The sequence below is a fragment of the Ferrimonas aestuarii genome, assembly GCF_005116665.1.
Taxonomy (GTDB): Bacteria; Pseudomonadota; Gammaproteobacteria; order Enterobacterales; family Shewanellaceae; genus Ferrimonas; species Ferrimonas aestuarii.
In genome coordinates this window covers 57,672-115,342 of the sequence record NZ_SWCJ01000015.1, presented here as the reverse complement: position 1 = coordinate 115,342, position 57,671 = coordinate 57,672, and the positions used below count along the sequence as shown (strand labels likewise).

Below are 57,671 nucleotides of genomic sequence, written 5' to 3'. Positions count from 1 at the left end.
AATCACCCACGTTTTCAGGAATCGGCACATCCGATGCCCAGTTCATCACCTTGTAGAAGCTGCCCGCGGTAAAGCGCTTAAACCAGCTCTCTCCCAAGCGCTCCCGGCGTTTCATGTTGACCACATCAACACCGCCGCGCCATGCCTCTAACATTTGGGGAATCAGCTCTGGCGGATCTTGCAGATCCGCGTCAATCAAGATAACCGCTTCGCCTCGGCTCTGCTGCAGGCCCGCACTCATGGCCGCTTCTTTGCCGAAATTACGACTTAAGGTAATGCCCACATGATCACTGGAGGAGCTTGGCAATGATTGCACCAACTCCCAGCTGTTGTCTTTACTGCCATCATCGATGTAGATGATTTCACAACGCTCCGGGATGGCATCCAGCACCTGAGTCAAACGCTTATGGGTGTAGGCAAGCCCTTCGGATTCATTGTAGACCGGTACAATAACCGATAATATCAGGGGACGTTTTTGTGCCCCTTGCGGCTGTGCTTTGATCATGTAAGTACCTGCTTGTAGTCGATTTCGGCGCAAGCGCCTGAATAATTGCTTACATGTTAAGGAGCCACCTGTGAAATTAATGTCATCCACAACTTTTTCACGGGGCCAAAATACAATGATCGTAACTCTACCTTGGTGACCTCCAGATGAACTCTCTCTCCAAATGCAAAATCCTTCTCGTGGAAGACAATCGAGACATCGCCGGCATTCTGTTCGACTACTTTGAAGCCCTAGATGTGGAGCTGGATTACGCCGATAACGGTGTTTTGGGGTTGGAGCTGGCCACCAATAACGATTTTGATGCCATCATTTTGGATCTGATGCTACCGCGCATGGACGGCTTTGAGGTGTGCAAACGCCTACGTGAAGCGGGCAATACCACCCCGGTCTTAATGCTGACCGCACTTAGCGACCGCGGTGATACCCTTTCAGGCTTTGAGTGTGGTGCCGATGACTACCTCACCAAACCCTTTGATATCGACATTGTTGAAGTGCGCTTGTTGGCGCTTATTCGCCGTTATCGAGGGCAGTTGGCCACCAGCACCATCGTGGTGGGCGATCTTGAGATCGACACCAAGGCCAGAACCGCCAGCCGCCAAGGCCAGCGCTTGGCCCTGAATCCCACGACCTATAAAATTCTCAATGTGTTGGCGACCGCCAGCCCAGATCTGGTGACCAGAGATCAGCTTACCGATGCCATTTGGGGCGACGCACCGCCAAACAACGACGTGCTTCGTAGCCACATCTATCAGCTTCGAAATCAGTTGGATAAACCCTTTGCGACGCCGCTTTTGATCACCGTACCCAAAGTCGGCTTCCGTTTGGACACCCCGAAATGATCATCAAGGCTTTTCGTAACGTGCGCTCAATGAGCGCTCGGCTGATGGCGCTGTTCATCGGTTTCGCCCTGCTGCTCGGGATCTCAATCCAGCTTCTGTTCAGCTACACCTTCCACCTCGGGGAGGATACGGTTAACGCCCAGATGAACATGATGGCGCAAGAGGTGGCATTATCCCGTTACCTGACCGGCGCCACCGGTCCGCTGCCCATCGACCGCATCACCTACGCTTACGACCGCCTCGATGACGTGCCGGAGTTTGTGCCGCGGGAATACCTTGAGCTGGAGGAGTTTGCCGAAGAGCTGCACCCAGAATTTGGCTCGGTATTTTTATCGGTTACCCACTTCACCAAAAATGGCGTGCGTTACCCATTGGTGCTGGTTTCCAAAATCGAAGCGGTAGAGATGAGCGAAGATGAAGAGGTAGTGCTGACTCTCATCGTGTTGGCCGTCACCTTAGTGGTGCTGGCGATATCCGGTTTCATTCTGGCAATGCTCACGCGCCGCCTAATTCAGCCCCTTAAGGAGATCAGCGAGCAATTGCAGCAGGCCGCCGTCGACCCCAAGTTTGAGATCACGGTGGAATCCACTGCCGCCAAAGAATTTATCGAGCTCACCGACTCCATCAATCACTACCGCCATGAACTGAACCTGCGGGTTCAGCGAGAGCAAGCCTTTGCCCGCTACGCCAGTCACGAGCTTAAAACGCCCCTGACCATCGTCAACGGCGCCGCCAAACTGCTGGGACGCTCCACCAAAGAGGAGTTCTTGAAGCGGCAGAAAAACCGCATCTTAGAAGCCACCTACGGCATGCAAACCATGGTGGATGCCCTGCTCTCTCTTGTGAAGTATGAGCGTGACGATACCCCAAACCTGTGGCGTAAAATCGAGCGTGAAGAGTTGGAAGAGTTGGTGGAAAGTGAGATGGCTGGTACCGCCAACAAGCCCATCGAACTGAAATTGAAGGCCGTCGACGAGCCCTGGACTCAGGCAGAGCCCGCAGTCGTTAAGATGATTCTCGGCAACCTGATTCGAAATGCTCTGGGCGCCACCGCCGAGGGCGTTGTCGAGCTAAAGAGTTTGGGCAATACCATCACGGTAACCGACCAAGGGCCGGGGCTTGATCAGGCCACCTGTGGCGGCCACGGCCTAGGTCTGATGATTGTGGAAGATCTGTGTCAGCGCTATGGTTGGCAGATGGAGCTTGCCAATGGCGAACAGGGAGGCTGTGTGGCCACCCTGACCTTGCCTGAACCCTCTAACCCGAAAACTGCGCTTTGATCTCCAGCACTTGAGGCAAGCAATTTAGAAACAGCTTAACCAAACTGGGGTCAAAATGGCTGCCCGCGTGGGCTTCGATGAAGCTCACCGCGTCCTCCACCGACCACGCTCTTTTGTAGGGTCTAACGGAGGTCAGGGCATCGAACACATCGGCAATGGCCACAATCCGCGCCGACAGTGGAATCGCCTCGGCTTTCAAGCCATTGGGATACCCACTGCCGTCCCACTTTTCGTGATGAGCCAAGGCGATCTCCCGCGCCATCACCAGCAGCTCTGAGGTGTGATTGGCCAAGATATCGGCGCCATACTCCGAGTGGCGTTTCATCTCCTCCCACTCTTCACCATCTAGACGCTCCGGCTTTCTTAAGATGGCGTCCACAATGCCGATTTTGCCAATGTCGTGCATGGGAGAGGCGTGAAACAGCAGTTCGGTCCAATACTCGTCACCGCTTAGCTGCTCGGCAATCAAGCGAGAATAGTGGCTCATGCGAATGACGTGCAGGCCGGTTTCGTTGTCTTTGTACTCCGCGGCTCGGCCGAGGGTTTGGATCACCGACAACCGGCTGTCGTGAAGCTCTTTGGTGGTTTCAGACACTTGGCGCTTGAGCTCCTGATTCTGGTCAAACAGCGCCAGTTGAGTCCGAACGCGCATCTTCACCAAGGTTGGGTTGATGGGCTTGGTGATGTAATCCACCGCCCCCAACTGTAACCCTTTGGTTTCATCCTCTACGGCGATTTTTGCAGTGACAAAGATCACCGGAATATGCCGGGTTCTGGGGTTTGATTTCAGCCGGCGACACACCTCAAACCCATCCATCTCCGGCATCATCACATCCAACAGAATCATGCTGGGCTGGGGCGTTTTGTCGGCAATTTTCAGCGCCTTTTCCCCACTGGTTGCGGCCTTCACCTTGTAGTCGTCCCGAAGCACTGCCGACAGCAGGTTGATGTTCTCCGGATTATCGTCCACCACCAATAACGTTAAGCTGTCCACCTACCCCTCCAGCACCCATTGGTTGTCTGAGGCCAACTGCCGCAGCCGCTCCAGAGCCAGCTCAAAATCAAACTGCTCTGCCGCATCAGCAATTTTAGTCAATTTGCGCTTAATTGATGGGTCTTGCTCCTGAGTGATCAGCTCATCCAGCAGCTCCACCGCTTCGGTATCGTCGTCACCGAGCAGTTGGTTCAGGTGTTTAAGTAGCTCATGACGCTCGTTTTGTAAGTTCACCATCGATTGCCGAGGCTGCGCTTTTTTGGCTCTAAGGAAGCCATCGATACTTTGGCAAAAGCCAATCAGGGCGGTATCCAGCTTTACCAAGATGTCGTTGGCGCGCTCCGGCGGTGTCGACTCAAGTTGCAGCGCCAGCTCGCCAATCTGGGTTGCTCCCAAATTGCCCGCTACGCCTTTCAAGGTATGAGCCGCGTGCTTGCCCTGCTCTGGGTTAAGCGTGCGATAACGCTCAACAAAATCACGATGTTCTTGAGCAAAATGGCGCAATAACTTGGAGATCAGCGCCTCGTTAGATTGGGTGATGGTTTGCAGGTGCTCCACATCAAGGTGCTCAGACAGCCGCTCTAACGAACCGATATCGCCACTGACCGGAGTCGAGACGTTACTAACCTTTGCCTCTACTTCTATGTCGTTGTTGGCCTTCGGCTCAATCCAGCGGCCTAAGGTGGCAAACATCTCCTTAATGTCGATGGGCTTACCGATGTGATCGTTCATGCCCGCATCTAAGGCTCGCTTAAGATCCCGGCTCATCACGTTGGCGGTCATGGCGATAATCGGCAGCGCCTGCCACTGGTCATTGCTGCGGATCTGCTCCGTGGCCAGATACCCATCCATGACCGGCATCTGCACGTCCATTAAGATCAGATCAAACTGGCTATCCTTAGCCAAATAATCCAGCGCCTGTTGACCATCGCCACAGACCACCACCTCAATGCCGCTGCGATTGAGTAACTCTTTAGCCAGCTCCTGATTAATCTCATTGTCTTCCACCAGCATCACCCGAGCGCCGCGAAGCTTGGCCCGAAGATCTGCCGTTTTGATGCGCCGCTCTGAGCGTTTCACATTACTGACGATGGCATGACCGCGCGCCTCACCAATGGCATCCAGCAAGCTTGATGGGGTGATAGGCTTGCTCAGTACGCCATCCAGTCGCTGACCATGATCCAGCCCCTCCTGAATCGCTTCTTCACGGCCATAGGCGGTAACCATGATGACGCGAGTATCACTATCCGGATGCTGGCGCTGAAACCGCGCAACCGACTCAAAGCCGTCTAACTGGGGCATCTTCCAATCCACAAACAGCAGCTCGCAGGCGTGATCCGCTAACCACGCCAATGCCGCCGTGGCCGAGTCAAAGCTGGTCACCTGCATACCAAGGCTTTCAAGCATGGTTTGCAGAATCTGCCGCGCCGCGTCGTTATCATCCACCACCACCGCCGTGCGATCTTTAAGTAGGTGTTCATCAAATTCGGTGCGCTTCGCCGGGTTCTGCTGCAGCACAAATTCGGCGGTAAACGCAAAAATACTGCCCTTGCCATGTTGGCTTTGAACCTCAATCTCGCCACCCATCAGTTCGGTCAGGGTTTTACTGATGGTTAACCCCAAGCCGGTGCCGCCATACTTACGAGTGGTGGAGCTGTCCGCTTGGCTGAACGCTTGGAACAGCCGCTGCTGCTGCTCTTGCGTCATGCCGATGCCGGTGTCGATCACCTCAAACTTAAGTCGCACACTGGCATCGCTGCCGCCAGCCAAACTGACTCGTAGGACGATCTCCCCCGCCTCGGTAAACTTAATGGCGTTGTTGCCCAAATTGGTCAGCACCTGCCCAAGGCGAAGTGGATCGCCAATGAGCGCTTGGGGCACATCGGAGCCAACGTCGAACAGCAGCTCGAGCCCCTTCTCTTCCGCTTTCAGGGCAATTAAGTTGGAGAGGGATGAGAACACGTCATCCAGATAAAACGGCGTCGATTCCAGCGCCATCTTGCCCGCTTCAATCTTTGAAAAATCCAGAATGTCATTGATGATGCCGAGTAGAGATTCGGCGGAGCGATGCACCTTATCGATGTAGGAGCGCTGCTTGCGGGACAGCTCGGTTTCCAAAGCCAGATAGGACATGCCGATGATGGCATTCATGGGCGTTCGAATTTCATGGCTCATGTTGGCCAGAAACTCACTTTTGGCTTTAGAAGCTTGCTCGGCGTCACGCTTGGCATCCGCCAAGTCCCGCTCCATGGCTTTGCGCTCAGTGATGTCACTGAACACCACCACCGCGCCCAAGATCTGCCCCTGCTTGGTGATGGGGTGAGTGGCGTACTCGGCGCTAAATACCTCGCCATCTTTTCGTCGAAGCAGCAGCTCATCGCTGTAGCGAATTTCGCCGGACAACAGGGTACTGGCCAGTAAGCTGGGAGCAGGAGGGCCGATCGGTTGTTGCCGCGTCAGCAAGGTTGATTCAAACGGCTGAGCCACCAATTCCGACTCGGCGTATCCGAGAATGGTCAGCGCCGCGGGATTAACAAAGTTGATGTTCCCAGCAATATCACAGCCCAATATGCCTCGGCCCACCGAACTGAGCAGCAGCCGTACCTTCTCTTCGGAATCGCTCAACTCCGCCGTACGCTGTTTTACTCGCCGGTCCAGATCTGACTTTGCCCGAGCCAATTTTAAGTTGGCGTTTTTACCCAGATTTAAGGTAAACAGAATCGCGGCAATAGCGCAGATGAGCGTGCTGCCCAACACCAGTGCGAGGGTGGAACGCAGCGCATGGAAGGAGACCAGCGCTTCCGCTTCATCCATCTCGGTAGTCAAACCGATGCCAAGCAGATCGCTCCACTTCCACACCCCAACCACCGGTACGCCGCGATAATCTCGATAGCCCTCTAGGGAATAACCGTCCTGACCAAGGGCGATACTGGCTGCCATCTTGGTGAGGGGGCGATGGCCAGCAATGGCAGGTTCCCCCAGAGTCAGATCCGCTCCTGGATCTCGCACCGAAAAGGCTCGCATGCTGGTGCGCCCGGGCTGAAGCTGGCCCGAGGCAATCAGCATCGCTTCAAAGCGGCTTTTGGAGAGCAGCAGTCCGGAACGGTCAATGACGTAAGTCTCTCCGGTCTCTCCCACTCGCCCAGATTGAATCAGATCATTGAAGTCCTTTTTAGGATCCAAACGCTCCGCCAATACGGCGATCACCTTGCCATAGCGATTAAAGATGGGCACCGACACAAACATCTCGAATTCATTTGGGGTCTGGGAGGGCAGCGGCGGCACAAACAGGCTTTGCCCCGAGGTCATCTGAGCGAAGCGTTTGGGTTGACGACGAGCAATCAAATTTATCTGCCCCAACGCTTGGTCGGTGTTGGCGGCAATATTGATGCCATCAAGGTCAATCAGGTAGAACCCCAAATCCCCCAAAATGCTGTTGAGAGAGGTGAGCTGCTGCCGCAGCACGCCCTGCTCAGGTGCGCTGACGAGCGCCTCGGCAGTGGTGTCAACCTCAAGCAAGCGATCCACCACTCCAACAAACTCCGGATTTCGAGTCACCAAGGCCAATGCCTGTTGGTGGCTACCCACCAAGTTCTCTAGGTTCTCCACCACTGACGTGGCAATGACCTCCAGCGAGATGTGGGTACGCTCCTTCAGCACCTCTTTGTTGTAATCCAGCATCAAACTGCTCATGGCGATCACAAAGGTGACAAAGGCACCAAGCCCAATCAGCACCAGTTGGCCAAATCGCGGCGAACCAAACTGCAGCTCCGCTCGCTCGGAATGCACATAGCGCTGCAGCAGTTTGGCCACCAACAGCAGGAAAGCGATAACCAGCACCAACAGCAGAGTTAGCCAGCGCAGATCGTCAAATGCCGAGGAATCATCCGGTCGGGGAGCACCGCTAATAAACCATTGGTTTTGAATCACCCGCTTCTCTTCGCTGGTGATGGCGTCCATCCCCTTTTGCAAAATGCTGGCCAGAAGCGGCTGGTCGCTGCGGGTGAAAAAATAGAGCGGAATGTCTTCGAAACTGTCTTGATAAATCCCTTTCAGACCGCCCATCAGCGAGTCATTGAGGGTTTGTTCCACCACCACCTGAGCTTCAAACAGCGCATCGGCTTCGCCGTTTAACACCTTATTGATGGCACCCAACAGATCGTCTGCGGCCACCAATTCAATCTCTGGAAATCGCTTCTGAATTCGGCCCCAACTCTCATAACCGGCAACCAAAGCCAAGCGCTTACCCTTGAGATCTCTAAAGCCGTTTATCTCCTGATTATTGGCTTTAATGTAGAGAAACTCTTTAACATCATAAAAAGGCTGACTAAACAGACCGTAATCTTGCCGCTCCTCGGCAAAGTAGATGGCAGGCAGAACGTCTAAACTGCGCTGACGAATGCCGCTTAACAGCTCCAGCCAGGGGCGCTCCTCATAATGAAATTTCAGGCCAGTTTTTTGAGAGATAAGCTCCAGATAGCCAAAGGTGACGCCCCCCGGCTCGCCGTTGTCCTGCATGTAGAACACCGGCTTCCAATCGGAAACGCCCACCGCCACACTTTGATGGCCCGCCAGCCAAGCGCGTTCCGCCTCAGTTAACTCGAGCGCAGACGCCGGGGCCAGCACAAGACTGGCCCAACAGAACATCCACGCTAACCACGTTCGCATAGCCAGAGGCTACCGAAGCTTATAAACCAAGGAGATACCGCCGCCATACAGACTGCTGTCGTAGAAGCGGATGTCAGAATCGGACTCCACGTAGGTCAAACTAAAACGCGCCTCCCAATTCTCGAACCCCAAAGGGTTGTGCCAGAAGCCGATGGCATTGATGCCGTACTCGTCGGCATCGGCTTTGCGATCGTAAACCGGGTTATCTTGGTCATAATCTCGACTGCCAACATAGCCGGTAGTAGTGAAACTGTAGGCTTTGCTGATGAACACATAGGTCACCTGAAAGCCTTTGCCATCGCCCTTTTCTGCGCCGCCATCACGATCGCGGATATTGTAACTGATGGCCGGAATCAACTGTTGGCGTTGGCTTAATTGCCAGCGGGCATAGAGCTCCAGATAGTGGTTGTTGCCGTCCCGTTCCAGCAATTGGGTTTCATCATCACTGATGCGAGAGGTCAAAATCAGCGAATCGCCGGCGATGTCGTTGTCCACATCGATTTTACGGAAGCTGTAGTTGGCACCGACGGTGGAGCCAGCAATGCCATCCCAAGAGAGCCTCACCCCTCGGGAATCACGGTCGGTTCGTCCACGCTCACCCAGGTTGTAGGGGTCATCCCACACCTTGGTCGGCACCGTTGAAAACAGCGCACTTAAGCCAACAATGCCCCAGTCGCCCACCCGTTGGCGCACACCCAGTTGCTGGGTCCAATCCAAGCGCACTTGGTCTTGAATCAGGTTACCCAAAAACAGCTGCGTACCGCTGTCGCCGAAGGTGTAGCGCAGATCCACCACCGGCTGTGGCCACCAATCGCCTGTGGTTTCTGGTGCCGCATTCAAGCCATCGCCGTTACGATCCCCAAGATCTCGCAATCCATTGCCAGCCACAAAATTGGACTGCAGTTCATAGTAACCCATGCCAGCACCGGCATAACCGCTCCAACCACTCTCTTTTGGGATGGCCAGAAAATCCGCGGCGAGCAGGGGCTGACAGGCTAACGCTGCCACTGCAACAGTCAGTTTTGCTTTCATCATCACTCCATGGTTTTGCCTAATTAGCTCAATATTTTGAGTATAGTCAGCACCACCCAGCGCGCTGGGTTAAAACTCAAATGCGAGTGATTCCAATTTCCGTGATTAAACTCCTTTTAAATCTGAAACTAGACTGATAGCATCCGAAAATATCCAATTGAGAAATACCCTCTTAGATGAAACGCTTGATGATACTCATAGTGCTGACGCTACTTAGCCAGACCGCCAATGCGGTGCTGGAAGGTCGTCATGTGCATTTTGGTGACACCATCGAGCTGCATTTCGACAACGCTCAGCACAACCAAGTTGGCCACCACAGCCACGATGAAGGTGAGCATAAGCACGCCGAAGGGGAAAGCTGCCTGCACCATCACTGCAGCGCTGGCCACTTTGGCGTCATTGTAAAATCACCACTTATTAGCTCAGGTTGTGAGCCTAAACCCCACTGGCGCACGCTGGACTACACCGGTGAAATTGCTCCGCCCCTCGACCGGCCTCCCATCGCCTGACTCCTACTTCAATCTGATTTGAGCTTTACACCACCGTCTTGTTAGGCGGCCGTTGCCCGTGCCTGCGCGTTAGCCCTTTGCTGGCTTTTGGCGGTACCCGGGGTTTACGGGGCCAAAGTGACGGGCCAGAGCAACGAGCTCTAGAGCAACCTCAATCAGATTGACTCTGTTTTCCAAATCGAACGTTTGTTTTGAACTCAGCCCAAGCGCTGAGTCGGACCAGTCAGATAAAGCTGATGGCCGCCAAATGCGATCAGGTGCTGATTCTGATTGGTCTCAAAGTAGGAACAGGTTATGTCTACCCTTTGTTTACGCACTGCCTTACTGGCCGTGAGCGTGAGCGCTGCCATGTCGGTCAGCGCCCACCAAGCCGCTGGCGTAACGCAAACCCAGCTATCTGAGTTTGCCGCCAGTGCCTTGGCCCAGCTTGATGCCTTGCCGGAAATCCAAGCTCAGAAAGCCCAACTGGCTGCCGCCGAGTTGGCCACCCACACCGCGGAACAGCCGCTGTATAACCCAGAGCTCTCCTTTGATGTGGAGAGCATCGGCCACGATACCGACCCTGAGGATTACACCCTGTCGGTGTCCCAAGCCATCGATTGGGCCGACAAACGCGGCTATCGCAGCCGCAGCGCTCAGTTGCTGGCACTGTCAGCCCAAACCGAATACCAACTGGCCCGAAATCAGGCGCTGGCAACCTTGCTCACTGCTTGGGTTAACCTGCGCCAAGCCGGTGAACTCGACGGCTACGCTCAGCTTCAGTTTGAGCGTACCGAGGCCATGTTAGCGCTTGCCAAACAGATGGCGAACGCTGGCGAATTAGCACCCCTGGACAGCCAACTGCTGCAGTTGGAGCTGGCTCGCATCAGCGCCAATCGCTCCGATGCCAAAGTGGCCCTCGCTCAAGCTCAGCGTGGCCTGAAACTGGCCGGAGGCGACACCGCCCTTGCGATGCCTGCCATCACCCAAGGAGCAACTCTGCCCTCCACCGAAGTCACGCCGCAATTGGCACCGATGAAGACCCAATATCAGCAAGTGTTGGCGGCACGGGCGCAGTTCGAGTTATCCAAAGTGGAAGCCAAGGCCGACCCCAGCGTTAGCCTTGGGGCAAAAGCCAACAAAGACGACACCAGTTTCCAGCTTGGGGTATCGATGCCCTTAAACGTGAGAAACCAGTACCAAGGAGAGATCGCCGAAGCCAATCAGCAGATTGTGGTGGCGGAGAAACAATACCTCGCCAGCCAGCGCAATCTAAAGATCAACTTAGATGCCTTAAAAACCCAATATCTGGCGGTCGCCAGCAGTTTGCGCCAATGGCAACAACTGACCCAAGACTCTCTGGGTGACAGCCAAGGGCTATTAGAGCGCCTATGGCGCGCCGGAGAACTGCCCACCAGCCAGTACCTGCAATCACAGCAGCAGCTCACCGATACCTATGCCGCCGGTAGCGAGCTCAGCGCCGAAAAGGCCAGCTTGTGGATTGAGATGATGGCCGAACGTGGCGAACTGGAAAGCTGGCTGCAAGCGCACGCCAGCCAAAGCGGAATTTAAGGAAACCTTTTGATGAATATGGCACTAACAACAACCAAAATCACTGCGGTAGCCGCCGCCCTTATGTTGGCATTTGGCTCCGCCTACTCCATCGCTGGCGACGGCCATGACCACGGCCCGGCACAAGCGAATTCACAAACTAAAGTACAATCTAAAGCTCAAACCCCAGCAGAAACCCAGTCTGCGCTGTTTGCCGCCGATAGTGACCATCAAGTTGATGATCACGACCACGACGGTGCCCCCCATCAGGAAAGCGGCGATCACCAGCATGGCGACCAAGATGATGTTCATGACGATGACCATGGTCACGGCAGCGAAAGCGATGTTCATGGCGAAGAGGAAGAGGGGCACGATCACAGCGAAGAGGGCCTACACCTAAGCGCCCAGCAAAGCGTCATGGCAGGCATTGTGGTGTCTACCGTGGTGGAATCCCACTTCAACTTTACTCAGCCGATTCCAGCGCAGCTGCTCACCAACCCCAACCTGACCAGCCAACTGTCGCTGCCGGTGGATGCCAGAGTGATCGCCCGTCACGTCAATCCGGGGCAAGAGGTGCATCAAGGAGATGCCCTGCTCACTCTGGCCTCTAGCGCCATTGCTGATGCACAGGGGCAATACCTGTTGGCCGAAGCGGAGTGGCAGCGGGTGCAATCCCTTGGCAAAAAAGCCATCTCTGCCAGCCGCTTCCAGCAAGCGCGCATCGACGTGGAAACCAGCCTGCAGAACCTGTTGGCCTTGGGCATGACCCAAACCCAAATCGATAAGCTAAACGAACCCAGCACCCGACTTGGCCAGTTCACCCTGCTAGCGCCCCATGGGGGCACCGTGCAGCAAGACAACTCGGTGATGCAGCAAAACCTGCCCGCACTGACCCCGTTGATGGTACTTACCAACGAGAAGGTGTTGTGGGCCAACGCTCAGCTGTCGCCCAGTCAATCGGGCTCGGTTCATATTGGCCAAACCCTGTCGCTGCAGGTGGAAGATCAGCTGTATCAAGCCAAGGTGATTGGCCGCGACCATCAACTGGATGCCCAAACCCGCACCGAATCGCTGCGCCTTGAGGTGCAAAACCCAGATCATCGGCTGCATGTTGGCCAGTTTGCCACCGCATATCTGTGCCAGAACCACCGCACCGGCATCGTAGTTCCGGACTCGGCCTTAAGCCGAGGTGCCGACGGCGACTGGGTGGTGTACCTCTATGATGGCGAGTCCTACCAAGCCACCGAGGTCACGGTGCTGGACTCCATGGCCAAGCAGAACCTGATTGCTGGCATCCCCATGGGCAGCCAGGTGGTGACCGAAGGCGCGTTCTTCCTCACCTCTGAGCTGAATAAGTCCGGCCTAGACATCCACAACCACTAATAGGACCGCATATGCTTAATTCGCTTATCGCATCAGCGGTTCGTAACCGACTGATCGTACTTATTGCGCTGATCGCCACCCTATTTGGAGTGGTGGCGATGCTGCCCAAGCTCAACTTGGATGCCTTTCCTGACGTCACCAACGTGCAGGTAACGGTAAACACCCAAGCGGAAGGGCTGGCCTCAGAAGAGGTGGAGCAGCTTATCACCTACCCCATCGAAGGCTCCATGTACTCGCTGCCAGCGGTCACCGAGGTGCGCTCGCTTTCTCGAACCGGCCTGTCTGTGGTCACCGTGGTGTTCGAAGAGGGAACCGACATCTACTTTGCTCGCCAACAGGTGTTCGAGCAGCTGCAAGCGGCTCAGGAGAGCATTCCCGATGGCGTGGGCACCCCAGAGATGGGGCCAAACACCTCCGGCTTAGGTCAGGTGTATCAATACTTGCTTCGAGCGGAACCTGGCAGCGGCTATGACGCCATGGACCTGCGTGGCCTCAACGACTATCTGGTCAAGCTGATGCTGATGCCGGTGGAAGGGGTCACTCAGGTGCTCTCATTTGGCGGCGAAGTGCGCCAATATCAGGTGCAGCTGGATCCCACCAAGATGCAGGCCTACGGGCTAACGCTGGACGACGTGCAGCAAACCCTTGAGGGCAACAACCGCAACACCGGCGGCTGGTTTATGCCCAGAGGCAATGAGCAGTTTGTGGTGCGTGGCTATGGTTTTATTCCCAGCGGCGAAGCGGGCCTGACCGCCATCGAACTGCTGCCACTTAAAGCGATCAACGGCACCCCGATCACCATCGATGACATCGCCGAGGTGAAGTTTGGCAGTGAAATTCGAGTAGGGGCAGTATCGATGACTCGTCGAGACGACAATGGCGAGGTGCAGCAGCTCGGTGAAGTGGTCTCCGGCGTGGTGCTAAAGCGCATGGGCGCCAACACCAAGGCCACCATCGACGACATCTCCGCTCGTATTCCACTGATCCAGCAGGCGCTGCCACAGGGCGTAACCTTTGAGCCCTACTACGACAACGCCGATCTGGTGAGCAAAGCGGTGAAAACCGTGCGCGATGCCCTGCTGATCGCCTTTGGCTTCATCATTGTGATTTTGGCGCTGTTCCTACTAAATCTCAGAGCCACCACCTTGGTGCTGCTGTCGATTCCGGTCTCCATCGGCATTGCCCTAATGGTAATGGCCTACTTCGGCGCCTCCGCCAACCTGATGTCTTTAGGTGGTTTAGCCGTGGCCATCGGCATGCTGGTGGACGGCTCAGTGGTGATGGTGGAGAACATCTTCAAACACCTGAGCCAGTCGGATGACAGCCAAAACTCTCGCCACAGCATCAGCGATCGAGTCAAAGCCGCAGCCCAAGAGGTAGCCAGCCCAGTGTTCTTCGCCACCACCATCATCATTGTGGTGTTTGCGCCGCTGTTCACTCTAGAAGGGGTGGAAGGCAAGATGTTCCAGCCGATGGCGGTCAGCATCATTTTGGCGATGATCTCCGCCCTCATCGTGGCGCTGTTGGTGGTGCCAGCACTGGCCACCATGCTGTTTAAAAACGGCGTCCGTTTCCGTCAAAGCCCGGTTGTTACGCCCCTTGAACGTGGCTATCGAAACCTGCTCAACGTGGTTATCGACAAACCCAAAGCGGTGATGGCAGCGGCGATTATCGCCTTTGTGGGCACCATGAGCCTGGTTCCCAACTTGGGTACAGAGTTTGTGCCAGAGCTTGAGGAAGGCACCATCAACATTCGGGTGACCCTTGCACCTACGGCCAACCTCAACACCTCACTTAACATCGTGGCGCCCAAGCTGGAATCGATTCTGATGAGCTTCCCTGAGGTGGAGTACGCCCTAAGCCGTGTTGGTGCGGCCGAGCTGGGCGGCGACCCAGAGCCCATCAACAACATCGAGATCTACGTCGGCCTAAAACCAGTCTCCCAGTGGACCACCGCCGAAGATCGCTTTGAGCTGCAGCGCATCATGAACGAACGTCTAAGTGTGTTCCCCGGTTTGCTCTACACCTTCTCCCAGCCCATCGCCACCCGAGTGGACGAGCTGCTATCTGGGGTACGTGCCCAACTGGCAGTGAAGCTGTTTGGCCCGGATCTGCAGGTGCTGGCTGAAAAGGGCAAGCAGATTGAAAATCTGGTGAAACAGATTGACGGGGCGGTGGATGTCTCCATGGAGCAGATCCAGGGCGAACTGCAACTGGTGGTGCGCCCCAATCGAGACAAGCTGGCCCGCTATGGCATCAGTGTCGATCAAGTGCTGCAACTGGTGTCTGACGGCATCGGTGGCCGAGCCGCCGGTCAGGTGATCGACGGCAACGCCCGTTACGACATTCAGCTTCGCTACGCCAAGCAGTTCCGTGACAGCCCAGAGAAGCTAGCCAACCTGCTTATCTTCGCCCCCGATGGCAGCCAAGTTCGCCTTGGGGATGTGGCCGACATCGGCATGGAGAGTGCGCCGCCAAACATCCGCCGTGATGACGTGCAGCGCCGAGTGGTGATTCAGGCCAACGTTTCTGGCCGAGACATGGGCTCAGTGGTGGACGACATCTACGCCACGGTCAACGCCAATGCCGACCTGCCCGCAGGCTACGCCGTTAAAGTGGGTGGCCAATATGAAAGCCAGCAGCGGGCGCAGCAGCGCTTAACGGTGGTGGTGCCAATCTCCATCGCTCTAATCGCCCTGCTGCTCTACTTCTCCTTCGGCAGCATTCAGCAGTCACTGCTGGTTATGGCCAACGTGCCGCTGGCACTGATTGGCGGCGTATTGGCGCTGCTGTTCACCGGAACCTATCTGTCGGTGCCCAGCTCCATCGGTTTTATCACCCTATTCGGTGTGGCGGTGCTAAACGGCGTAGTGCTGGTGGACGCCATTAACCAGCGGGTTCGCGCCGGTGAAGCGGTGGCCATTGCCGCCTTTGAAGGAGCCATCAGCCGCCTGCGACCGGTATTGATGACCGCCCTCACCTCGGCCTTGGGACTGATTCCGGTCATTCTCTCTACCGGCGTTGGCTCAGAGGTGCAACGGCCGCTGGCGATTGTGATCATCGGCGGCTTGGTAACCTCCACCGCCCTAACCCTGTTGGTACTGCCAACCCTATATAAACGCTTTCCCGCTAAGCTGGGTTAGTCGTTTAAAGCAATGCTAACCACAAACGCCCTCGGTTGAGGGCGTTTTTTATCTATAAATCCGTCACTTCGTATTTTTGTATCCAGATTACGTAGATTCGTTTACCGACTCTCAAGCCGTTAGCCCATAGGATGTAACTGTACCTTTGATAAGCCCACTTGACTGCGATGCTAGTAGCCTTCTGTTTGCGACACTAGCAAGTCGGGGGCTTCACTCTTCCAATAATCATAACTAGGCAGTACCCGTGAAACGTACACTCGCAGCATTTCTAGCCTTAGGGCTAATAGCAACAACCGCCAATCTTGCCCAAGCTCATGAATTGGATCACTCAGATAACGATTCCACCATTAAGCTTGTTGAACCCCAAATTGACGAGTCAGCGACACTGCGCCAAGCACTGCAGAATCGAAAATCGGTACGTAAATTTGCAAATAGGCCCATCGAAGCTCAGGACTTAAGCAACCTGTTGTGGGCCGCTGCAGGCATCAACCGTGACAATGGTGGCCGCACCGTACCGCTACTTGGTGATATCGCCATCTATGTTGCCATGGAGCAAGGTACCTATCACTATCAAGCTGAAGAACATCAGCTGCAACAGGTACTGTCTGAAGATATTCGTGGCCGCTTATCAGCACAGAAAGTCGTTGGCACTGCACCAGTGGTATTCATCATGACCATCGACGATGCGTCGTTCTCTGATGGGATGAAGCGAGCGATGGAAAAAGCCCACGGCATGGACTTCTATTACGGCAACCAAGTGGCGTTTTCTACTCAGAATATCTACCTGTATGCGGGAACCAACGATATGAATGCCGTAGTCATTGGCGGCGTTCATCGAGACAAGATTGACCAGATGCTGAAGTTAAAAGATGGCCATCACGCCTACCTGGTTCAGTTAGTTGGCTATAAAAAATAGATAAGCGCAGTTCCAAGGTAAATGATCTAACGATGCAATCAGACACAGGCATTTCGCTCTCCCCCAGGGTGGCCAGCGTCGTTAGATTTTGCCACTACCTAGACTGCTGCTTATCCCCCCTCTTGTGCGGACCTGTGCGACGAAGCAAAGTGACTCTCTCCTTTCCCTGCTGAGACAACTGCAGCTAACTCGCACAGAGTCTGCCCAAGCTAGCTTGTTTCCGTCATGCCAGTGATTTGATGCCCTCTCGCCTCCAATTGGCAGTGAGGGCCTTTTTACATCAATTAAAAAGATAACAAAGCCCACCTAATCGAGCACTGTTCGTTAACTAAAGCCAACTATGGCCAATTTCCTACAAAAATCCGTGACTTATACGGTTGTTATTCGTCTGCATTAGCTCAAGAATAGTCTTATAAATCAGTATCTTTCATCCTTGTCTGCGCAACAAGGATATGGCGGAGCTTGCCTAGAATTTTTAGGTGAAAAACAAGAAAGTCCGAGTATTTAGGCTTTGGCGGTTAGCGGTCATTTACTGAATAGAGCTCAGATGGGGTGTTTGAGCTGGTTGGTGAAGGCGAGAGGCTTGGATCATTAGGCTATAGAAGATCTATTGACTCTTATCCGCCTCCCTGACGAATGTCAGGGTCCAGAGTCTTTGGATCTGAGCAGATGTTACTGAAGGCAATACTGCGAAAATCTACAGGTATAACTCGTCTAAGCGAATAAATGGAGAAAGTGAGCCAAAGCTAAACTAGAAAACTCACTTTCTCGACATTAGAATCTCGGGAAATCAAAGAGTTAAGACTTAGAAAACCGAATTATATAGACCCATATAAACACGGGAACATTATTTAAAGGTTGGATTCTACCGCAAGGGATTGTTACATAGGGGTTATAAGACCGATAAGTAATAATGTGACTTCGGACTTACTAGGAATTCGACATAATATACTGTTAGCTAGCACAACAGAGGATTAAACATGTTAGAACAGTTGGAAAGCCTTTGGTCAGAATATACAACGATCGATGTTCCTGAATTAAAGGGTGTACGCTTACGCCGTGCGTCATCTCGTAAGAAAGCTAGCATTTTATTATATCCACCCAAACAACCAATAGGTGAATTTCGTATGCTATCAAATATAGATGTTCACTGCGGTTGGGAATGCCCTGTAAATCTCAGGTGGGCTAAAGGCTTAAACATAAATGAACAAAGTGAAACTTTACGAGATATTCAACTGAAAGCGTTGGAAAATGCAGTAGGTGCTGGTCAGTATCCATATTTATTATGGTTCTACAGAGAAAAATCCCCAAAGAAAAGAGCTATTTACACCGACAGTGTTGGCGCTAGTTTTATCAAGTTAAATAGTGTGTGGCAGGTCGTATATAACTGTAGAGAGCTTGGTACATTAGTCGGGGCACAAGGCCATAAAGGAGAGGCCGTGGACTATGAAAAATTGCCTCCCAATGCATATTTTGTGGTAATGGAGAATGAGGCAGTAGCTCGTCGTCACTCTGCTAGCTAACAAATTGCTCAAGAGTGACATCTAACCTTTGGCATTTTTGGTTCGGTCGGCTTCAGTGTTTACGAGGCTTTGCTTGGGTTTCGTGGTAGGTTAGCTGCACCTTAGCAAGGCGTTAGCCGAGTACATCATCATTATCGAGTAAAATATGGAAATATTAAAAACAACAGCAAAAAGTGCACCAATCCCAACAATTGCAGCTTTTGTTGCTTATACGGTCTTACCTAAATTAATTGAAACAGATATAAGCACAAACAACCTGATTATTATTTCAATCTTGACATTCCTCGTTATATTTTCAGTTCTTTTTTATGGTATTGCTAGTAAAAAGCCACAAAGTCATGCTAGTGACGCAATTAGTGGAAACGAAGCCAGTGATTTAGAGACAGAAACTGGAGATATATTTATTGGGGATAAGTCCTCATCAACAGGTGAGATATCCAACAATAAGATAACAAAAGCAAAAACTAAAAAAGGCGATATTTTCATAGGAAGAAAACGATAGCACAATGGAAAAAAGAAAACTGCTGATGGAACTCCTTGCTGATCAAGTTGAGTCTATAAATGAAAAAAATCAGACAATATCTGAAAACCAAATAAGCAATGTTAGCACAGACAATGGTGATATATTTATTGGTTCTAAAGATACGCAATACAAATTAAACTTTGAGCCTCCCCAGGTAAATCCGGAACAAATATTACTTCTTGTTGATAGATATAAAAATGTTGATTGTGAAAGCAAAGAATTCATAGCCATCAAGGAAGAGTTAGAAGAGTACCAAACGCCAAGACCAGGAAGAAAAATCATAGGACTTGAGAATAAACTTAAAGCGGGAAACAGAGAAGATTTAATCCCAACAGCAAAGGAATACAAAAAGAAATTTGCCAGTAGATTAATGCGCTATGAACTATGCACTCACACATCAGCCATACATCTCAACATAATGGGGAAAATTGAGGAGAAGTTTAACTCTACAATAATCCCAATGATTGAAAGCAAGACAGATCAAAATGTAATAGATTTAGCTATTTCAAAATTGATTATTGAACCTCTTGCTGATGAAGTATCAGCAGCTGACCCAACATTAACACCTAAACAAGTTAGAGGGATGATGTATCTTTTAACCGGAAATTGCTTTCTTCAATGGTGAAGCCATGATTTTATACCACCCAACAAAAGATATTTATCACACCCAATACAGAATCATAAGCATTCTTCTATCTACCAAAGAATTACCTAAAGAAAAGTTACGTCTTCTCGATTTTTACTATAACTTTCCGCACTTCATAAGCGAAATACAGCCGTGGCCGTCAGATATAAAAGAGTACAAAATAAAGAAGGGAGCGATACCAGAACCATTTGAAAAAATATCAAATAAAAAAAGAGTTTTTTTCCAAATGACTGAAGTATTCAATACAGCCGTTGGCCTCCTAGTTGCTAAAGATATAGTAAAAGTATCAGGAGAGAACAGGAATATATCACTAAAACAAGAAAATATCCCGAGTCAGTTAATACATGAAATAAGCGAAGACCTTTTTATTAAAACCTCTGCATTCAAAACCATAGTATCTGGATTAGCAAAAACAAACTGGAGTGGTCCGCAAGGATTAAAAAAACGTTCCGGACTTTTAGAGTTTAAGTATGATGAATAACACAAAACTAATTATCGATAGAGTAGTAATCCACTCAGGGATAAAGTCTGTTTATGATGAGACTTTTCACTCCGGTTTAAATGTTATTCGCGGTGACAATGGTACCGGTAAGTCCACTATCATGGAGTTGATATCTTATGGGCTTGGAGGCGACATCAAGAAGAACAGTTGGAAAAGAGAGGCCTTAGATTGCACATCGATCACAATAGCATTAAAAATAAATAGAAAGCCCTATGTTTTTAAAAGATTAATCGAGAAAGAAACTAGCAAACCATTTATTCAAATTTTCGAAGGAAAATACGAATCAGCATTACAGTCACCTGAAGGTTGGACAACTTATAAGAACAAAAAAAGTGATATTAGAAAAAGCTATTCCATGCAAATTTTCAGCTTGCTTGGCTTGGAACAACACGTAACAGAAGAAAATGACTCTTTAACTATTCATCAGATGCTTCGATTGTTATATATCGACCAAGATACACCTGCATCGAAAATATTTAGAACAGAGCCATTCATTTACGATACTGAATCGATGCGTAAAGCCATTGGCGAGTATTTTTTCGGCTTCGATAACCTGGAAGCACACTCAATCAGGCAAGAGCTATATCGAGCAGAAAAGAATTTCAAGAAAATAGATGATGAACTGAAAACCATATACGCAGTCTTAGGGCAAACCAATATAAAGGTATCCATAGAAGAAATAGAAAACAATATACAATCACTAAATCGTGATCTTCAAGAAATATCAAATAAGAGAATAAAACTCAGAGAAACTACCTCAAATACTTCAACTACTGAGGTTAACAAAGAAATTTTTAGAATACAGAAGCAAATTGATAAGCAAGCAGGTATTATCAATGAGACTGAGTCCGACTACATAGCTGTCAATTATGAAATATCAGAAAGCATTGATTTTTTAAAAGCTCTAGAAATCCGTGCAACATCTTTAAAAGTATCCAAAACAACCTACAACTGCCTTCACGATATTGATTTTAGGTATTGCCCTAGTTGTCATAGCGAGATAATTAAAGACAAACATAATAATAGCTGTTCTTTGTGCAAATCTGAAAACACCTCAAGCACACTAGAAGATACCTACATTGAATCTTTAAATCAGATTGACTTTCAAATTTCTGAATCACAAGAAATACTAAAAACCCAAAAAGATTTGAAATCTAGTCTTAGCGCAAAAATAAAGAAAGAAAAAGAGCTACTTAACCGTCTCAAAATAGATCTTAATAAGATAAGTACAACATCAAGTGATTACGAAGCTTTAATAACAAAACTAGCAGCTGAAGAAGGCTTCATTCTTTCACAAATTGAAAACCATCGAGACAAAATAGATCTGGCAGAGAAACTAGATCTAAAAAGAAAAGAAAAGAACAGACTCCAAGAAGAAATAACCAAAAAACAAGACAAGCTAAATATTTTAGAGGCAAGAAGAGAACAAAGAGTTAGATTTGTTAGAAATAACATCTCTGAAAAAGTAGTCTCAATATTAAAGCGAGATGGTGGAGTTGAGAAAGACTTCGATAAAGCCCAAAGATTCGATTTCGACTTTGCATCAGACAGCTTGAGGCTCGATGACAGGGCAAATTTTTCGGCAAGCTCAAATGTGGTATTGAAAAATACTTTTCATTTGGCATCATTATTCACTGCGATAAATGATGATGGATTTAGACTACCCTGCTTCTCAATGTTTGATAACATTGAAGATAAAGGAATGAGAGAGGAAAGAAGCCAAAATTTCCAAAAAATAATTGTGGAACTTTGTAATGATATAAAAGATGATTTCCAAATCATAATGACTACTTCAATGGTCGATAAGACACTAAATAATGATCAATATGGTGTAGGTCAATATTATCAAAAAGGAACCCACACTCTGAACTTTCAGAGTTAATTGCCAGTATTGTTCGGCTAACAAGAAAATCCAGGTGACGCCTACGGCGCACCTGATTTAGGCGTTGATATGATTCCTCCTGTCAATAGGCACAGGGCTACACATACTGGGTTTTAAATCCAGCATAATCGCCCTGATGAGTGAACCAAAAGCAAGCTAATGATCGGCGGTTGACCTTGCTGATATCCGCAGGCTGGTTACCGCATTACTTGTTTGCGCAGCTTCTGTAGACACCCATCTTTAGCGACTATAAAGATCAATGGCTTAGGGTAGAATCACATCCAGGAAAGGCGCTCCTTTGAGCGCCCTACTCTATTGTCTGGTGTTCATCAGACCGTATAAAACCTTCCTAGTTAGAGCTCGGTAGTATCAACCACGGTTGCGGTCTGAGACGCCTGCATTACAGCTTCTATAAGCTGTTCCACCTCGTCCTTGGTATCAAACATGTCACTCATGGCCAAAATGTCTGAGCGAGACATGCTGCCGTTGATGGACAGAACAAAATAGAAGCTGTCTTCCAAATCCATCTCGAGGATCTTGTAGTTCGATTTGCTACGAGCATACTCTTTGATGTTCTCAACCCTTTCTGCGGCGTCATCTTTGGCAGACACCAAACCCACGCACAGGCTCTGGCCTTCATGTTTTAGTGCGACGTTTACGCCATCCCCAAAGCGTGGATTGAAGATTTCATATTGAGAGGTGGATAAATTCTGTTCCATCAACAGGTCCTTGATTTTTAAACTGCGACAATTCGAACCTAAGCTCAAGCTAGATAATATAACAAAATTAGATAGTTATACTCAATTTAGAGAAAGGGGACACTGGGCATGGTTTTTAAAACCATTAAAGTCAAAACCAAGGACGCTGGGCTCTGATGTTCGTCAGGGAATCATCGGAGGGTTTGCAGGTGTCTGGAGGCTTTGCGTTATCGACTGTGCCCTCCCAACGCTTTGCCGGCGAACACCGGTATCCAGTGGCATTTCTAAAAGTTCAAGCTCAAGGACACTAGGCCCTGACGTGCGTCAGGGAATCATCTGAGGGTTTGCAGATGCTTGGAGGGTTTGCGTTATCGGCCGAGCCCTCCCAACGCTTTGCCGGCGAACGCCGGTATCCAGTGACGTTTCTGAATTCAAAACCAAGGACACTGGGCCCTGACGTTCGTCAGGGAATCACCTGAGGGTTTGCAGGTGCTTGGAGGATTTACGTTATCGACTGAGCCCTCCCAACGCTTTGCCGGCGCACGCCGGTTGCCAGTGGCTTTTTCTAATGACGCTGGGCCCTGATGTGCATCAGGGAATCATCGGAGGGTTTACAGGTGCTTGGAGGATTTACGTTATCGACCGAGCCCTCACTTCCGATATAAGACCAATATTAAATACAGAAAAGCCCCGATCGAATCGGGGCTTGTCTCTTTTTCTGTGCAATTGACTAGCTAATATGGCCAGTGGCTTCGAAGGTTTCCAGCTTGGCCATGTAGGGCTGCAGATCGCCAATGTTGTCTTTAATCCACTGGCTGTTGTAGTAGGTATCCAGATAACGCTCGCCGCTGTCACAAAGAAGGGTCACGATAGAACCTGTTTCGCCACGGGCTTTCATCTCGCTGGCCAGCTGCAACACACCATACAAGTTAGTACCAGTAGAAGCGCCGACTTTGCGACCGAGGATCTTTTCCAGCCAATGGGCAGTGGCTACAGACGCTGCATCGGGTACGGTGCGCATCTCGTCCACCACGCCAGGAATGAAGCTAGGCTCCACTCGAGGACGTCCAATGCCCTCAATTTTACTGCCACAATCGCAAGTGATATTGAGATTACCAGTCTTAAAATAGTCATGAAAAACCGAGTTTTCAGGGTCTACAACCAACAACTTAGTGTCATGTTTCTGGTAGCGAATGAAACGGCCAATGGTCGCGGAGGTGCCGCCAGTACCTGGGCTCATGACAATCCAAGCTGGAACCGGATGGTCTTCCAGTTCCATTTGGCTGAAGATGGCATTGGCGATGTTGTTGTTACCCCGCCAATCGGTGGCGCGTTCAGCGAAAGTAAACTGATCCATGTAGTGCCCGTTTAACTCTTTCGCCAGACGATGCGATTCGGCATAGATCTGATCGGAGCGATCAACCAGATGGGCCTGACCACCATAAAACTCAATTTGCTCAATCTTTTTACGAGCTGTGCCTTTGGGCATGACCGCAATAAACGGTAAGCCAAGCAAACGGGCAAAGTAGGCTTCCGATACTGCGGTGCTGCCGGAAGAGGACTCAATAATGGTGGTTTCAGGACCGACCCAACCATTACAGATGGCGTATAGAAACAGGGAACGCGCCAAACGGTGCTTCAATGAACCGGTTGGGTGTGTACTTTCATCTTTCAAATAGATGTCGATGCCATCAACGCTAGGCAGATCCAGTTTGATCAGGTGAGTATCAGCACTGCGCTGGTAATCCGCTTCAATCTTGCGAACGGCATTGTTGATCCAGTTATGGTCAGTACACATGGGGCTTATTCCTTCAAATTCGTTATGCCCATAATTTAGCTACTTAACCAGGGAAAAACTTTGCCTTTTTCACTGCATAAAAACTAGAATGGAGAAAAATTTCCTACAGAAGCACACTTATGGGAACCGGACTGGATAAAACCGACCGCAAGATACTTTCCTTGCTGCAGCAAGATGGCACCTTGTCACTGAACGAGTTGGCAGAGGCGGTCAATCTCACCACTACGCCCTGTTGGAAACGGCTGAAAAAACTAGAGGAATCAGGCGTTATTGAAAAGCGGGTGGCACTGCTGAATCCTGAAAAGCTGGATCTCTCCTTTACCGCCTTTGTGATGATCAAAACCAGCAACCACTCCCACGAATGGTACAGCCGCTTTGTGGCCACCGCGTCGGACTTTCCCGAGGTGATGGAATTTTACCGCATGGCGGGAGAATACGATTACATGATGAAAGTTGTGGTCAAAGACATGCAGTGTTTCGATGGCTTCTATAAAAAATTGGTGAATTCGGTGGAGGGCATCTCTAACGTCACCTCCACCTTTGCCATGGAGCCGTTGAAATACACTACTGCATTGCCCCTCTCAGGGGAGTGATGAATCGCTCTGATACCTAGTGTTTGCTGCGCACGTCGGTAGCCAATGGCTTTTCGGTTTTCAAATTCAAGGGCGCTGGGCCCTGACGTGCGTCAGGGAATTGTTGGAAGGTCTTTTCGATGAGCGCAGACTTTACGTTACCGTCCGTCCCAACGTTTTGCCGGCGAACGCCGGTATCCAGTGGCGTTTCTAAGTTCAAAACCAAAGGACGCTGGGCCATGACGTGCGTCAGGGAGTCGTTGGAGGGTCTTTTCGGTGAGCGCAGACTTTATGTTACCGACCGCCCCTCCCAACGCTTTGCCTGTGAACGCCGGTAGCCAGTGGCTTTTTCTAAGCGCAAAATCAAGGGCGCTGGGCCCTGACGTGCGTCAGGGAATCGTTGGAAGGTCTTTTCGGTAAGCGCAGACTTTACACAATCGGCCGCCCCTCCCAACGCTTTGCCGGCACACGCCGGTATCCAGCGGCGTTTCTAAGTTCAAAACCAAAGGACGCTGGGCCATGACGTGCGTCAGGGAATTGTTGGAAGGTCTTTTCGGTAAGCGCAGACTTTACACAATCGGCCGCCCCTTCCAACGCTTTGCCGGCGAACGCCGGTAGCCAGTGGTATTATTTTTGCGCTTACATTGTTGACGGTGAATATTGCTGCAGTGATGCAATTCTCATTAACGCTGTACCTATTACTTTATAATCATCAGCGACTTAGACTAACTTTCCGGAACAAGGCTCCCCATGAAGACCACTCCTCCTATGTTGATGCTTAGCTTACTTGGCGGCTGCGCCTCGTTGAGCACGCCTTCTCCTACGGTGACCTGCAGCGAGCAGGCAGTAAACAGCTCCTTTGTCCACGATGGACTCACCTATCTGGTGGTCGACAATGACAGCATTCGCGATCAAGACAACTTGGAGGCCTTGGCATTGGGTGAAATCCGCTTTTGCACCACAAAGGTGACTGATCTCAGGCGCCTGTTCTACATGATGAGAGAGTTCAACCAACCGATTGGGGATTGGGACACCAGCAACGTGACCGATATGGAACTGCTGTTCCAGCATGCCAGTTCCTTTAATCAACCAATCAATCACTGGGATACCTCGAATGTTGAATGGATGCGCGGCACATTTTACGCCGCGGAGTCCTTCAATCAACCCATCGACAATTGGGATCTATCAAAGGTAAACTCAGTCCGTTCTATGTTTTGGGCGGCGTACTCATTCAACCAACCGCTGGCAAAATGGGACATGAGCCATATCAATGATCTGGGCGGCATGTTCAAAAGTGCTTGGTCGTTTAATCAGCCGATAAATAGCTGGGACACCAGTAATGTCACAGACGCCAAGTGGATGTTCCGAGATGCCAGTAAATTCAACCAACCGCTCGATAAATGGAATACCAGCAAAATAACCAATATGTCAGGCATGTTTTTCCGCGCTACTGAATTTGATCAGGATCTGTCTCGGTGGGATGTCAGTAAAGCGGTCGATTTTGACGGCTTTGATTTAGAAAGTGGCTTGAGTGAAGGCCATATTCCGCCAGCATTTTCAGAGTCTCAGGGTAGCCTAAGCCAATAAGGCAACACCTCGAAAGGCGCTGGGCCCTGACGTGCGTCAGGGAATCATCGGAGGGTTTGCAGACGCTTGGTGGCTTTGCGTTATCAGTCGAGCCCTCTCAACGCCGGTAGCAAGTGGCTTAACGAATCAACAGCAAATATCATCCCACAGGTCTCTCCAGTATGGATTTGATGCTTCTATCAACTCAATTTTCCATGCTCTACGCCAGTTTTTTAACTGGCGCTCACATAGTAACGCGTCGGCCATCTCTTGGTGCGCTTCAAAATACACCAATAGCTTTAAGTTATGCTGTTTACTGAAGCTATCTACAAATTGATTATTATGTTGCCATATACGCTGATGAAGGTTAGACGTAACACCGACATAGAGCGTTCCGTTGCGGTGGTTCGATAGCATGTAAACGCAGGGAGTCCTTTCCATAGCGTATCCTTTCGATTCAGTGGATATTTCAATATAGCCAACAGCCAAAAGGCAGCATTGATAAGCTCTACTATGGTCGGTATCCAGTGGCATTGCTTGTGCTTTAATGGGCTTTGTTGCTGTACATGATGTCACCCACATTCAGCCCCGCGGCGGTCGCTAGGGTCTTATTATCAATCATGCCGGAAGCATTAAGCCCATGTCGGATCTGATACTGCTTAATCGCATCCACAAATTGCGGCGTCGCCACATCTCGATTTTGAAGAGGATCATAAGCCACAGGGTCAAGATCCTCAGCCACTTGCAGATACTTAGCAAAAGATTCAAGGGCAGAAACCTGCTGCTGCTTAGCAATACTGACATCGGCAGTACGAGCAGCAATCTCATTGGAAGCCAATGCCGCAGCGGCAAAGTCACCTTGAGCGATAAAGTAATCTCGATTCTGAATTAGGTTGGCGTATAGGGGCTTCCAGGTTACCCGAAGCGCCACGGTCTCCATGCCCTTCACGCAGCGAGCCACGCCATTTTCATACAGATCGCTCTTAGGCTTAGCGATGACCAGTTCCCCCACACTGCAGTCACTGGCTGAAACAAACACCCCATCGGGATTGGTATCGCCTTTATGGTTATTGACGTCTTTGAAATAGATGCCGGAAGAGACGCCATTGTTAGAATCGTCTTTCACCTCAATTTTCTGGTCGGCCTGAGCAAAAAACGATAACAGGGACAAAGCAATAAACGGCAATCTAGTCATCACGATTGGCCTCCGTACGCGCTGATGATAACGACATAAAATAGAACAAGGCGATGACGATCGCTAAGCCCAGCGAGATCAGGGTAATCAGCACCTCATTTCTCACTAGGGTGGTTTTAAGGTTACGCTGTTCAAATAGCGTCGCCACTTCGGATTTTTGAAGTACAGCAAAGGGTTGCGAGGTGCCCTTCACCGCCAATATCGCCGTATGTTCCCAGTGAGGATGAAAATCCAGCCCCCGTATCTCAAAGCCGTTATTGCTGCACATCTCTAACACATCCCCTTTAATCGCCGGCGTTTTTGACAGCAGTCGTGAGCCGCTAATGGTGGAGCCTGAGCCAGGAGGGTAAACAAATGATACCGACACGCCCTTGAGCAACTTGGTGTCAGACAGATTTTGCATTGAAACCAGTAGGTAATTGAGATCATTATCATTTATCGCCGAGCGATCGACGCAGCTTAGCGCAAATGCCCGCATCTTTTGGCTCCATTTTCGATATTCAGACTCATCCATCCAGCGATAGTGATACTCGATAAGCGGGGTGTTGGTAGCTGAAGCGATGAGCTCTTTGGCACTCCATGTGATAAACACCAAGAGCAATCCCAATACAATTGGCGTGTCAGTCATTCTAAAAATGTTGTTAGTGAACACTGCGCTCTCCCTCTATTGAGTAAACCACCCAAACCCAAAATCATCACCGGAAATCATCAACCTATCTCTTAGCTTGCAGGCTCTCTAGCGGTCAAGGCCCGAATCCATAGGGTCAAAGTCTGCCTTCGGCGTAAGCGTTCCTCCCTTTCATACTCCAAGACCTAACCCAGATTTGCCTTACAACATCTCAGCCCAAAAAGCTTGATAATGTTAAGAAAACTAACGATGTTAGGAAAAAACAACCGGGGTCGCGGTTTGAACTCCAGCAGTCATTAGGGAAGTGTGTATGAGCTCGAACCAAAATAGTGGTGGATTAACCCGAGTATTGGATGGCATTGAAAAGGTCGGCAATAAACTGCCGGATCCCGCAGTGCTGTTCCTAATATTGATGGCATTGGTGTGGGCCATCTCCGCTCTGCTTTCAAGCGTCAGCTTCACGGAAATTGACCCTCGAAGCGGCGCGCCAGTGGTGATCACCAACTTGCTAACCGCCGATGCCTTAACCTCGTTTTTAACCAATCTGGTCGGCACTTTCACCGCCTTCGCCCCTCTCGGAGTGGTGTTGGTTTCAATGCTCGGCGTTGGTGTGGCTGAGCACTCAGGCTTTATCAACACCGCCTTGAAGAAGATGCTTAAGGTGACACCAGCCAAGCTTATCACTCCAGCGGTTGCGGTAGTCGGCATCGTCTCCCACACCGCCACCGACGCGGGTTACGTGGTGGTGATTCCACTGGCTGGGGTGATCTTCTATGCCATGGGGCGTCACCCTATCGCCGGAATCATGGCGGCATTTGCAGGCGTCTCCGGCGGCTTTTGCGCCAACTTTATCCCGTCTGCCATCGATCCATTGCTGCAATCCTTCACTGAAGCTGCGGCCAAGACCATCGATCCCAATATCGCCCTTAACCCGTTAAACAACTGGTTTTTTGCCGCGTCATCCACCATCCCGATTATTTTGATCATCTGGTATCTCACCGACAAAGTAATGGAGCCACGACTAGTAAAGTCCACGCCCCTTAACAAGGATATCGACGCGCCACAGATGGATGAGATCTCAACTAAAGAGAATCGTGCCTTTCGTTGGGCCAGTGTGGCCATGTTGGCCGCAATGGTCTTAATCGCACTGGCCGCCCTGCCGGAGAACTCCACCTTAAGAGACGCTAACGGCTCTTTAGCAAGCTTTAGCGCTCCGCTCATGAAATCCATTGTGCCGCTGATTTTTATCTTTTTTGTGGTTCCTGGCGTGGTATTTGGCTACCTAACCGGTGAGTTCAAAAAGTCTGCCGATGTTATTAAAGCGATGAGCAAGTCGATGGAAGGGATGGGCGCCTACATTGTAATGGCGTTCTTCTGCGCTCAGTTTATCGCGGCATTTTCCTCCTCAAACCTGGGCGTGCTGATTGCGGTAAAAGGTGCAGCTTTCCTAGAAGCCCTTGGAATGCCAGCAACCGTTACCATTGTTGGCCTAGTTGCGTTAGTTGGCTTTGTGAACCTGTTTATGGGCAGCGCCTCAGCCAAGTGGGCACTGATTGGCCCAGTGTTGGTGCCCATGCTGATGCAGCTCAATATCTCGCCGGATCTGTCTCAGGCCGCCTATCGAATTGGCGACTCCTCCACCAACATCATCACCCCTCTGATGCCCTACTTCCCGCTGGTGGTGGTCTATTGCCAGAAGTACGTAAAAAACACCGGCATCGGCACCCTAATCGCGGCCATGTTGCCCTACTCGGTGGCGCTGCTACTCTGCTGGACCCTGTGGCTACTGCTCTATTGGAGCCTTGGCCTACCATTAGGCTTAAACGCCAGTTACACCTACGGCGTGTAGTGACTCTGGGCGGGCTGACTTACGCCTCACCAAATATGCCCCTAACCACAAATCAGGCCCGGTTGTTCCGGGCCTAGATTCATGCTCAGCACATTGTTTTATATCAAATTATTTCCAAGTTCTCGGTTGAGATGTTGGTGATTATTGATACCATCTCACCTCAGTTTTTGGCACTGCGTTTAACGTAAAGCCGCCATATTTTGCTGAACATACTACCAACTTAAATAGCGACCTAATCGTCATTCAGGTTGGTATAACGCCGGCTTTTCGCGTTTACGAAGCCATTTGCACACTACCCTTTTCTTGCAGTGACAACAGCCTATGACCTTTCCTTACCAGCTTAAAGCCATCTCATTGAGCTACGTGGGTGGTATCCATATTCAGGTAATTGAACCCGGTGAAACGCCTAACGTGGTGTTTCAATGGGAACTGCCTGAAACCAAAGAAAATAGCCTCTCTTTGTTGGCCCCCCTCGATCAACATCGATTTGTGGCCACCACAGAAACGGGCAAGGTGTTTGTTGTCGACTGCGCCAGCCAGGTGGTCTCTCAAGTGGCAAACCTGAGCTGCCGGCCCTTCTCTGGCCACTGGCTTGATGCCGACCAGCAGCAAATTTGGATAGCAGCGCACTTTAGCAGCAAACAGCTGACCGGTCTCAAATTGGCCTGCCTCTGCCTAAACAGCGGCGATCTGTTGTGCCACTGGCCCATAGAGGAGTCCGATATTGAGCTGGAAACCCTCACCCAAACCGAGGATGGGCAATTCAGCTTCTACGGCCTTCACCACAAGGCAGGTTACAAGTTTCGCAGTCACTTCCTGTACCGCATCGACCCAAGTAACGGCGCCCAACACAAGCTGCCTCTAGACAGTAAACCGGTCCCCGTTGACATCGCGATTCGTCCTTGGCTGTTTCAGGATAAGGAGCGTGGGCTGATTGCTCTTCCCTATGCAGACTGCCTGCAAAAAACGGAAGATGGCCAGTACGAGTATGAGCTGCAGCTTATTGATCTCAACCGCAACCAAATTCTGTGGACCAAATCAGTCAGACCATTTTCGTTAGAACAGATCACCGATTATGACGAAGAGGAGACGGAAGCGGCGCTGGATCGGATCGCATCAGGCAAGTACGCCCACACCGATAATGAGCATTGGCAAACCCTGATTAGCTGCCTAACCGGCGTGTGGTTTGATCCCGCTAAAGATGAAATGTGGCTTGGCTGGCAGGACTGCACATTGCAGTGCATCAGCCTAAATGGTGAACAGGTAAGCCCGCTTTACGCCGTTGGCACCCAAAGCCGAGATGGCAGCATCAATAAACCTTGGGATTTTGACCTTGACCGATTGGCCGTCATCAACCGCAAGCACAATGATCTATTTCTGGCTTACGGCTTCGAGCTGGAGGAGCACCTACAGGTGACCGTTCCAGATACGCAAAAATCAGAAGTTGAGCAAGATGAGCCTCAATGGCTAGTGGCGAAATCCACAACGCCAGCGCCCCTTGTCATCCCTGACCTGGTGCAATCTCAGCCAAGCCTCAACGGTTGCATTCACCTTTGCTGCTACGATCTGGAAACCGAATCTGGCAAACGGCAGATACTCGACAGACTGTTGATCCTGCTACCCATGATCGAAACGGCCATGGCGGGCACTCCTGAAAAAGAAGGTCTGTTTAGCCGCTTATTGAGCAGAGGAAAACCGCAGTCCGGCACCGTTCAGCCGCTGTATTTCGCATTCAGTGACGGCTTAGGCCGAGCACAAAGCGAAGAGCAGTTTTTCTACGCCGCTTCGGTTAATCCAGAGCTTCAGCCGTTAGTGGCAGAGGCGGTTAAAATATTCAGTCAATGGTCAATCGCCAGCAACGTCAGTGGCTATGAAGCTGAGCCACCGCTGGCCATCGCCGTCAGCAGTTTGAGTACAAACCCTGACTATCTGCCCCTATTAGCGCAGTATTTTAATGCCATTGGCGGCGGCGAGGATGTGCATGGATTTCATATCAACTACACCTTGGCCACCATTCGCGAAGAACACGCCGACACCCAAGCATTAACTGAGTTTTTGGCCGCTGTGCCTTGGCCGTACAATGACGCAGAGTTCAAAAAGCCGATGAAAGATCCCTACGATGAATGGGATGACGATGAGTAACAGGTTATAGAAAAACCAAAGCTTCCCCAGCACGCCCTGCTGGGGAAGTGGCTACTTAGCTACTTATATATATGACTGCTCTCTTTTACTACAGTCGCCTTAATGGGGTAATCCAACTTGGTAATCACTCGGTTGACAAAAAGTCCTGCTCCACCGCAAATTGAGCTGCTGCCATCGAGAAATATCATCCCTGCCTGCTCACCGAAGTTAACTGAAAACCGATAGCAGTGCTGCCCCCACAACTCTCCCTGCTCGTCGGTAATGTAGAGCTGATCAAGCTGGTACTGCTTCTCTATCACGCTGACCATTTCATAAGGCGTGCTGATGGTGGACGGAGTCGCTCGATTGACCGTCAGTACCTCAAACCTTGGCCAGTGAGCCATGCCCTCACTTTGGTATTTGTCTGCATCTCTGTCCATTCCCAGTCTGTCGGGTTGATTCTCCACAAAACGGATACAGGCAAGCTCATACAAAAGCTCATTCTGATTCTGCCAAGATGATGGAATGGCACTCATGTATTCGTAACCGGCAACAGGGCACTGAATCGCCGGCGTGTATGCCTGCGACAGCGACTTCTTGCAACTGGTTAAATTGGCTTGAAGTGCTTTTTGCACCCGAGGTTCATGGCGGCCCTCATCACTCACCATAAAAGTTGCGTAAACCTCATCTCCTAGCGCCAAACACCCCAAGGGATTGCCAATTTTATTGCGATAAAGCATCAGGTCGCTTATCAGCCACAACCCCTGATTGAAATGGGCGTCATCGGTTTGTGACATGGCGTAATAATCGCACTGCTCCTGATAGTAGCGAGACAAAACCTTGGCAGCGCCCTGTTGATCCCCGCTTTTGTATAGCGCTAAGCCCTCAGCTCTAACCTGTTTTATCTCCGCATCACTGCAATTGGCGTAGCTAAATCCGGAGACCAGCATTAGCGCCAAAATCATCAAATTACTGACGGCTCTCATTATTTTCCTAGGGTTGATATTGGGCATTCAGGGACGGAAGTATAACCATTTTGAAACTTTGTAATCACGGGAAATGCCTTACCAGTAGAGATAGCCCTCACTTTCAGTAAGCTGCTCTAACAGAACTGGTTACCTTTTCGTCAGCGAGTACGGGCAACGAGTGGCCTTTTCTAAAAGCAAAATTAAGGACACTGGGCCCTGATGTGCATCAGGGAGGCTAAATCTACCACCGCAATTGAATCCATGTTTGCCGGCGAACGCCGGTAGCCAGTGGCCTTTCTAAGCTCAAATTCAAGGACACGGGCCCTGACGTGCGTCAGGGAAGCCAAATCTACCACCGCAATTAAATCCATGTTTGCCGGCGCACGCCGGTATCTAGTGGCCTTTTCTAAGCTCAGACCCAAAGACACTGGGCCCTGATGTGCGTCAGGGAATCGTTGGAAGGTCTTTTCGGTGAGCGCAGACTTTGCGATATCAACCGAGCCTCCCCAACGTTTTGCCGGCGAACGCCGATAGCCAGAGTCTTTTCAAAAATCAAAATCAAGGACACTGGGCCCTGATGTGCATCAGGGAGTCGTTGGAGGGTTTGCACAGCACCTTAGCGAGCATCAGGGGTAGCTAGTTCTAACTTAGCAATTGAACAATCTAACTTTTGCCTATCCATCAGAATTCAGGCAGGTTCTACCTATGGATATCAGGGAAGAAAATGTTATGAACCACAACCTAATAAAAAACGGATTTCTCGCTTCGGGAATCATCAACGTCGGCGGCATGTTGCTGTTCAGCAAAGGGCTGTCAAATGAACTGTTAATGGCAACAGACCCAGTGCTGTTCTCCTTGCCAGGCTGCCTGTCTATCATATTGTGGGGCTTAGCCTACATCGCCTGTCGAAACGCGGTATTTACCGCCCCTTACATCGCCCTCGTGTTTGCCCTTGAGAAGCTGCTGTACGTAGTAATCTGGGGAATCTGGCTGTCGCAATTTGGCCACACTCTGCCACACCTCTTTGAACAAGACCTGCTTACCGGGCTGTTTTATGCCATTTATGGTGCCAACGATGCTCTGTTTATGCTGCTGTTTATCTACGCTTTTGTAAAAATCAAAGGCCAGCAGCGTCAAGCCAAACAGATGACTTAACTGCCGTTATCGAGGCACCCCAACAAGCGAGTCTCTCTAAAATATGCGGCTTTGAAACGGGTGCCCTCTTTAGTTGATGCTTACCTACAACATTGACTCACACTCAAGTGCTAATTCTGCGACCAAACCAGCAAAGTTCCGATTAATTCTCACAAGTCACACAAAATCCATTGCTCCTGAGTTTATGTTTAATTTACTGTATTATAAGTAATTTATTTGAACCAACGACAAAGAGAGCATTATGTCAGCTTACAAAGAGTACAAGGTAGTCCACATCGTGGAAGGCGGTTGCGGTACCATTTTTCTGGGGGCGAGCGGTTTACCGGTACAAAAAATGGAGTCAGAATTAAACAAATACGCGCAAGATGGCTGGCAAGTTGTGTTTCAAGTGATCGAGCAGAAGCGTTTCCTGCTGTTTTGGAAGCGTGAAGCCGTGATCATCACTCTAGGTCGATAACCTTGCTGCAAAGTCTATCTTTGCGATTGATCCGCCGCTATCAAGCCAGCGGTGGATCAAAGCGACTTCTCAACATCGAGTGTAATTTCGAACCATCATGTTCCGAATACACCAAACAGTGCATCGAGAAATACGGTGCCATCAAGGGGTGGCGTTTGGGCTTGGCACGCATCAAACGATGCAACCAGCCAGATTTGGTCGACAAAATTATTGATGAGGTGCCCTAATGCAGCTACTTCAGCCCATCGAAGTTATCGAGCAACAAGAAGAACTCATGCGAGCGCAGGTAAATGCGCTACCGGCGGCACAAAGAAAACAGTACTTTGTAGAGCAAAGTAAGCAGTTAAAAGATCCCGATACCTATGCAACGCTCAATTGGTTGTTCCTAGGTGGCATCCATCACTTGTACCTCCGTCGTTATGGATTGTTCTTTATTGAGATCACCCTGTTGCTGTGCAGTGCCATTGCGATTTGGCAAGGCTTTGATCAAGCCGCCTTCGTGATATGCGCGGTAGTCATCTATGAATTGCCACAGCTGTTTTTCTCGCAAAGAATCGCCCGCCGATACAACTTGCAGCAATCAGCGTTGATCTTTCAGCAGATCACCGGCCACGCCGCAAAGCTTGATAATTAAGAGTTCGCCTTTGTGACAACACCATCACATCAGAATAACGCCCTAAAGCTCTGCGATTAACGGCTTTGGCGATGATGCTTGGGTGTTTACCGCCTGTCCTAATCAAAAGCCAACTGGCTAAAAACATCTTGGCAACGAATCCTTCTCTACAAAGGCCAGCACCGAACTCATTTACCAAAAAAGCCCTTGGTAATCTCTTACCAAGGGCAACATTTCATGAAACGGAAAGCGGTAATCTAATCCGCTTAGGCTGCTTGTTCACTTGCAACTGGGGCTGGAGTGCGAATCAAGTAGTCAAATGCCCCCAAGCTGGCTTTGGCGCCCTCGCCCATGGCGATGATGATCTGCTTGTACGGCACGGTAGTTACGTCGCCGGCGGCGAACACGCCACTTAAGCTGGTGGCACCATGAGCGTCAACTTCAATCTCACCGCGGGATGATAGCGCCACTTTAGAGTCTTTGAGCCACTCACTGTTTGGCACCAAACCAATCTGCACAAAGATACCTGACAGTGCTAATTGCTTTAGCTCGCCGCTGGTGCGGTCTTTGTACTCAAGGCCCGTCACCCGAGTGCCATCCCCCAATACCTGAGTGGTCTCAGCCAAAGTGATGATCTCAATATTGGCGGTGGCGTTGGCTTTATCTATCAGTACTTGGTCAGCACGCAGGGTATCGGCAAACTCAAGCACGGTCACATGCTCAACAATACCTGCAAGATCGATGGCCGCTTCAATGCCGGAGTTACCGCCACCAATTACCGCCGTGCGCTTGCCTTTGAACAGCGGGCCATCACAGTGAGGGCAGTAAGCCACACCTTTGTTGCGATACTCCTGCTCTCCCGGCACGTTCATTTCGCGCCAGCGGGCACCGGTTGAGGTGATCACGCTGCGGGCTTTGAGCACTGCGCCGCTTTCCAACTCAACGTGGATGTAACCATCGCTGGTCTCTTCTGCGCCGATGATGTTGGCTGCACGCTGCTCGGTCATCACCTCAACGCCATACTCTTTGACGTGCTCTTCTAGGCTGGCAACCAGTTTAGGCCCAGTGGTAGCTTTAACAGAGATGAAGTTCTCAATGGCCATGGTGTCTTGCACTTGACCGCCAAAGCGGTCGGCAACCACGCCAGTGCGAATGCCTTTACGAGCGGCATAGATGGCTGCAGAAGAACCCGCAGGACCGCCGCCAACAACAAGCACATCAAATGGGGCCTGTTGGTTGATTTTGTCTGCTTTCTTAGCGGCAGCACCACGGTCTACTTTATTAAGAATCTCTTCTAGAGACATGCGGCCTTGACCGAATAACTCGCCATTTACGAACACGCTAGGCACCGCCATGATGTCGCGAGACTTCACCTCTTCTTGGAAGGCGGCACCGTCGATCATGGTGGTGGTGATGGCGGGGTTGATGGCCGCCATCATATTAAAGGCCTGCACGACCTCGGGGCAGTTCTGACAAGACAGTGAAATGAAGATCTCCACCTTCAACTCGTTGTCCAAAGCCGCAATCTGTTCGATGGTCTCAGCGTCCAACTTCATCGGGTGACCACCGCTGTGCAGCAATGCCAAAACTAAAGAGGTGAACTCATGCCCCATTGGCAGGCCGGCAAAGCCGATGGCGGTGCCTCTTTCTGGGCTTTCTACCACCATTTGCGGCTTTCGCTCACTAGCGTCTGCATCCGTTACCACCTCGATTTTGCTGCTTAGGCTGGCAATATCGGTGGCCAATGCATTGAGTTTTTGGGCGGTGTCGCTGTCATCCAGCGCCAGGCGCAGACGCACGTTGGTTTTCAGGTGTTCAAGGTAGCTTTTTAGCTGCTGCTTCATGGCTTGATCTAACATGGGACATCCACTCCAAAATTCGGTTTAAAATCAGATAAAAATAAAGTTCGATAAAACAAAGGGGCTGCACACCCCAGCGGAAATGAACAAAGGCCAAGGTGTGCAGTTATAACGGGGTCAGCTTAGATTTTGCCAACTAGGTCCAGAGATGGAGCCAGAGTTTCTTCACCCTCTTTCCACTTGGCTGGGCAAACTTCGCCTGGGTTATTGGCAACGTACTGAGCCGCTTTCACCTTGCGCATCAAATCTTCAGCGTCGCGGCCAATGCCTTCAGCAGTGATTTCCATCGCCTGAATCACGCCTTCTGGGTCAATCAGGAAGGTAGCGCGGTCTGCCAGGCCCTGGCCTTCACGCATTACACCGAAGTTGTTGGTGATGGTGCCGGTTTGGTCGCCTACCATGAAGTAGTTGATCTTGCCGATGGTGTCAGAGCTGTCGTGCCACGCTTTGTGGGTGAAGTGAGTGTCGGTTGATACCGAGAACACCTCAACGCCACGCTTCTGCAGCTCTTCATAGTGGTCCGCCAGATCACCCAGTTCAGTTGGGCATACGAAGGTGAAATCGGCTGGGTAGAAGAAGAACACAGACCACTTGCCTTTAACGTCCTGTTCAGTAATTTCAACGAACTCGCCTTGCTTGAATGCGGTTGCTTTGAATGGCTTGATTTCAGTGTTGATCATGAGGTAACTCCCTAGAAACTCTCGTTTAAAATGTTTTTGGAAGACACTGCGTTGTGTCGATGGAGCTATAGTGCCTCCGAACCCAAAAATATAAAAACGATTGAAATCTATCACCTCATTCGCATTTTTAGATTGAACCAGTAATTCTCTTTCCCGAGTCCAACGAACGGTCAATCGCAGCTCTGTGCTGTCTTTGTATGAAGAGAGAGGTTTGATAAGATGGCGCCGCTCATTTCATAGAACAATAATACGGTAGCTTGATGTCTCAATTGACCCGTCGCCCTCTGGATCTGCCTAGCGACGCCCCTGCGCTTTTCTCCAGCCTGCAACACCAACCCTGGGCGATGTTGCTGGACTCCTGTACGCCAGACAGTCAGCCAAGTCATCCTGATAGCCGTTTCGATATTCTCTGCGCCGATCCCATTGGTCACCTTATCTGCCGAGGAAACACCACACAAGTTCGATGGTTTGAGCAGCAGTGGCAAAGCCAAGAGGATCCCTTGGCGCTGCTGGATGAGCTCATCGCCAGAATGCCGCAATACCCAGTTCATTCCGATTCAGAGCATCATGATCTGCCCTTTGTTGGCGGCGCCGTGGGGCATTTTAGTTACGATCTTGGCCGCCGCTTTGAAGAGCTGCCCAGCCAAACTCAAGATGAGATTGAGCTGCCAGAGATGGCCATCGGTCTATTCGATTGGGCCGTAATCATCGATAAGATCGCAGGCAGTGTTGAGCTGGTTGTGCAAGGCGATGAATCAAGATGGCAACAGCGATTAGAGTGGCTTCAAAACCAAATTGACCATCACCACAGTCAAAGCCAGCCATTCGCGTTAACCAGTGCTTGGCAGCAAAATACCAGTAAAGCGGCGTACCGAGAGGCGTTCGCCAAAGTGCAAGAGTACCTGCGAGCTGGCGACTGCTATCAGATCAACCTAACTCAGAGATTCAAGGCCTCCTACCAAGGCGATGAATGGCAGGCCTATCAACAATTGCGCGCCGCCAACCAAGCCCCGTTTTCCGCGTTCATCCGCCTCCCCGATGCGGCGCTGTTGTCGGTATCGCCGGAGCGATTCCTATCGGTCGATGGCAAGCAGGTACAAACCAAGCCTATTAAGGGCACCCGCCCTCGCCATCAAGACTCACAACAAGATAAAGCCAATGCTAACGAGTTGGCGCATGCCCCTAAAGACCGGGCTGAGAACCTGATGATCGTCGATCTGCTGCGCAATGATCTTGGCCGCGCCGCCGCCCCGGGCAGCGTTCGCGTTCCTGAGCTGTTCGCCATCGAAAGCTTTGCTGCCGTACATCACCTTGTGAGCACCGTCACCGCCGAGCTTGCCGAAGGCGTGGGTGCCTGCGATCTGCTTCGTGGCGCCTTTCCCGGAGGCTCGATTACCGGTGCCCCTAAAATTCGCGCCATGGAGATCATCGAAGAGCTCGAACCCTATCGCCGCAGTCTATACTGCGGCAGCATCGGATACCTCAGTTGCCACGGCAAAATGGACACCAGCATCACCATCCGCTCTTTGGTAGCCAAACAACAAAACCTCTATTGCTGGGCGGGAGGCGGCATTGTTGCTGATTCCCAAGTCGACGCCGAGTACCAAGAGTGCTTTGATAAACTCGCGAAGATTCTACCAATACTGGAAAGCGCTGTTGGCTAACGCTTAAAAAAGTGGTTACCACGAACCAGCTACCGTTAAGCCTCCCAGCTTTGTTTAGGCGAAACGTCTGTGCCTTTGAGAATGCGGACGCCTTTGTTAAGGTAAAACCAAGTTCGCGCAAGCTAAGGAGTGCTTCTCGGTGAGGCGTCAGCAGTTTTTATCGCAATTTTCATTGGCCACCATGGGGAAAAGTGAAGACCCATTGGCACGCCACCCCCAAGCCAATCTGTTCCAACCCGCTTCGGTGCTGCTGGCGATGGAGGAGCGGGGTGACGGCTTAAATTTGCTTCTGACGCGCCGGTCCCCTCACCTTCGGCACCATGCCAACCAGATAAGTTTTCCCGGTGGAAAACAAGATGATACCGATCTTAATCTTTGGCACACCGCCACCCGAGAAGCCTGGGAAGAGGTCGGCCTGCCTCCTGAGCACCTGCACCGCATCGGTCAACTGCCAGACTTTCACACCATCAGCCGCTTTCGCATGCAGCCGCAGCTGGCTTTTATCGAACAACCATTTGCTCCCAAGCTCAGCTTGGACGAAGTATCCGAGTGCTTCTACGTGCCCCTTGGCCACCTGCTGGATCCGAACAATCGCGAATCTATGGTGGTCAGTCGTCGCGGCGGTGAACATCGGGTCTACTTTATGTTTTATCAGAACTACAAGATCTGGGGCGCCACCGCTGCCGTCATTGAGCAGTTGGTTCGCCACCTAGGCTACCCCGCCGCCAAATAACGCTGGAAACGGCACAGCTTCCGTCGCCGTTTTAGTATCAAAAACCATAATTTTCGGCCAGTTGCTGGATAATTCGGCACCCCTACCGTAAAAGTGACACGCATTGTGGTTTCAGCCCTTGAGAAACCGCTCAAGCTAGGTAAGATTGTGGGTCATGCCTTTTGGCAACAAATCTGTATTTTTTTATTAATCTCGCTGGAGAGACAACCGAGAATGAGTGTGGCAACTATCGCTGACGTCTTAAAGGGCGTCTACGCTGTCGGTAGCGAAGTAACGGTTCAGGGTTGGGTACGCACCCGCCGTGACTCCAAAGCCGGTATTTCCTTCCTAGCCGTTTATGACGGCTCCTGTTTTGATCCGATTCAAGGCGTAGTGCCTAATAATCTGAATAATTACCAGGAAGACGTGCTGCGACTGACTGCTGGCTGCTCGGTTAAAATGACCGGCGAAGTCGTAGAGTCCCCAGGAAAAGGTCAGCAATTTGAGATGGCCGTGACTGGCGTTGAAGTGGTTGGTCTGGTTGAAGATCCTGACACCTACCCAATGGCCGCCAAGCGTCACTCCATCGAATACTTGCGTGAAGTAGCTCACCTGCGCCCTCGCACCAACCTAATTGGTGCGGTTATGCGCGTGCGTAACTGCCTGTCTCAAGCAATTCACCGCTTCTACCACGAGCAGGGCTTCCTGTGGGCATCCACCCCGCTGATCACCGCTTCTGATGCGGAAGGCGCCGGTGAGATGTTCCGCGTATCCACCTTGGATCTGAACAACCTGCCTCGCACCGATAAAGGCGATGTCGATTTCGACAAAGACTTCTTCGGCAAAGAGACCTTCCTGACCGTATCCGGCCAGTTGAACGCTGAGACCTACGCCTGCGCCCTGTCTAAGGTGTACACCTTTGGTCCAACTTTCCGTGCTGAAAACTCCAACACCAGCCGTCACTTAGCGGAGTTCTGGATGGTTGAGCCGGAAGTGGCGTTTGCCGATCTGAATGACATGGCCAAACTGTCTGAAGATATGCTGAAGTACTGCTTTAACGCGGTACTTTCCGAGCGCATAGACGATCTAAAGTTCTTCGAGCAGCGCGTAAATAAAGAAGTGATCACCCGCCTTAAGTCCTTCGTAGAAGCGGACTTCGCTCAGGTTGATTACACCGACGCCATCGAGATCCTCAAAGCCTGTGGCAAAGAGTTCGAGTTCCCAGTTGAATGGGGCATCGACATGTCTTCCGAGCACGAGCGCTTCCTAGCGGAAGAGCACTTCAAAGCCCCAGTGGTTGTGAAGAACTACCCGAAAGACATCAAAGCCTTCTACATGCGCCTAAACGACGACGGCAAGACCGTTGCCGCCATGGACGTACTGGCACCAGGCATCGGTGAGATCATCGGTGGTTCTCAGCGTGAAGAGCGCTTGGACGTACTGGATCAGCGCATCGAAGAGATGGGCCTGCCAAAAGAAGATATGTACTGGTACCGCGACCTGCGACGTTACGGCACCGTGCCTCACGCCGGCTTCGGCTTGGGCTTCGAGCGTCTGGTAAGCTACGTAACCGGTGTTGCTAACATCCGTGACGTAATCCCATTCCCGCGTGCGCCGCGTACCGCTAACTTCTAAATCCCATTTAGAAGCGCAATAGAAACCCGCCCCTTCGGCGGGTTTTTTTATTGAATTTTGACTCGCCAAATCTCGCTCACTAATGGCCAGTTAGTCAGACCTAAAAAACCACCTCATTCCTTCGTTCCAAGCAATCGGATATTTCTCTTAAGCACCCTAACGTAATGTGATCTGACGCAACTTTTGACGGCGGCATATCACTATAATCATCACAAATATTTTATATCAATCACATTAATGCTGTGTGCAGTTCAGAAGCCCTCAGAAGTTCTGAATCAAGGCAGCGTTGCGAAGGAATGGTGGAGTCCTTTCGAACAACGCTAACGCAGAGTCAGGGCTTGTGAGCGCTTCCCGAAGGGCTGATTTAATCGGTCATCATGCTGCGTAGTAAGCCTCACTTCAGAGCCACTAGAGCTTCACTTTACTGCCTTGTCTGAGAACCGATTAAGTTCAGCTGAATGAGCAGATCATTAGTTTGATTGGTATTACCCATCACATAACAACAAATAGCGCTACTGCAACGAGAAACATCGATGTCCCAGGTTACCCAACTAGAGCCACAGCACGACACCCAACCGCAAGCCTCTACCCCGGAATTCCCAATCAGTCAGCCTAAATTTCGCGTTGAGCACGATCTGCTCGGTGAGCGCGAAGTCCCGAATGATTGTTACTATGGCATTCACACCATTCGCGCCATGGAGAACTTCCAGATCTCAGGCAGCAGCATCAATGACGTGCCCGAGTTTATTCGCGGCATGGTGCAAGTAAAGAAAGCCGCTGCCATGGCCAATCGCGACCTGCAAGCCATACCCAATGCCGTTGCCAATAAGATCATCAGCGCCTGTGACCGCATTTTGGACGATGGCCTGTGCATGGATCAGTTCCCGTCGGATCTGTTCCAAGGGGGGGCTGGAACATCGGTCAACATGAACACCAATGAGGTGGTGGCCAACCTTGCTCTTGAATTGATGGGCGAAGACAAAGGCAGCTACCATCTGGTTAACCCTAACGACCACGTAAACCACAGCCAATCCACCAACTGCGCCTACCCCACCGGTTTTCGCATTGCCCTGCTGGCTTCCATCGATGCCCTGACTGCGGAATTCGAGCAGCTTCAGCACAGTTTTGCCGCCAAGGGCGACCAGTTCTCTGACGTATTGAAGATGGGGCGTACCCAGCTTCAGGATGCGGTGCCGATGTCCGTCGGTCAGGAGTTTATGGCCTTTGCTGAGCTGATTCAGGAAGAGATCAAAAACTTAAACCACACCGTGACCCTGCTGCACGAAGTCAACCTAGGCGCTACCGCCATCGGCACGGGCCTAAACACGCCAACAGGTTACAGTGAACTGGCCATTGAGCACCTTGCGGCCATCACCGAGCGTCCTCTAACCAAGGCCAATAACATGATTGAAGCCACTTCAGATTGTGGCGCCTTCGTGATGTTGCAAGCGGCACTAAAACGCACTGCGGTGAAGCTATCTAAGATCTGTAACGATCTGCGCCTGCTCTCCTCAGGTCCTCGTACCGGCCTTAAAGAGATCAACCTTCCAGAGCGCCAAGCGGGCTCCTCCATCATGCCCGCCAAGGTAAACCCCGTTATTCCTGAGGTGGTTAACCAAGTTTGTTTTAAGGTGATCGGTAACGACATGACCGTCACCATGGCCGCCGAAGCGGGTCAGCTGCAACTTAACGTAATGGAGCCAGTGATTGGCCAAGCTCTGTTCGAGTCCATCAAGCTGCTTAACAATGCCAGCATCAGTCTGCGCACCAAATGTGTGGATGGCATTACCGTCAATGCAGAGCGCTGCTTAGAGCACGTGATGAACTCCATCGGCATCATCACCTACCTAAACCCGATCATCGGCCATCACGAAGGTGACATCGTTGGCAAGATCTGCGCCGAAACCGGCAAAGGGGTGAAAGAGGTGGTACTTGAGCGTGGACTTCTGACCGAAGCCGAACTGGATGCCATCTTCTCGGTAGAGAATTTGATTCACCCGGCCTACTCCGGAAAGCGTTACGACTAACTGAATAGTTATTGAGCACCTTTTGCCCTACGAAAGGTGCTCTTCGTCGAAATAAGCCTGACTGAAATACCTTTCTTACTGGCATTGATCACAAAATTCACATAGCAATGTCACACCGTAACATCTGTTACAAATTACGCCTTGTATTCACTATCCATTCAATTTCCATTCAGTTACAGTGTCATCCGACAGACCCGTTTTAAACGGCTTCACAAACAAAAAAGTGCCTACTTCACGTCAAGATGACTCGAGAAAGTCACTGGGTAGGACAACAACAATTAAGCAAAGGAATCTAAAATGTTTCGCCACTCCATTCTGGCCGGAGCCATTGTGCTATCGTTAGCGGCCTGTTCTGAACAACACGCTACCGCCCCTGTGAACGACAGCGCCCAAGCCACCGAGACCGTGGCGCCAGCAGTAATGCAACTGGCCGATACCAACCCATTCAAGTTTGAAAGCACGCTGCCTTATCACGCGCCAAACTTCACCATCATCAAAGATGAGCACTTCAAACCTGCGTTTGAAGTGGGCATGGCGGAGCACATGGCTGAAATTGATGCCATTGCCAACAATCCAGAGCCAGCCACCTTCGACAACACCATCAAAGCGATGGAGCAATCTGGTGAAGTACTGGGTCGAGTTTCATCTGTGTTCTTCAACCTAAATGGCAGCGACAGCAACCAACTGCGCCGCGATCTGTCTACCGAGATGGGTCCAAAACTGGCTGAGCACAGTGACAACATCCACATGAACCCGAAACTGTTCGCTCGTGTGGAAACCCTATATAACCAGCGCAGTGGCTTAGGGCTGGACGCTGAGTCTCTGCGCCTGCTGGAAATCAGCTACGACAACTTCGTTCGTGCCGGTGCCAAGCTGGATGAATCACAGCAGAAACAGGTTCGAGCTTTGAACAAGCGCCTGTCTGAGCTGACCAATGCCTTCGGACAAAATCTGCTGGCCTCCTCAAAGGCAATCCCCGTTTTGGTGACCGACAAAGCCGAACTGAGTGGCCTGCCTGAAGGACAGATTCACGCCGCAGAACTGGCTGCAGAAGCGGCAGGCAAAGAGGGTTACCTACTGACCCTAACCAACACCACTCGTCAGGGCGTTCTAGAGCAACTAGACAATCGTGACCTGCGTGAGCGCGTGTGGAAAGCCTCTGCCACTCGTAACACCTCTGGTGAAAGCGACAACCGCCCTATCGTCAAGGAGCTGGTAAAACTGCGTGCGCAGAAGGCCGAGCTGTTTGGCTTTAACAATTGGGCCGAGTACAAGCTGCAAAACCAGATGGCGAAGAAGCCTGAAGCCGTTATGGATCTGCTGGGCTCCATGGCGCCTAAGGTCACCACCAACGCCATGGCAGAAGCCCAAGAAATTGAAAAGATGATTAAAGCCGAAGGTGGCAACTTTAAGGTTGAGCCTTGGGATTGGCTGTACTACGCCGAGAAAGTGCGTCAGCAAAAATTCAACATCGATCAGCAAGAAGTGGCGCAATACTTCGAGTTTGACCGCGTGTTGGAAGATGGCGTGTTCTACACCATGAACCGCCTGTTTGGCATCAGCTTCAAGAAGCGTCCAGACATCCCCGCCTACCACCCAGACGTTGTGGTTTATGAGATGTTCAACGAAGACGGCTCCGCTCTGGGTCTGTTCTACGCCGATTACTTTGCCCGTGAAGGCAAGCGCGGCGGTGCTTGGATGAGCAACTTTGTTGATCAGTCACACCTAAATGGCAACAAGCCGGTAGTAATCAACGTCATGAACATCGAAAAGGCGGCTCCAGGCCAGCCTCAGTTGGTGAACTACGACGAAGCCACTACCATGTTCCACGAATTTGGTCACGGCCTACACGGTGCGTTCTCAAACGTAAACTACGCCAGCTTGTCCGGCGCCAACACCCCTCGCGATTTTGTTGAGTTCCCATCGACCTTCCAGGAAGATTGGGCAGCCAACCCAGAGGTGATCGCCAACTACGCTAAGCATCAGGAAACCGGCCAGCCGATCCCAGACGCTTTGCTGAAGAAAGTACTGGCAGCCAACAACTTCAACCAAGGCTTCAACACCTTGGAATACCTGTCTGCTGCCCTGCTGGACATGGAGTGGCACTCACTACCAGCCAATGCCGAGATTGGCGACGTCGAAGCCTTTGAAGCCAAGGCTCTAGAAAAGCACGGCATCAACCTTGCCGCCATTCCTCCTCGCTACAAGTCAGCCTACTTCGCTCACGTGTTTGCCGGTGGCTACAGCGCGGGTTACTACGCCTACATGTGGAGTGAAATCCTCGCCGCCGATGCCTTTAGCTACATGGGCACCAAAGGTGGCCTAAGCCGCGAGCAGGGTCAAATCTTCCGCGATAAGATTCTGTCTGTGGGTAACTCAAAAGATCTGATGGAAGCCTACAAAGACTTCCGTGGTCAGGCACCTGAGTCTACCGCACTGCTAGAGCGCCGCGGCATCGCCCTGTAAGGCAACCCATTCCCAACCGAAGCAAAGGTCAGCGTAATGCTGGCCTTTTTTGATCTTTCCCATTGACTTAAACCTAACTTGAAGTTTTAAGCTGCCTGCCATCGTTAACTGGATGGACTCTTCACCCATGAATCTAAACGCATTTTTAACTCGCATTGGCTACACGGCCGACCGTACCCCAAACCTTGCCAATCTGAATAGATTGCAGCGCCAGTTCCTGTTGCACATCCCATTTGAGAACCTGGATATTCACCAAGGCATTCCTCTCAACTTCGACAGCTCACCGGTATTTCACAAGCTCGTCGCATCAAAACGTGGCGGCGTCTGCTATGAAAATAATGCGCTGTTCTACGATGCACTAACGGCCTTAGGCTACGAGGTTAAGTTCTTGGGCGCAGAGATGTGCAGTGACAGGCCCCTTAGGCAGTTTTACGATCATATGTCGCTAAAGGTCACCATCGACAATCAGCACTATTTGGTGGATGTGGGCAATGGTCGCCATTTTGGAGCCCCGGTAGCCTTCAGTGGCCATCAGATAAGTCGCAGCGAAGGGTTTCAGTATCGAATCGATGAGTATGATACCGCTCATCTTGCGCTCTATTACCGCGATGAGTCAGAGCCCAACAGCCCTTGGCAACCTAGATTCGTCTTTGTAAAAACGCCGGTTAGCCGCCGCAGCTTTCTGGACGCCTGTCACCGCACACAAACCTCGCCAGAGTCGCACTTTACTCAATCCAAAGTGATCACTCAACTCACCCCAACCGGTCGCATCAGCTTGTCTCAGTCTGAGGAGGCAACCAAATTCACGGTCACCACCGATGGCCAAAAGCAGGAGCAATCCATAGACGCAGACCAGTTCAACCAGTACCTTAGACAGTACTTTCAGATCACTCTGCTGAATGGATAAAACGGCCAACAAGGAGTTCGCCCATGCACAAAAGTCGCCTCGCCGCCTTTGTTATTGATAATCAGGTGGATGACATTGAAGAAGCCAATCAGTTTTGGGAACGCGCCCTAGGAATGCCCTGTCGCCGCTCAGACGATGAGTGGGCGGAGCGCTATGCCAGCCTTGAAGCGCCAGCCAGTCAGCCTCAGATGTTGATCCAGAAAGTCAGTCACCCCAGCCGCATACACATGGACATCGAAACCGACAACATTGACGCAGAAGTGCAACGGCTACTCGAACTAGGGGCCATTGTCGTCGAGCGCTTCCCCCGCTGGGTGGTAATGGAAGCGCCCACCAAACACCGCTTCTGCGTAGTGCACCCCCAACGCAGTGACTTTGACAGCTCCGAAGATGTGAACTGCTGGAACTAGCCACCACTAAAGTGGCTAATTCGGTTCCAAAGGGTATAGCTGGACTCAAAGTGCATCAGCAGCACCAACACCAGTATGGCTAAGGGCGGAAGGATCATGGCGTAGATCAGCGCCAATCGTTCCCACATCATGTGCATAAACACCGCCACAATTAGCCCGGCTTTAAGTGCCATGAACACAATGATCAGCCCCCACCGAAGCATACCCTGCAGCTGCATGTAATCGACGGTGTAGGACAATGCACTTAATAAGAACAGCAAAAACCAGATCTTAAAATAGACCCCGATAGGATGCACCGCCGGTTTCGGTGGCTGCGCTTGCTGATTATCAACATTTTGATGTTGCATACCGCCTCCTACCACAGATAGAAAAAGGCAAAGATAAATACCCACACCAGATCCACGAAGTGCCAATAGAGCCCGGTGTTCTCAACGATGCTGTAGTCGCCCTTGGCCTCATAATCTCCACGCTTCACTTTCAGAGCCACGATAATAAGCAGCAGCACTCCAATGGAAACGTGCAGCCCATGAAAGCCGGTAATCATGAAAAATGCGGCGCCAAACTGAGGCGCGCCCATGGGGTTTTCCCAAGGGCGAACCCCATCTTCGATAAGTTTGCTCCACTCAAAGGCTTGCATGCCAACGAAACTGGCGCCCAAGATCGCCGTAATTAACATCAAGTTCGCAGCCAACTTTGGGTTACGCCGATAGCCATAATTCACCGCCAAGGCCATGGTGCCGCTGGAGGTGATCAGAATAAACGTCATGATGGCGATCAGCAGCAGAGGTACACTGGTGCCCATTACCTCTAGGGCAAACACCTCCGACGTCAGTGGCCAAGGCTCAACACTTGAACTTCGAGCAACCATATACCCCACCAGAAAACTGCCAAACACAAAGGTGTCGCTCAGCAGAAAAATCCACATCATCGCCTTGCCCCAAGGCACCTGAAACGCTTGTTTATCTGCAGCCCAATCTTGGATAAATTCTGAGTTTTTCATCATTCACTGACCTCGATGCCGCACAGCGCCGCCAGCAGCTTATAGGTCGCTGGCGGGCAACTGATCAATGCAAACAACACACACCAAAGTAGAAACAGATAATGCCAATATCGAGTCAACAACTTGAGACGCAAGGTATTCAGCCCGCCCCACAAACTTGGCAGCAACCAACAGCACACCCCGATAGCCACCAACAGATGCAGTGCGTGCAGCCCCGTGAGCAAAAAATAGAACCCTGCCGATGGCCCGCTGCGAATGCCAAAGCCGGCATCAGCAAACCCTTGCCATACCTGCCATTGACCAACCATAAACGCCAGCGCTAACGTCAGCGCCGCCGCCAGCAATACAAGCTGTACGGCACTTTGGCGATGTTGAGAGGGAAACTCATTGGCCAGTTGCAACACGGCACTGGACGCCAATAACGAGCAGGTATTGATCCACAGTGGCCTTAACTCAAACAGCGGCTGCCACGGCTGCTCTGTAAGCGGTGCCCAATCCGGCGATTGCGACCGCATAATGGCTGACAGCATAAACAGCACAAACAGCGAGCTTATCACCGCTAAGGTTACCCAAAGCCCTACCGCGCCTGCGCTACGATGGCATGTCTTAGGAGCAAATCCACCGGTTTCCCAAGGCTTTTCAGCCAAGGTCCCAATAACGCCCCTAACGTTAACTCGGCTCATGAATTGGCCCTCCCTCGTTAGCGGCACCTTGGTGACCATCACTGTCCGCTTCGGTTTGAGACTGGATTAATTGGGGCCAAGGATCGGTTTGCACCACCATGTCACCAGAGTGGCCGGGAAGGTGATAATCGTAAGGCCAGCGATACACCACTGGCAGCGAAGGGCCCCAGTTGCCATGGCCTGGAGGCAAGGTTGGCGTTTGCCACTCCAGCGAGGCAGACTCCCAAGGGTTGGGGTTGGCCTTTCGACCTTTGAAATAGCTCCAGCCTAAATTGAATAGAAACAGCAACTGCGCTGCGGCCACCACAAAGGCGGCAATACTGATAAAGGCATTGATGGCATGGGCTTCAGGGGGAATAAACTCATAGTTATCGTAGGCATAGTAACGCCTTGGCAATCCCAAAACGCCAAGGTAGTGCATGGGGAAATAGATGGCCCAGGTTCCGATAAAGGTTAACCAGAAGTGCCATTTCCCCAAGGCATCGTTGAGCATTCTGCCGGTAACGCTGGGGTACCAAAAATAGAGCCCACCAAAGATCACCAAAATCGGGGCGACGCCCATTACCATGTGAAAATGCGCCACCACAAAGTAGGTATCCGACAGCGGCAAGTCCACCACCACATTGCCGAGGAACAGCCCGGTCATGCCACCAAACACAAAGGTCATTACAAAGGCGATGGAAAAAAGCATCGGCACCGTCATTCGCACGTTACCTCGCCACAGGGTCAGCACCCAGTTGTACACCTTGATGGCGGTGGGCACGGCGATGATCAGCGTGGATACCGCAAAGAAGAATCCAAAATAGGGGTTCATGCCGGACACATACATGTGATGCGCCCACACCACAAAACTCAGGGCGCCAATGATGACAATGGCCCACACCATCATTCGATAACCAAAAATGGTTTTGCGAGCATTGACGCTGATGAGATCCGACACAATACCAAAAGCAGGCAGCGCCACGATATACACCTCTGGGTGACCGAAAAACCAGAACAGGTGTTGAAATAAAATGGGGCTCCCGCCAGAAAAATCGGTCGCCTGCCCTAATGAGATCAGCTCCGGCATAAAAAAGCTGGTTCCAAGCAACTTATCAAATAGCATCATCACCGCGCTCACAAACAGCGCCGGGAAGGCCAACAACGCCATCACCGTGGCCATAAAAATGCCCCATACGGTTAATGGCATCCGCATTAGGGTCATGCCACGGGTTCTTGCCTGAAGTACCGTGGTGACGTAATTAAGCCCCCCCATGGTGGCCGCCACAATAAACACCGCCAGCGACACCAGCATCAACACTATGCCACCATCCACACCAGGAGTGCCGGGCAAAATCGCCTGAGGCGGATACAATGTCCAACCCGCGCCGGTGGGGCCGCCTGTCACAAAAAAGCTGGCCATCAAAATCAGCACCGCCAACAGATAGGTCCAGTAACTGAGCATATTAAGAAACGGGAACACCATATCTCTGGCACCAACCATCAATGGAATCAGGTAGTTACCAAAGCCACCTAAAAACAGCGCCGTTAACAGGTACACCACCATGATCATGCCGTGCATGGTGATCATCTGGTAGTACGACGAGGGGTCAATAAAATCAAACTGCCCCGGGAACCCCAGTTGCAGCCGCATTAGCAGGGATAACACCAAGGCCACCAAGCCCACCGCGATGGCCGTTAAGGTGTATTGAATGGCGATAACTTTATGGTCTTGGCTAAACACATACCTTTGCCAAAACCCTGTTGGCGCGGGATGGTCACCATGATCCAAATCGGTAAATGCAGCTTGCGACGGCTCACTCATGGGTTACTCCCCTTCTCCGCCAAGGTTTTTATGTAGGTGATCAAGGCGTTGATCTCAGCCTCAGTTAACGGCTGAGCAGGCATGATCGCGCCGTAGCCTTGAACCAACTCACTATTGGGCTCAGAGATGGCCCGCCTCAAATAGGCCTCATCTGCAATCACGCGCTCCCCTGAGGCCAGTGGCCGTTCGCGGCCAAATAGCCCCAACCAAGTCGGTCCAAGGCTATGACCGCCATCAACGCTATGACAGGCGATGCAGCCCTTGGTGGTGACGAGCTGCTTGCCATCCACCGGCGCTGAGGGGCCACTTTGTTTTACACTCTCCGGGGGTGGTTTACTGATGGGCGCACTGGGCTGAGCAGAATTTGGCAATGGCGATACCACGCCGCCTTGCTCTTTGATGTAGGTGATCAGGGCGGAAAGTTGAAGCTCAGACAAAGGATAGGCTGGCATCACATTGGCGTAGCCCTTAACAATTTTGGCTCCCGGGTTGGTGATCGACTCCGCCAAATAGGCGTCGTCGGCCACAACCTCGCTGCCATCACTGAGGAGCTCAGTTTTGCCATAAAGCCCCTTCCAACTGGGCGCCAATGGGCTGTCCTTAAACCCATGACAGGCCATGCAGCCTTGAGATTCGGCTAGAGCTTGCCCCTCTTGAGCTTGGGCCGATAAGGGGTTGGCCAATGACGCGCTAACACTACTTAACGTCCCTTGAGCGAAACTTGGCAGCTCATCAAGCCACCGGATAAAGTGATCCACTGGCTCAACTACGACCGCACCGCGCATATTGAAATGGCCAACGCCGCAGAGCTCCGCACAGAGAATCTCAAATCGGCCCAACTCCGTTGGCGTAAGCCACAACGAAGAGACAATGCCTGGCACCGCATCCATCTTGTTGCGAAATTGAGGCACATAAAAATCATGAAGCACGTCTTTGGAACGCAGTTTTAGGTGCACCGGCCTGTCGATAGGCAGATGAAGTTCATTGCTGGTCACCAGTTTGTCATCTTGACCCGCAGGATCCGTTGGATCGATGCCAAACGGATTGGTCGGCGAGATGCGCTTGATGTCGGTTTTCCCCAGCAAGCCGTCATCACCTGCAAGACGAAACTGCCAACGCCACTGCTCTGCCAGCACCTCCACTTCATGGGCATCCTCTGGCACACTCACCACATCAGAGTAAACATACAACCCGGGCACCAGCATTAAGGTGATGCCAATGGCCGTGGCGCCAGTTAGCCAATACTCCAGCTTTTTGTCTTCAGGTTGGTATTCGGATTTTGCGTCTTGGCGATAGCGGTATCGATACAGCGTCCACGCCATGAACAGCACCACAGCGATAAACACGACGCCAGTGATGATAAGCGTAATAACGATGGTGGTGTCGATGTCACCCCAGTTGGAGGCCAGCGCAGGCAACTGCCAGTTTCCAGCGAAGTGAAACCACAGAGAAGCGACCAACAACAGAACGAGCACCACGGCCAGAATCATACGCGCCACCTACACTGCTCTCGCAGGATAATCGGCAACTTTCCCAGTCCCTTGGCGCATTCGCCGACGTGCTGCTCAACGAGCAGTGAAAAGAGGGTTAAAAAATTTTGCTGTTGGTCTTAAACCCTAGATGGCGATCATTAATTCTGCCACTACGAGTTGCCAAAACGCGTAATGTCTTCCACAAAAAACGCCACCCCCATGACCAATTTTTGCCTTTGTTTGTCACTTAACAGCGCATGCCGGTGAAGACGCAAAGCCGCATTGGCTAAGGTGATTTGGTGAAGGTTAATGTCACTTTCCAAAAGTAATTTTCGGCACTGGTGCTTCAGCCCCCCTTCGACTTGCTGATGCCAAGGAACTTCCGGATGATCATCAGGGTCTTCGGACAGACGATAACCTTGAAGGTAGACCTCGGTGACCGCCTTAATAAACCTCACCTCCCCCAGAGTTTGTCGGTGAGTCAGCAGGCCATTTAAGGTGATCCAGTGATGGCCGAAAAAGCCCGGGTGCTCAATGATCGAGTCAATCATTACGGGCAACGATTTCGAAGACCTCAGCGTCTCCCCGTGGGCTTTAGGCAGCGGCCCCGGTGAGGCTTGAGGAAGATGAAAGCTGGTGACGGTAAACTCGGTAAAGCGCTCGATAAAGCGGCAGCGTTGCCGTTCGTTATCGATTAAGGGCCAAGCTTCGATAAAGGAAAACAGTATGGTCCAGCGATGGCCTAAATCATCAAAGCCTTCACTGGCCTGCTGCAGATAGTGAGCAAACACCACCTTTGCCCCCTGCTCTTCAAACCATTGAGCCATGGTGAAATAGACAAAGGGAAACACCCCTCGGTTTAGCATAAACTGGCGCCTTCTTGGCAGTACCTCAACCTGATGCTTTGCCTGATAGAGAGTGTCTGTCGCCACCATAGGTTCAGAGTTCAGCAACTGCGCGATTTGAGCCACCTCCTCCTTCGAAAGCGCCAGCTCATCGATAAGATTGGGCATGGCCAGATAGCACTTAATGCTATGCTGCTGCACCACCGCGGCGACTCGGCTCAGCACCGAATCCAAGCTCATCCCGCTCTCTAACGTCATAACGCATTCCCTGTCATTATGTAAACTTATTTACTTATATAATCAGTTGCAACGTGGAATAGCAAATACAAAAAAGCCGGCTAACACAGCCGGCTTTCATCGTTTTGGGGGTGTAACTACACAGAGACGTGTCGCAATGCTTCCGCTGAAAGATCGCTGATAAGCTGCCAATCGCCGTCACGAACCGCTTCGGTAGGTGCCACCCAACTGCCGCCAACACAGGCCACGTTGCTCAGAGCCAAGTAGTCTTTGCAGTTGTTTAAACCGATACCACCGGTTGGGCAGAAGGTCAGCTTGGTCAATGGGCCGCCTAGGGATTTGATCGCTTTTACGCCGCCACTGGCCTCTGCCGGGAAGAACTTCAAGTGGGTGTAGCCATAATCCATCGCTTTCATGGCGTCGGAGACCGATGCCACACCTGGGATCAGTGGGATGCTGCCCTTAGCGCCTGCTTCCAGTAGGGCACTGGTCACTCCGGGGCTAATGGCAAACTGTGCACCCGCTTCGGTCACCTGTTGCAACTGCAACGGGTTCAGAACGGTTCCTGCCCCCACTAGGGCTTCCGGCACCTCTGAGCGGATCAGTCGAATCGCTTCAAGGGCACACTCGGTACGTAAGGTCACTTCCAAAATTCGGATGCCACCAGCCACCAGCGCTTTCGCCAGCGGCACCGCTTGATCAAGCTGTTCAATCACCATCACCGGCACCACAGGGCTTGTGGCGAAGACATCGGCAGATTGTAGGTTCCAGTTTTCCATATAAGTCCTCGACTTAATCTAACAGTGCCGATGCGCCCGTTTCTGGGCTAGACAGCAGCTTACGCATATTCTTAAACAGTTCGCGACCAAGGCCTTCGTCGTTATCACGAAGATCCTTCTCAGGCACAGTGCGAGATTCGATTTCTACTTCGTCCACCAGCAGCTCAAGGATACCGGTCTTGGCGTCCAGACGAACCAGATCGCCCTCCTTCACTTTAGCCAGCAATCCGCCATCAAGGGCTTCTGGGCTAACGTGAATGGCAGCCGGCACTTTACCGGAAGCGCCAGACATACGGCCGTCGGTAACCAGCGCTACTTTGAAACCTTGGTCTTGGAGCACACCCAGTGGTGGCAACAGCTTGTGCAGCTCAGGCATACCGTTGGCCTGAGGGCCTTGGTAACGCACAATGGCAACGAAATCTTGATTCAATTCGCCATCTTGGAACGCCTTGGTCAGCGCAGCTTGAGACTCAAAGATCTTAGCCGGCGCTTCGATCACCTGATGCTCTTCAGCAACGGCAGAGGTCTTGATCACCGCTCGTCCCAAATTGCCTTTCACTAGGTTCATGCCGCCATTTGGCAGGAACGGGCGATCCACAGGACGCAGAATTTCGTCATCTCCTGAGGCTTCAGGGATTGGGTTCCACACCACTTTACCGTCAACCAGTTCCGGTTTTTCAGTGTAGCGCTCAAGACCATAGCCCGCGGCAGTATGCACGTCATCGTGAAGCAGGCCACCACGGCGCAGCTCACGAATCAGGAATGCCATGCCACCGGCTTGGTGGAAGTGGTTGATGTCAGCCTGTCCATTTGGATAAACACGAGCCAACAGTGGCGTTACCGCAGATAGCTCGGCGAAATCCTGCCAATCCACGATGATGCCCGCAGCACGAGCCGCAGCCACAATGTGCATGGTTAAGTTGGTGGAGCCACCGGTAGCCAGCAGTGCCACGATGCCGTTAACCACGCTCTTTTCATCCACAATCTTATACAGTGGCGTAAAGCCATCACCCGGCTGAGCCATGCGGCACACCTGCTGGCTTGCCAGCTTAGTCAGGGCCAGACGCAGAGGACTGGTTGGATTCACGAACGACGAGCCCGGCAGTTGCAGACCCATGGCCTCAAGAACCAACTGGTTGGAGTTGGCGGTGCCGTAAAAGGTACAAGTACCAGGGCTATGGTAGGACGCGGACTCGGCTTTGAGCAGGTCATCATCGCTGACCTTACCTTGAGCATACTCCTGACGAACCTTGGCTTTCTCTTTATTTGGAAGGCCAGATGGCATAGGACCGGCTGGCACAAACAGGGTGGGCAGGTAACCAAAGCTCATGGCGCCCATCAGCAGTCCGGGAACAATCTTGTCACAGATCCCCAGCATCAATGAGCCATCAAACATGGCGTGGGATAAGCCAACCGAGGTGGCCATGGCGATCACATCCCGAGACATCAGGCTGAGCTCCATGCCCGGCTGACCTTGGGTCACGCCATCACACATCGCTGGAACGCCGCCCGCCACCTGAGCCACGGAGCCTACCTCACGGCAAGCTTCTTTGATGATGTCAGGGTAGACACCATAAGGCTGGTGCGCCGACAACATGTCGTTGTAGGCGGTCGTGATGGCGATATTGGACTTATTAAAGTGCGACAGCGTGTCCTTTTCCTGCTTACCACAGCTCGCAAAGCCGTGAGCAAGGTTTGAGCAAGAGAGCGCTTCACGCTGAACCCCTTTCTCCTGCTGTTTTAGCATACGAGCCAAGTAGGCCTGACGGCGCGCTTGGCTGCGCTGGACGATACGCTCGGTTACCGCAGTAATGGTGGCGTGGGTCATGAATTTTTGCTCCAGTAAACATCAACGGGCGTGTTGCGCTGCTTCAGCACGGCGCGGATGGGCATCGCCATCACATCGTCTGAGCTTAGTGCCTGTTCCAGCACTTGCTGCTTGGCCTCACCCTGAAGGTGCAGATAAATTTGGCGACTGTTAAGCAGTGCGGACAGCGACAGTGACAATCGGCCATGAGGTGCCGTAGTCGGGTGCACCGCAAGACACATCGCCTCGGTTTCCAGCCCCTGGGTCAATTGCTCAGAGCAGGGGAATAACGATGCGGTATGACCGTCGTTACCCATACCAAGAATCACCACATCAAAAGGTCGTGGCAGATTCGACAGCACTTCGGTAGTCATCTGCACACCCTGCTCTGGCGTGGAGTGGATGTTCTTCAGGCCGCGAAACTTGGCCGATGCGGCGCGGTTGACCAGAAGATGCTCGCGAACCAAGCGTTCATTGGAGTCTGCGTGTTCAGGGGATACCCAGCGCTCATCCGCTAAGGTGACGAACACCTCTTGCCAGTCAATCGCTTGCGTTGATAGAGCCGCAAATAGCTTCAATGGCGTACTGCCACCGGAGAGCACCAATGAGGCGCTGCCCTTTTTGTCTACCGACTCTTGCAGCTGGGCAGCAATCTTCTTCGCCAACACCTGAGCCAACTCTGGCGCGGTGTCGAAGGTTTTCAATACGGGGAGGCTTATCATATTACTCATCCCAAGAGCGGCCGTCTTTGGTGATCAGCGCTACAGAGGCTACCGGCCCCCAAGTGCCTGCAGGGTAAGCTTTTGGCAGCTCGTGTGAGTCACCCCAAGCACGGAGAATTGAATCACACCAAGTCCACGCCTGCTCCACTTCATCACGACGAACAAACAGCGACTGGTTACCCAACATGCACTCTAACAGCAGTCGTTCGTATGCATCGGCAACGCGCTGATCTTTGAAGGTGTCGGAGAAGGACAGATCCAACTTGGTGGTTTGCAGACGCTGGGTTTCATCCAGACCTGGTACCTTGTTCATCATCTGAATCTCAACCCCTTCGTGAGGCTGCAGACGGATGGTGAGCTTGTTTGGTGGCAGTTGGCGATAACTGTCGCGATACAGGTTGTGAGGTGGGTTCTTAAAGTACACCACAATTTCGGAGCACTTAAACGGCATCCGCTTACCGGTTCGC

Annotated in this window: 50 protein-coding genes (2 of these 50 cut by a window edge); 27 read left to right on the top strand and 23 right to left on the bottom strand. The window is 51.4% G+C overall.

Annotation, left to right across the window (positions count from 1 at the left end; translation table 11 throughout):
• Positions 1-505, bottom strand: partial view of a glycosyltransferase family 2 protein gene (locus FCL42_RS16580; RefSeq protein WP_136864547.1) — the 5' portion only. It extends 500 nt beyond the left edge of the window; only the first 505 of its 1,005 coding nucleotides appear in the window; it begins with the start codon at positions 503-505; its stop codon lies off the left edge, out of view.
• A 146-nt stretch (positions 506-651) separates the two neighbouring features.
• On the opposite strand from FCL42_RS16580, the gene FCL42_RS16575 reads away from it, so the two are divergent.
• Complete coding sequence (locus tag FCL42_RS16575) at positions 652-1,344, top strand: response regulator transcription factor (RefSeq protein WP_136864546.1); 693 nt, start codon at positions 652-654, stop codon at positions 1,342-1,344.
• Positions 1,341-2,624 (top strand): sensor histidine kinase, encoded by a 1,284-nt coding sequence (locus FCL42_RS16570; RefSeq protein WP_136864545.1) that lies wholly within the window; start codon positions 1,341-1,343, stop codon positions 2,622-2,624. Before FCL42_RS16575 ends, FCL42_RS16570 begins: the two co-directional genes overlap by 4 nt.
• Here the strand turns inward: FCL42_RS16570 and FCL42_RS16565 are convergent.
• Genes FCL42_RS16565 through FCL42_RS16555 form a run of 3 tightly spaced genes read right to left on the bottom strand, consistent with a single transcriptional unit; the run spans position 2,602 to position 9,318 of the window.
• The gene (locus tag FCL42_RS16565) at positions 2,602-3,618 is read right to left on the bottom strand and encodes a response regulator (RefSeq protein ID WP_136864544.1); all 1,017 of its coding nucleotides are present in this window, start codon (positions 3,616-3,618) and stop codon (positions 2,602-2,604) included. The genes FCL42_RS16570 and FCL42_RS16565 overlap by 23 nt on opposite strands.
• Positions 3,619-8,286, bottom strand: coding sequence for a response regulator (locus FCL42_RS16560; RefSeq protein WP_136864543.1), 4,668 nt, complete (start codon positions 8,284-8,286; stop codon positions 3,619-3,621). It lies immediately after the preceding gene.
• Positions 8,287-8,295: 9 nt separating this feature from the next.
• On the bottom strand, positions 8,296-9,318 hold the full coding sequence (locus FCL42_RS16555; RefSeq protein ID WP_169308427.1) for a DUF2860 family protein: 1,023 nt from the start codon (positions 9,316-9,318) through the stop codon (positions 8,296-8,298).
• Positions 9,319-9,503: 185 nt separating this feature from the next.
• Between FCL42_RS16555 and FCL42_RS16550 the strand changes: the two genes are divergently transcribed.
• The 10 genes from FCL42_RS16550 to FCL42_RS16505 all read left to right on the top strand — a co-directional run bounded on the left by FCL42_RS16550 (position 9,504) and on the right by FCL42_RS16505 (position 21,875).
• Entirely contained in the window at positions 9,504-9,827 is a 324-nt protein-coding gene (locus FCL42_RS16550) for a hypothetical protein (RefSeq protein WP_136864541.1), read from the top strand.
• A gap of 294 nt (positions 9,828-10,121) precedes the next feature.
• The gene (locus FCL42_RS16545; RefSeq protein WP_136864540.1) at positions 10,122-11,378 is read left to right on the top strand and encodes a TolC family protein; all 1,257 of its coding nucleotides are present in this window, start codon (positions 10,122-10,124) and stop codon (positions 11,376-11,378) included.
• Positions 11,379-11,390: 12 nt separating this feature from the next.
• On the top strand, positions 11,391-12,740 hold the full coding sequence (locus tag FCL42_RS16540; RefSeq protein WP_136864539.1) for an efflux RND transporter periplasmic adaptor subunit: 1,350 nt from the start codon (positions 11,391-11,393) through the stop codon (positions 12,738-12,740).
• Between the two features lie 11 nt (positions 12,741-12,751).
• On the top strand, positions 12,752-15,883 hold the full coding sequence (locus FCL42_RS16535) for an efflux RND transporter permease subunit (RefSeq protein WP_136864538.1): 3,132 nt from the start codon (positions 12,752-12,754) through the stop codon (positions 15,881-15,883).
• Between the two features lie 244 nt (positions 15,884-16,127).
• Positions 16,128-16,799: a nitroreductase family protein gene (locus tag FCL42_RS16530; RefSeq protein ID WP_136864537.1), complete on the top strand. Its 672-nt coding sequence runs from the start codon at positions 16,128-16,130 to the stop codon at positions 16,797-16,799.
• A gap of 980 nt (positions 16,800-17,779) precedes the next feature.
• Complete coding sequence (locus FCL42_RS16525; protein WP_136864536.1) at positions 17,780-18,322, top strand: hypothetical protein; 543 nt, start codon at positions 17,780-17,782, stop codon at positions 18,320-18,322.
• Between the two features lie 145 nt (positions 18,323-18,467).
• Positions 18,468-18,824: a hypothetical protein gene (locus FCL42_RS16520; protein ID WP_136864535.1), complete on the top strand. Its 357-nt coding sequence runs from the start codon at positions 18,468-18,470 to the stop codon at positions 18,822-18,824.
• A gap of 4 nt (positions 18,825-18,828) precedes the next feature.
• Entirely contained in the window at positions 18,829-19,470 is a 642-nt protein-coding gene (locus FCL42_RS16515; RefSeq protein ID WP_136864534.1) for an ABC-three component system protein, read from the top strand.
• A 4-nt stretch (positions 19,471-19,474) separates the two neighbouring features.
• Entirely contained in the window at positions 19,475-19,972 is a 498-nt protein-coding gene (locus FCL42_RS16510) for an ABC-three component system middle component 5 (protein WP_136864533.1), read from the top strand.
• Positions 19,962-21,875 carry an AAA family ATPase gene (locus FCL42_RS16505; RefSeq protein ID WP_136864532.1) on the top strand — a complete coding sequence of 638 codons (1,914 nt, stop codon included), beginning with the start codon at positions 19,962-19,964 and terminating at the stop codon, positions 21,873-21,875. Before FCL42_RS16510 ends, FCL42_RS16505 begins: the two co-directional genes overlap by 11 nt.
• 353 nt (positions 21,876-22,228) lie before the next feature.
• Here the strand turns inward: FCL42_RS16505 and FCL42_RS16500 are convergent, their stop codons facing one another.
• On the bottom strand, positions 22,229-22,594 hold the full coding sequence (locus FCL42_RS16500) for a YegP family protein (protein ID WP_136864531.1): 366 nt from the start codon (positions 22,592-22,594) through the stop codon (positions 22,229-22,231).
• Between the two features lie 709 nt (positions 22,595-23,303).
• Entirely contained in the window at positions 23,304-24,371 is a 1,068-nt protein-coding gene (locus FCL42_RS16495) for a PLP-dependent cysteine synthase family protein (RefSeq protein ID WP_136864530.1), read from the bottom strand.
• Between the two features lie 119 nt (positions 24,372-24,490).
• Here FCL42_RS16495 and FCL42_RS16490 point away from each other — a divergent pair, with 119 nt between their 5' ends.
• Complete coding sequence (locus FCL42_RS16490) at positions 24,491-24,964, top strand: Lrp/AsnC family transcriptional regulator (RefSeq protein WP_136864529.1); 474 nt, start codon at positions 24,491-24,493, stop codon at positions 24,962-24,964.
• A 16-nt stretch (positions 24,965-24,980) separates the two neighbouring features.
• Here FCL42_RS16490 and FCL42_RS16485 read toward each other — a convergent pair whose 3' ends face one another.
• Positions 24,981-25,184, bottom strand: coding sequence for a hypothetical protein (locus tag FCL42_RS16485; RefSeq protein ID WP_136864528.1), 204 nt, complete (start codon positions 25,182-25,184; stop codon positions 24,981-24,983).
• A 509-nt stretch (positions 25,185-25,693) separates the two neighbouring features.
• Between FCL42_RS16485 and FCL42_RS16480 the strand changes: the two genes are divergently transcribed.
• Entirely contained in the window at positions 25,694-26,530 is an 837-nt protein-coding gene (locus FCL42_RS16480) for a BspA family leucine-rich repeat surface protein (protein ID WP_136864527.1), read from the top strand.
• Between the two features lie 126 nt (positions 26,531-26,656).
• Here FCL42_RS16480 and FCL42_RS16475 read toward each other — a convergent pair whose 3' ends face one another.
• The 3 genes from FCL42_RS16475 to FCL42_RS16465 all read right to left on the bottom strand — a co-directional run bounded on the left by FCL42_RS16475 (position 26,657) and on the right by FCL42_RS16465 (position 28,296).
• The gene (locus FCL42_RS16475; protein ID WP_229359890.1) at positions 26,657-26,926 is read right to left on the bottom strand and encodes a GIY-YIG nuclease family protein; all 270 of its coding nucleotides are present in this window, start codon (positions 26,924-26,926) and stop codon (positions 26,657-26,659) included.
• 127 nt (positions 26,927-27,053) lie between these two features.
• Positions 27,054-27,704, bottom strand: coding sequence for a peptidoglycan-binding domain-containing protein (locus tag FCL42_RS16470; RefSeq protein ID WP_229359889.1), 651 nt, complete (start codon positions 27,702-27,704; stop codon positions 27,054-27,056).
• Positions 27,697-28,296 carry a hypothetical protein gene (locus FCL42_RS16465; RefSeq protein ID WP_136864525.1) on the bottom strand — a complete coding sequence of 200 codons (600 nt, stop codon included), beginning with the start codon at positions 28,294-28,296 and terminating at the stop codon, positions 27,697-27,699. Before FCL42_RS16465 ends, FCL42_RS16470 begins: the two co-directional genes overlap by 8 nt.
• Positions 28,297-28,642: 346 nt before the next feature.
• Between FCL42_RS16465 and FCL42_RS16460 the strand changes: the two genes are divergently transcribed.
• Both FCL42_RS16460 and FCL42_RS16455 read left to right on the top strand, forming a co-directional pair.
• Complete coding sequence (locus FCL42_RS16460; RefSeq protein WP_136864524.1) at positions 28,643-30,181, top strand: AbgT family transporter; 1,539 nt, start codon at positions 28,643-28,645, stop codon at positions 30,179-30,181.
• 321 nt (positions 30,182-30,502) lie between these two features.
• Positions 30,503-32,323: a hypothetical protein gene (locus tag FCL42_RS16455; RefSeq protein ID WP_136864523.1), complete on the top strand. Its 1,821-nt coding sequence runs from the start codon at positions 30,503-30,505 to the stop codon at positions 32,321-32,323.
• 59 nt (positions 32,324-32,382) lie between these two features.
• On the opposite strand, the gene FCL42_RS16450 is transcribed toward FCL42_RS16455, so the two are convergent.
• Positions 32,383-33,288: a hypothetical protein gene (locus FCL42_RS16450; RefSeq protein WP_136864522.1), complete on the bottom strand. Its 906-nt coding sequence runs from the start codon at positions 33,286-33,288 to the stop codon at positions 32,383-32,385.
• A gap of 711 nt (positions 33,289-33,999) precedes the next feature.
• Here FCL42_RS16450 and FCL42_RS16445 point away from each other — a divergent pair.
• The 4 genes from FCL42_RS16445 to FCL42_RS16430 all read left to right on the top strand — a co-directional run bounded on the left by FCL42_RS16445 (position 34,000) and on the right by FCL42_RS16430 (position 35,516).
• On the top strand, positions 34,000-34,425 hold the full coding sequence (locus tag FCL42_RS16445; RefSeq protein ID WP_136864521.1) for a hypothetical protein: 426 nt from the start codon (positions 34,000-34,002) through the stop codon (positions 34,423-34,425).
• 241 nt (positions 34,426-34,666) lie between these two features.
• The gene (locus FCL42_RS16440; protein WP_136864520.1) at positions 34,667-34,882 is read left to right on the top strand and encodes a DUF4177 domain-containing protein; all 216 of its coding nucleotides are present in this window, start codon (positions 34,667-34,669) and stop codon (positions 34,880-34,882) included.
• A gap of 2 nt (positions 34,883-34,884) precedes the next feature.
• A complete protein-coding gene (gene yidD, locus FCL42_RS16435) occupies positions 34,885-35,109 on the top strand; it encodes a membrane protein insertion efficiency factor YidD (RefSeq protein WP_136864519.1) in 225 nt (74 codons plus the stop codon).
• Positions 35,109-35,516, top strand: coding sequence for a hypothetical protein (locus tag FCL42_RS16430; protein WP_136864518.1), 408 nt, complete (start codon positions 35,109-35,111; stop codon positions 35,514-35,516). The genes yidD and FCL42_RS16430 overlap by 1 nt, the downstream gene beginning before the upstream one ends.
• Before the next feature lie 245 nt (positions 35,517-35,761).
• Here FCL42_RS16430 and ahpF read toward each other — a convergent pair whose 3' ends face one another.
• The gene (ahpF, locus tag FCL42_RS16425) at positions 35,762-37,354 is read right to left on the bottom strand and encodes an alkyl hydroperoxide reductase subunit F (protein ID WP_136864517.1); all 1,593 of its coding nucleotides are present in this window, start codon (positions 37,352-37,354) and stop codon (positions 35,762-35,764) included.
• 122 nt (positions 37,355-37,476) lie between these two features.
• Positions 37,477-38,034: an alkyl hydroperoxide reductase subunit C gene (gene ahpC / locus FCL42_RS16420; RefSeq protein WP_136864516.1), complete on the bottom strand. Its 558-nt coding sequence runs from the start codon at positions 38,032-38,034 to the stop codon at positions 37,477-37,479.
• Between the two features lie 260 nt (positions 38,035-38,294).
• Here ahpC and pabB point away from each other — a divergent pair, with 260 nt between their 5' ends.
• The 7 genes from pabB to FCL42_RS16385 all read left to right on the top strand — a co-directional run bounded on the left by pabB (position 38,295) and on the right by FCL42_RS16385 (position 47,855).
• Positions 38,295-39,698 (top strand): aminodeoxychorismate synthase component I, encoded by a 1,404-nt coding sequence (gene pabB / locus FCL42_RS16415; RefSeq protein ID WP_136864515.1) that lies wholly within the window; start codon positions 38,295-38,297, stop codon positions 39,696-39,698.
• Between the two features lie 139 nt (positions 39,699-39,837).
• Positions 39,838-40,431 (top strand): CoA pyrophosphatase, encoded by a 594-nt coding sequence (locus tag FCL42_RS16410; protein WP_136864514.1) that lies wholly within the window; start codon positions 39,838-39,840, stop codon positions 40,429-40,431.
• A 213-nt stretch (positions 40,432-40,644) separates the two neighbouring features.
• Positions 40,645-42,045, top strand: a complete 1,401-nt coding sequence (gene asnS / locus FCL42_RS16405; protein WP_136864513.1) for an asparagine--tRNA ligase — start codon at positions 40,645-40,647, stop codon at positions 42,043-42,045.
• Between the two features lie 533 nt (positions 42,046-42,578).
• Positions 42,579-44,072 (top strand): aspartate ammonia-lyase, encoded by a 1,494-nt coding sequence (gene aspA / locus FCL42_RS16400; RefSeq protein ID WP_136864512.1) that lies wholly within the window; start codon positions 42,579-42,581, stop codon positions 44,070-44,072.
• 297 nt (positions 44,073-44,369) lie between these two features.
• Positions 44,370-46,538 (top strand): M3 family metallopeptidase, encoded by a 2,169-nt coding sequence (locus tag FCL42_RS16395; protein WP_136864511.1) that lies wholly within the window; start codon positions 44,370-44,372, stop codon positions 46,536-46,538.
• Between the two features lie 127 nt (positions 46,539-46,665).
• Positions 46,666-47,445, top strand: coding sequence for an arylamine N-acetyltransferase family protein (locus FCL42_RS16390; RefSeq protein WP_169308426.1), 780 nt, complete (start codon positions 46,666-46,668; stop codon positions 47,443-47,445).
• 23 nt (positions 47,446-47,468) lie between these two features.
• Positions 47,469-47,855: a VOC family protein gene (locus tag FCL42_RS16385; RefSeq protein ID WP_136864509.1), complete on the top strand. Its 387-nt coding sequence runs from the start codon at positions 47,469-47,471 to the stop codon at positions 47,853-47,855.
• Here FCL42_RS16385 and FCL42_RS16380 read toward each other — a convergent pair.
• The 10 genes from FCL42_RS16380 to zwf all read right to left on the bottom strand — a co-directional run.
• The gene (locus FCL42_RS16380) at positions 47,852-48,202 is read right to left on the bottom strand and encodes a cytochrome C oxidase subunit IV family protein (protein WP_136864508.1); all 351 of its coding nucleotides are present in this window, start codon (positions 48,200-48,202) and stop codon (positions 47,852-47,854) included. The genes FCL42_RS16385 and FCL42_RS16380 overlap by 4 nt on opposite strands.
• A gap of 8 nt (positions 48,203-48,210) precedes the next feature.
• Positions 48,211-48,858, bottom strand: a complete 648-nt coding sequence (locus FCL42_RS16375) for a heme-copper oxidase subunit III family protein (protein ID WP_136864507.1) — start codon at positions 48,856-48,858, stop codon at positions 48,211-48,213.
• A complete protein-coding gene (locus FCL42_RS16370; RefSeq protein ID WP_169308425.1) occupies positions 48,855-49,538 on the bottom strand; it encodes a cytochrome c oxidase subunit 3 in 684 nt (227 codons plus the stop codon). The genes FCL42_RS16375 and FCL42_RS16370 overlap by 4 nt, the downstream gene beginning before the upstream one ends.
• Positions 49,525-51,342, bottom strand: a complete 1,818-nt coding sequence (ctaD, locus tag FCL42_RS16365) for a cytochrome c oxidase subunit I (RefSeq protein WP_136864505.1) — start codon at positions 51,340-51,342, stop codon at positions 49,525-49,527. Before ctaD ends, FCL42_RS16370 begins: the two co-directional genes overlap by 14 nt.
• On the bottom strand, positions 51,339-52,832 hold the full coding sequence (locus tag FCL42_RS16360; protein ID WP_136864551.1) for a cytochrome c oxidase subunit II: 1,494 nt from the start codon (positions 52,830-52,832) through the stop codon (positions 51,339-51,341). Before FCL42_RS16360 ends, ctaD begins: the two co-directional genes overlap by 4 nt.
• 152 nt (positions 52,833-52,984) lie before the next feature.
• Entirely contained in the window at positions 52,985-53,917 is a 933-nt protein-coding gene (locus FCL42_RS16355) for a hypothetical protein (protein WP_136864504.1), read from the bottom strand.
• Positions 53,918-54,033: 116 nt separating this feature from the next.
• On the bottom strand, positions 54,034-54,675 hold the full coding sequence (locus FCL42_RS16350) for a bifunctional 4-hydroxy-2-oxoglutarate aldolase/2-dehydro-3-deoxy-phosphogluconate aldolase (protein WP_136864503.1): 642 nt from the start codon (positions 54,673-54,675) through the stop codon (positions 54,034-54,036).
• 13 nt (positions 54,676-54,688) lie between these two features.
• Positions 54,689-56,503, bottom strand: a complete 1,815-nt coding sequence (gene edd, locus FCL42_RS16345; RefSeq protein ID WP_136864502.1) for a phosphogluconate dehydratase — start codon at positions 56,501-56,503, stop codon at positions 54,689-54,691.
• Positions 56,500-57,204, bottom strand: a complete 705-nt coding sequence (gene pgl, locus FCL42_RS16340; RefSeq protein ID WP_136864501.1) for a 6-phosphogluconolactonase — start codon at positions 57,202-57,204, stop codon at positions 56,500-56,502. The genes edd and pgl overlap by 4 nt, the downstream gene beginning before the upstream one ends.
• Before the next feature lies 1 nt (position 57,205).
• Positions 57,206-57,671: the 3' portion of a glucose-6-phosphate dehydrogenase gene (gene zwf, locus FCL42_RS16335; RefSeq protein WP_136864500.1), read on the bottom strand. 1,013 nt of this gene lie beyond the right edge of the window; the window shows 466 of its 1,479 coding nt (coding positions 1,014-1,479); its start codon lies beyond the right edge, outside the window; it ends in the stop codon at positions 57,206-57,208.

Excerpts from the sequence above, each read along its gene's own strand:
- FCL42_RS16575 (WP_136864546.1), top strand. The coding sequence starts at position 652 with ATGAACTCTCTCTCCAAATGCAAAATCCTTCTCGTGGAAGACAATCGA.
- FCL42_RS16570 (WP_136864545.1), top strand. The coding sequence starts at position 1,341 with ATGATCATCAAGGCTTTTCGTAACGTGCGCTCAATGAGCGCTCGGCTG.
- FCL42_RS16560 (WP_136864543.1), bottom strand. The coding sequence starts at position 8,286 with ATGCGAACGTGGTTAGCGTGGATGTTCTGTTGGGCCAGTCTTGTGCTG.
- FCL42_RS16555 (WP_169308427.1), bottom strand. The coding sequence starts at position 9,318 with ATGAAAGCAAAACTGACTGTTGCAGTGGCAGCGTTAGCCTGTCAGCCC.
- FCL42_RS16545 (WP_136864540.1), top strand. The coding sequence starts at position 10,122 with ATGTCTACCCTTTGTTTACGCACTGCCTTACTGGCCGTGAGCGTGAGC.
- FCL42_RS16540 (WP_136864539.1), top strand. The coding sequence starts at position 11,391 with ATGAATATGGCACTAACAACAACCAAAATCACTGCGGTAGCCGCCGCC.
- FCL42_RS16535 (WP_136864538.1), top strand. The coding sequence starts at position 12,752 with ATGCTTAATTCGCTTATCGCATCAGCGGTTCGTAACCGACTGATCGTA.
- FCL42_RS16525 (WP_136864536.1), top strand. The coding sequence starts at position 17,780 with ATGTTAGAACAGTTGGAAAGCCTTTGGTCAGAATATACAACGATCGAT.
- FCL42_RS16520 (WP_136864535.1), top strand. The coding sequence starts at position 18,468 with ATGGAAATATTAAAAACAACAGCAAAAAGTGCACCAATCCCAACAATT.
- FCL42_RS16515 (WP_136864534.1), top strand. The coding sequence starts at position 18,829 with ATGGAAAAAAGAAAACTGCTGATGGAACTCCTTGCTGATCAAGTTGAG.
- FCL42_RS16510 (WP_136864533.1), top strand. The coding sequence starts at position 19,475 with ATGATTTTATACCACCCAACAAAAGATATTTATCACACCCAATACAGA.
- FCL42_RS16505 (WP_136864532.1), top strand. The coding sequence starts at position 19,962 with ATGATGAATAACACAAAACTAATTATCGATAGAGTAGTAATCCACTCA.
- FCL42_RS16500 (WP_136864531.1), bottom strand. The coding sequence starts at position 22,594 with ATGGAACAGAATTTATCCACCTCTCAATATGAAATCTTCAATCCACGC.
- FCL42_RS16495 (WP_136864530.1), bottom strand. The coding sequence starts at position 24,371 with ATGTGTACTGACCATAACTGGATCAACAATGCCGTTCGCAAGATTGAA.
- FCL42_RS16490 (WP_136864529.1), top strand. The coding sequence starts at position 24,491 with ATGGGAACCGGACTGGATAAAACCGACCGCAAGATACTTTCCTTGCTG.
- FCL42_RS16485 (WP_136864528.1), bottom strand. The coding sequence starts at position 25,184 with ATGGCCCAGCGTCCTTTGGTTTTGAACTTAGAAACGCCACTGGATACC.
- FCL42_RS16480 (WP_136864527.1), top strand. The coding sequence starts at position 25,694 with ATGAAGACCACTCCTCCTATGTTGATGCTTAGCTTACTTGGCGGCTGC.
- FCL42_RS16475 (WP_229359890.1), bottom strand. The coding sequence starts at position 26,926 with ATGCTATCGAACCACCGCAACGGAACGCTCTATGTCGGTGTTACGTCT.
- FCL42_RS16470 (WP_229359889.1), bottom strand. The coding sequence starts at position 27,704 with ATGACTAGATTGCCGTTTATTGCTTTGTCCCTGTTATCGTTTTTTGCT.
- FCL42_RS16460 (WP_136864524.1), top strand. The coding sequence starts at position 28,643 with ATGAGCTCGAACCAAAATAGTGGTGGATTAACCCGAGTATTGGATGGC.
- FCL42_RS16455 (WP_136864523.1), top strand. The coding sequence starts at position 30,503 with ATGACCTTTCCTTACCAGCTTAAAGCCATCTCATTGAGCTACGTGGGT.
- FCL42_RS16450 (WP_136864522.1), bottom strand. The coding sequence starts at position 33,288 with ATGAGAGCCGTCAGTAATTTGATGATTTTGGCGCTAATGCTGGTCTCC.
- FCL42_RS16445 (WP_136864521.1), top strand. The coding sequence starts at position 34,000 with ATGAACCACAACCTAATAAAAAACGGATTTCTCGCTTCGGGAATCATC.
- FCL42_RS16440 (WP_136864520.1), top strand. The coding sequence starts at position 34,667 with ATGTCAGCTTACAAAGAGTACAAGGTAGTCCACATCGTGGAAGGCGGT.
- FCL42_RS16430 (WP_136864518.1), top strand. The coding sequence starts at position 35,109 with ATGCAGCTACTTCAGCCCATCGAAGTTATCGAGCAACAAGAAGAACTC.
- ahpF (WP_136864517.1), bottom strand. The coding sequence starts at position 37,354 with ATGTTAGATCAAGCCATGAAGCAGCAGCTAAAAAGCTACCTTGAACAC.
- ahpC (WP_136864516.1), bottom strand. The coding sequence starts at position 38,034 with ATGATCAACACTGAAATCAAGCCATTCAAAGCAACCGCATTCAAGCAA.
- pabB (WP_136864515.1), top strand. The coding sequence starts at position 38,295 with ATGTCTCAATTGACCCGTCGCCCTCTGGATCTGCCTAGCGACGCCCCT.
- asnS (WP_136864513.1), top strand. The coding sequence starts at position 40,645 with ATGAGTGTGGCAACTATCGCTGACGTCTTAAAGGGCGTCTACGCTGTC.
- aspA (WP_136864512.1), top strand. The coding sequence starts at position 42,579 with ATGTCCCAGGTTACCCAACTAGAGCCACAGCACGACACCCAACCGCAA.
- FCL42_RS16395 (WP_136864511.1), top strand. The coding sequence starts at position 44,370 with ATGTTTCGCCACTCCATTCTGGCCGGAGCCATTGTGCTATCGTTAGCG.
- FCL42_RS16390 (WP_169308426.1), top strand. The coding sequence starts at position 46,666 with ATGAATCTAAACGCATTTTTAACTCGCATTGGCTACACGGCCGACCGT.
- FCL42_RS16385 (WP_136864509.1), top strand. The coding sequence starts at position 47,469 with ATGCACAAAAGTCGCCTCGCCGCCTTTGTTATTGATAATCAGGTGGAT.
- FCL42_RS16380 (WP_136864508.1), bottom strand. The coding sequence starts at position 48,202 with ATGCAACATCAAAATGTTGATAATCAGCAAGCGCAGCCACCGAAACCG.
- FCL42_RS16375 (WP_136864507.1), bottom strand. The coding sequence starts at position 48,858 with ATGATGAAAAACTCAGAATTTATCCAAGATTGGGCTGCAGATAAACAA.
- FCL42_RS16370 (WP_169308425.1), bottom strand. The coding sequence starts at position 49,538 with ATGAGCCGAGTTAACGTTAGGGGCGTTATTGGGACCTTGGCTGAAAAG.
- ctaD (WP_136864505.1), bottom strand. The coding sequence starts at position 51,342 with ATGAGTGAGCCGTCGCAAGCTGCATTTACCGATTTGGATCATGGTGAC.
- FCL42_RS16360 (WP_136864551.1), bottom strand. The coding sequence starts at position 52,832 with ATGATTCTGGCCGTGGTGCTCGTTCTGTTGTTGGTCGCTTCTCTGTGG.
- FCL42_RS16355 (WP_136864504.1), bottom strand. The coding sequence starts at position 53,917 with ATGACGTTAGAGAGCGGGATGAGCTTGGATTCGGTGCTGAGCCGAGTC.
- FCL42_RS16350 (WP_136864503.1), bottom strand. The coding sequence starts at position 54,675 with ATGGAAAACTGGAACCTACAATCTGCCGATGTCTTCGCCACAAGCCCT.
- edd (WP_136864502.1), bottom strand. The coding sequence starts at position 56,503 with ATGACCCACGCCACCATTACTGCGGTAACCGAGCGTATCGTCCAGCGC.
- pgl (WP_136864501.1), bottom strand. The coding sequence starts at position 57,204 with ATGATAAGCCTCCCCGTATTGAAAACCTTCGACACCGCGCCAGAGTTG.